This window comes from Streptomyces sp. NPDC087263 (assembly GCF_044744645.1).
GTDB lineage: Bacteria > Actinomycetota > Actinomycetes > Streptomycetales > Streptomycetaceae > Streptomyces.
This window is the reverse complement of the sequence record NZ_JBIUYT010000009.1, coordinates 95,826-151,986: the sequence shown is the minus strand read 5'-3', so window position 1 is coordinate 151,986 and position 56,161 is coordinate 95,826. Positions and strand designations below refer to the sequence as shown.

At 70.4% G+C, this 56,161-nt stretch carries 51 protein-coding genes and 3 pseudogenes (1 of these 54 running past the window's edge); 23 read left to right on the top strand and 31 right to left on the bottom strand.

Translation table 11 applies throughout. From position 1 onward, the window contains the following. The 6 genes from ACIPC1_RS28145 to ACIPC1_RS28120 all read right to left on the bottom strand — a co-directional run. A protein-coding gene (locus ACIPC1_RS28145) for an aldehyde dehydrogenase family protein (protein ID WP_402521739.1) crosses the window boundary here: on the bottom strand, positions 1-1,123 show its 5' portion. Its footprint begins 332 nt before the window's first position; 1,123 of the gene's 1,455 nt are visible here — the first part of the coding sequence; it begins with the start codon at positions 1,121-1,123; the stop codon falls past the left edge of the window. Next, positions 1,120-2,850 carry an amidohydrolase family protein gene (locus ACIPC1_RS28140; RefSeq protein ID WP_402521737.1) on the bottom strand — a complete coding sequence of 577 codons (1,731 nt, stop codon included), beginning with the start codon at positions 2,848-2,850 and terminating at the stop codon, positions 1,120-1,122. Before ACIPC1_RS28140 ends, ACIPC1_RS28145 begins: the two co-directional genes overlap by 4 nt. A gap of 14 nt (positions 2,851-2,864) precedes the next feature. Next, positions 2,865-3,983, bottom strand: a complete 1,119-nt coding sequence (locus ACIPC1_RS28135; protein ID WP_402521735.1) for an LLM class flavin-dependent oxidoreductase — start codon at positions 3,981-3,983, stop codon at positions 2,865-2,867. A gap of 127 nt (positions 3,984-4,110) precedes the next feature. Beyond that, positions 4,111-4,896 carry an SDR family NAD(P)-dependent oxidoreductase gene (locus ACIPC1_RS28130; protein ID WP_402521733.1) on the bottom strand — a complete coding sequence of 262 codons (786 nt, stop codon included), beginning with the start codon at positions 4,894-4,896 and terminating at the stop codon, positions 4,111-4,113. A gap of 110 nt (positions 4,897-5,006) precedes the next feature. Continuing rightward, a complete protein-coding gene (locus ACIPC1_RS28125) occupies positions 5,007-5,948 on the bottom strand; it encodes an LLM class F420-dependent oxidoreductase (RefSeq protein WP_402521731.1) in 942 nt (313 codons plus the stop codon). Positions 5,949-6,065: 117 nt separating this feature from the next. After that, the gene (locus ACIPC1_RS28120; protein ID WP_402521729.1) at positions 6,066-7,283 is read right to left on the bottom strand and encodes an amidohydrolase family protein; all 1,218 of its coding nucleotides are present in this window, start codon (positions 7,281-7,283) and stop codon (positions 6,066-6,068) included. A gap of 202 nt (positions 7,284-7,485) precedes the next feature. Between ACIPC1_RS28120 and ACIPC1_RS28115 the strand changes: the two genes are divergently transcribed. The 4 genes and pseudogenes from ACIPC1_RS28115 (at position 7,486) to ACIPC1_RS28100 (ending at position 11,636) form a co-directional block, all read left to right on the top strand. After that, complete coding sequence (locus tag ACIPC1_RS28115) at positions 7,486-10,437, top strand: BTAD domain-containing putative transcriptional regulator (RefSeq protein ID WP_402521726.1); 2,952 nt, start codon at positions 7,486-7,488, stop codon at positions 10,435-10,437. Positions 10,438-10,645: 208 nt separating this feature from the next. Beyond that, complete coding sequence (locus ACIPC1_RS28110; protein WP_384381853.1) at positions 10,646-10,873, top strand: sigma-like protein; 228 nt, start codon at positions 10,646-10,648, stop codon at positions 10,871-10,873. Between the two features lie 243 nt (positions 10,874-11,116). Beyond that, positions 11,117-11,485, top strand: a pseudogene (locus tag ACIPC1_RS28105) (DUF5753 domain-containing protein); the annotation flags it as partial. A gap of 1 nt (position 11,486) precedes the next feature. Next, complete coding sequence (locus ACIPC1_RS28100) at positions 11,487-11,636, top strand: DUF397 domain-containing protein (protein WP_402521723.1); 150 nt, start codon at positions 11,487-11,489, stop codon at positions 11,634-11,636. 66 nt (positions 11,637-11,702) lie between these two features. On the opposite strand, the gene ACIPC1_RS28095 is transcribed toward ACIPC1_RS28100, so the two are convergent. Continuing rightward, complete coding sequence (locus ACIPC1_RS28095) at positions 11,703-12,170, bottom strand: PIN domain-containing protein (RefSeq protein WP_402521721.1); 468 nt, start codon at positions 12,168-12,170, stop codon at positions 11,703-11,705. Between the two features lie 105 nt (positions 12,171-12,275). Next, positions 12,276-13,874, bottom strand: coding sequence for a FadD3 family acyl-CoA ligase (locus tag ACIPC1_RS28090; protein ID WP_402521719.1), 1,599 nt, complete (start codon positions 13,872-13,874; stop codon positions 12,276-12,278). 140 nt (positions 13,875-14,014) lie between these two features. On the opposite strand from ACIPC1_RS28090, the gene ACIPC1_RS28085 reads away from it, so the two are divergent. From ACIPC1_RS28085 to ACIPC1_RS28075, 3 genes are read left to right on the top strand one after another with little or no spacing between them, the layout of a single operon-like run. Further along, positions 14,015-15,163 carry a lipid-transfer protein gene (locus ACIPC1_RS28085; RefSeq protein WP_402522363.1) on the top strand — a complete coding sequence of 383 codons (1,149 nt, stop codon included), beginning with the start codon at positions 14,015-14,017 and terminating at the stop codon, positions 15,161-15,163. Between the two features lie 26 nt (positions 15,164-15,189). Further along, complete coding sequence (locus ACIPC1_RS28080; RefSeq protein WP_402522360.1) at positions 15,190-15,657, top strand: Zn-ribbon domain-containing OB-fold protein; 468 nt, start codon at positions 15,190-15,192, stop codon at positions 15,655-15,657. Further along, positions 15,654-16,436: an enoyl-CoA hydratase/isomerase family protein gene (locus ACIPC1_RS28075; protein ID WP_402521716.1), complete on the top strand. Its 783-nt coding sequence runs from the start codon at positions 15,654-15,656 to the stop codon at positions 16,434-16,436. Before ACIPC1_RS28080 ends, ACIPC1_RS28075 begins: the two co-directional genes overlap by 4 nt. A gap of 286 nt (positions 16,437-16,722) precedes the next feature. On the opposite strand, the gene ACIPC1_RS28070 is transcribed toward ACIPC1_RS28075, so the two are convergent. Continuing rightward, a complete protein-coding gene (locus ACIPC1_RS28070) occupies positions 16,723-19,038 on the bottom strand; it encodes a PQQ-binding-like beta-propeller repeat protein (protein WP_402521714.1) in 2,316 nt (771 codons plus the stop codon). A gap of 343 nt (positions 19,039-19,381) precedes the next feature. On the opposite strand from ACIPC1_RS28070, the pseudogene ACIPC1_RS28065 reads away from it, so the two are divergent. Next, positions 19,382-20,200 (top strand): annotated as a pseudogene (locus tag ACIPC1_RS28065) (IS5 family transposase). Positions 20,201-20,208: 8 nt separating this feature from the next. Here ACIPC1_RS28065 and ACIPC1_RS28060 read toward each other — a convergent pair. Further along, positions 20,209-20,508, bottom strand: coding sequence for a YciI family protein (locus tag ACIPC1_RS28060; RefSeq protein WP_402521711.1), 300 nt, complete (start codon positions 20,506-20,508; stop codon positions 20,209-20,211). A 44-nt stretch (positions 20,509-20,552) separates the two neighbouring features. Beyond that, on the bottom strand, positions 20,553-21,146 hold the full coding sequence (locus ACIPC1_RS28055; protein ID WP_402521709.1) for a carboxymuconolactone decarboxylase family protein: 594 nt from the start codon (positions 21,144-21,146) through the stop codon (positions 20,553-20,555). A gap of 72 nt (positions 21,147-21,218) precedes the next feature. On the opposite strand from ACIPC1_RS28055, the gene ACIPC1_RS28050 reads away from it, so the two are divergent. Continuing rightward, the gene (locus ACIPC1_RS28050; protein ID WP_402521707.1) at positions 21,219-21,557 is read left to right on the top strand and encodes a winged helix-turn-helix transcriptional regulator; all 339 of its coding nucleotides are present in this window, start codon (positions 21,219-21,221) and stop codon (positions 21,555-21,557) included. A 559-nt stretch (positions 21,558-22,116) separates the two neighbouring features. Here the strand turns inward: ACIPC1_RS28050 and ACIPC1_RS28045 are convergent. Then, positions 22,117-22,320, bottom strand: a pseudogene (locus tag ACIPC1_RS28045) (IS5/IS1182 family transposase); the annotation flags it as partial. Positions 22,321-22,356: 36 nt separating this feature from the next. Further along, the gene (locus ACIPC1_RS28040) at positions 22,357-23,124 is read right to left on the bottom strand and encodes a VOC family protein (protein WP_402521705.1); all 768 of its coding nucleotides are present in this window, start codon (positions 23,122-23,124) and stop codon (positions 22,357-22,359) included. 204 nt (positions 23,125-23,328) lie between these two features. Here ACIPC1_RS28040 and ACIPC1_RS28035 point away from each other — a divergent pair, with 204 nt between their 5' ends. Then, positions 23,329-23,964, top strand: coding sequence for a TetR family transcriptional regulator (locus ACIPC1_RS28035; RefSeq protein ID WP_384382019.1), 636 nt, complete (start codon positions 23,329-23,331; stop codon positions 23,962-23,964). Between the two features lie 165 nt (positions 23,965-24,129). On the opposite strand, the gene ACIPC1_RS28030 is transcribed toward ACIPC1_RS28035, so the two are convergent. Next, on the bottom strand, positions 24,130-24,687 hold the full coding sequence (locus ACIPC1_RS28030) for a nitroreductase/quinone reductase family protein (protein ID WP_402521703.1): 558 nt from the start codon (positions 24,685-24,687) through the stop codon (positions 24,130-24,132). After that, on the bottom strand, positions 24,687-25,967 hold the full coding sequence (locus tag ACIPC1_RS28025) for an acyl-CoA dehydrogenase family protein (protein ID WP_402521700.1): 1,281 nt from the start codon (positions 25,965-25,967) through the stop codon (positions 24,687-24,689). Before ACIPC1_RS28025 ends, ACIPC1_RS28030 begins: the two co-directional genes overlap by 1 nt. A 117-nt stretch (positions 25,968-26,084) precedes the next feature. Here ACIPC1_RS28025 and ACIPC1_RS28020 point away from each other — a divergent pair, with 117 nt between their 5' ends. Next, the gene (locus ACIPC1_RS28020; protein WP_402521698.1) at positions 26,085-27,287 is read left to right on the top strand and encodes a thiolase C-terminal domain-containing protein; all 1,203 of its coding nucleotides are present in this window, start codon (positions 26,085-26,087) and stop codon (positions 27,285-27,287) included. A gap of 21 nt (positions 27,288-27,308) precedes the next feature. On the opposite strand, the gene ACIPC1_RS28015 is transcribed toward ACIPC1_RS28020, so the two are convergent. Beyond that, positions 27,309-28,013: a GtrA family protein gene (locus ACIPC1_RS28015; protein WP_402521696.1), complete on the bottom strand. Its 705-nt coding sequence runs from the start codon at positions 28,011-28,013 to the stop codon at positions 27,309-27,311. A 257-nt stretch (positions 28,014-28,270) separates the two neighbouring features. On the opposite strand from ACIPC1_RS28015, the gene ACIPC1_RS28010 reads away from it, so the two are divergent. After that, positions 28,271-28,696 carry a pyridoxamine 5'-phosphate oxidase family protein gene (locus ACIPC1_RS28010; protein ID WP_402521694.1) on the top strand — a complete coding sequence of 142 codons (426 nt, stop codon included), beginning with the start codon at positions 28,271-28,273 and terminating at the stop codon, positions 28,694-28,696. A 34-nt stretch (positions 28,697-28,730) separates the two neighbouring features. Further along, positions 28,731-29,399 carry a pyridoxal 5'-phosphate synthase gene (locus ACIPC1_RS28005; protein WP_402521692.1) on the top strand — a complete coding sequence of 223 codons (669 nt, stop codon included), beginning with the start codon at positions 28,731-28,733 and terminating at the stop codon, positions 29,397-29,399. On the opposite strand, the gene ACIPC1_RS28000 is transcribed toward ACIPC1_RS28005, so the two are convergent. The 4 genes from ACIPC1_RS28000 to ACIPC1_RS27985 form a co-directional block, all read right to left on the bottom strand. Beyond that, complete coding sequence (locus ACIPC1_RS28000; protein ID WP_402521690.1) at positions 29,377-29,532, bottom strand: GNAT family N-acetyltransferase; 156 nt, start codon at positions 29,530-29,532, stop codon at positions 29,377-29,379. The two genes, ACIPC1_RS28005 and ACIPC1_RS28000, sit on opposite strands and share 23 nt — an antisense overlap. 8 nt (positions 29,533-29,540) lie before the next feature. After that, positions 29,541-30,158, bottom strand: a complete 618-nt coding sequence (locus tag ACIPC1_RS27995; RefSeq protein WP_402521688.1) for a GNAT family N-acetyltransferase — start codon at positions 30,156-30,158, stop codon at positions 29,541-29,543. Positions 30,159-30,291: 133 nt separating this feature from the next. Then, positions 30,292-30,699, bottom strand: a complete 408-nt coding sequence (locus ACIPC1_RS27990) for a Zn-ribbon domain-containing OB-fold protein (protein WP_402521686.1) — start codon at positions 30,697-30,699, stop codon at positions 30,292-30,294. Positions 30,700-30,730: 31 nt separating this feature from the next. Next, positions 30,731-31,183 carry a DoxX family membrane protein gene (locus ACIPC1_RS27985; RefSeq protein ID WP_402521684.1) on the bottom strand — a complete coding sequence of 151 codons (453 nt, stop codon included), beginning with the start codon at positions 31,181-31,183 and terminating at the stop codon, positions 30,731-30,733. Between the two features lie 328 nt (positions 31,184-31,511). On the opposite strand from ACIPC1_RS27985, the gene ACIPC1_RS27980 reads away from it, so the two are divergent. The 4 genes from ACIPC1_RS27980 (at position 31,512) to ACIPC1_RS27965 (ending at position 37,055) form a co-directional block, all read left to right on the top strand. Further along, positions 31,512-32,720, top strand: a complete 1,209-nt coding sequence (locus tag ACIPC1_RS27980; protein WP_402521681.1) for a flavin-containing monooxygenase — start codon at positions 31,512-31,514, stop codon at positions 32,718-32,720. Between the two features lie 289 nt (positions 32,721-33,009). Next, entirely contained in the window at positions 33,010-35,235 is a 2,226-nt protein-coding gene (locus tag ACIPC1_RS27975; protein ID WP_402521679.1) for an acetate--CoA ligase family protein, read from the top strand. 256 nt (positions 35,236-35,491) lie between these two features. After that, positions 35,492-36,316, top strand: a complete 825-nt coding sequence (locus tag ACIPC1_RS27970; protein ID WP_402521677.1) for an enoyl-CoA hydratase/isomerase family protein — start codon at positions 35,492-35,494, stop codon at positions 36,314-36,316. 115 nt (positions 36,317-36,431) lie between these two features. Then, positions 36,432-37,055 carry a flavin reductase family protein gene (locus ACIPC1_RS27965; RefSeq protein ID WP_402521675.1) on the top strand — a complete coding sequence of 208 codons (624 nt, stop codon included), beginning with the start codon at positions 36,432-36,434 and terminating at the stop codon, positions 37,053-37,055. Between the two features lie 30 nt (positions 37,056-37,085). On the opposite strand, the gene ACIPC1_RS27960 is transcribed toward ACIPC1_RS27965, so the two are convergent. Further along, on the bottom strand, positions 37,086-38,387 hold the full coding sequence (locus ACIPC1_RS27960) for an MFS transporter (RefSeq protein ID WP_402522356.1): 1,302 nt from the start codon (positions 38,385-38,387) through the stop codon (positions 37,086-37,088). 311 nt (positions 38,388-38,698) lie between these two features. On the opposite strand from ACIPC1_RS27960, the gene ACIPC1_RS27955 reads away from it, so the two are divergent. Continuing rightward, on the top strand, positions 38,699-39,766 hold the full coding sequence (locus tag ACIPC1_RS27955; protein WP_402521672.1) for a GlxA family transcriptional regulator: 1,068 nt from the start codon (positions 38,699-38,701) through the stop codon (positions 39,764-39,766). Positions 39,767-39,770: 4 nt separating this feature from the next. Here ACIPC1_RS27955 and ACIPC1_RS27950 read toward each other — a convergent pair whose 3' ends face one another. The 3 genes from ACIPC1_RS27950 to ACIPC1_RS27940 are packed head-to-tail and all read right to left on the bottom strand — an operon-like array spanning position 39,771 to position 42,998. Further along, a complete protein-coding gene (locus ACIPC1_RS27950) occupies positions 39,771-40,820 on the bottom strand; it encodes a Zn-dependent alcohol dehydrogenase (RefSeq protein WP_402522353.1) in 1,050 nt (349 codons plus the stop codon). A gap of 15 nt (positions 40,821-40,835) precedes the next feature. Next, positions 40,836-42,032, bottom strand: a complete 1,197-nt coding sequence (locus tag ACIPC1_RS27945; RefSeq protein WP_402521669.1) for an acyl-CoA dehydrogenase family protein — start codon at positions 42,030-42,032, stop codon at positions 40,836-40,838. A 54-nt stretch (positions 42,033-42,086) separates the two neighbouring features. Then, positions 42,087-42,998 carry an SDR family NAD(P)-dependent oxidoreductase gene (locus ACIPC1_RS27940; protein ID WP_402521666.1) on the bottom strand — a complete coding sequence of 304 codons (912 nt, stop codon included), beginning with the start codon at positions 42,996-42,998 and terminating at the stop codon, positions 42,087-42,089. Positions 42,999-43,092: 94 nt separating this feature from the next. On the opposite strand from ACIPC1_RS27940, the gene ACIPC1_RS27935 reads away from it, so the two are divergent. Then, positions 43,093-44,028: a cyclase family protein gene (locus ACIPC1_RS27935; protein WP_402521664.1), complete on the top strand. Its 936-nt coding sequence runs from the start codon at positions 43,093-43,095 to the stop codon at positions 44,026-44,028. 427 nt (positions 44,029-44,455) lie between these two features. On the opposite strand, the gene ACIPC1_RS27930 is transcribed toward ACIPC1_RS27935, so the two are convergent. From ACIPC1_RS27930 to ACIPC1_RS27920, 3 genes are all read right to left on the bottom strand, one after another. Next, on the bottom strand, positions 44,456-44,917 hold the full coding sequence (locus tag ACIPC1_RS27930) for an ATP-binding protein (RefSeq protein WP_402521662.1): 462 nt from the start codon (positions 44,915-44,917) through the stop codon (positions 44,456-44,458). Between the two features lie 477 nt (positions 44,918-45,394). After that, positions 45,395-46,309: an acyl-CoA dehydrogenase family protein gene (locus ACIPC1_RS27925; RefSeq protein WP_402521659.1), complete on the bottom strand. Its 915-nt coding sequence runs from the start codon at positions 46,307-46,309 to the stop codon at positions 45,395-45,397. A gap of 9 nt (positions 46,310-46,318) precedes the next feature. Next, on the bottom strand, positions 46,319-47,473 hold the full coding sequence (locus ACIPC1_RS27920; protein ID WP_402521657.1) for an acyl-CoA dehydrogenase: 1,155 nt from the start codon (positions 47,471-47,473) through the stop codon (positions 46,319-46,321). A 151-nt stretch (positions 47,474-47,624) separates the two neighbouring features. On the opposite strand from ACIPC1_RS27920, the gene ACIPC1_RS27915 reads away from it, so the two are divergent. After that, complete coding sequence (locus tag ACIPC1_RS27915) at positions 47,625-49,169, top strand: class I adenylate-forming enzyme family protein (protein WP_402521655.1); 1,545 nt, start codon at positions 47,625-47,627, stop codon at positions 49,167-49,169. A 61-nt stretch (positions 49,170-49,230) separates the two neighbouring features. On the opposite strand, the gene ACIPC1_RS27910 is transcribed toward ACIPC1_RS27915, so the two are convergent. Both ACIPC1_RS27910 and ACIPC1_RS27905 read right to left on the bottom strand, forming a co-directional pair. Further along, complete coding sequence (locus ACIPC1_RS27910; protein WP_402521653.1) at positions 49,231-49,743, bottom strand: EF-hand domain-containing protein; 513 nt, start codon at positions 49,741-49,743, stop codon at positions 49,231-49,233. A 249-nt stretch (positions 49,744-49,992) separates the two neighbouring features. Beyond that, a complete protein-coding gene (locus ACIPC1_RS27905) occupies positions 49,993-50,373 on the bottom strand; it encodes an STAS domain-containing protein (RefSeq protein WP_402521650.1) in 381 nt (126 codons plus the stop codon). 425 nt (positions 50,374-50,798) lie between these two features. On the opposite strand from ACIPC1_RS27905, the gene ACIPC1_RS27900 reads away from it, so the two are divergent. Both ACIPC1_RS27900 and ACIPC1_RS27895 read left to right on the top strand, forming a co-directional pair. Then, entirely contained in the window at positions 50,799-51,383 is a 585-nt protein-coding gene (locus ACIPC1_RS27900) for a sigma-70 family RNA polymerase sigma factor (RefSeq protein ID WP_384381789.1), read from the top strand. Next, positions 51,380-52,813 carry a maleylpyruvate isomerase N-terminal domain-containing protein gene (locus ACIPC1_RS27895; RefSeq protein ID WP_402521648.1) on the top strand — a complete coding sequence of 478 codons (1,434 nt, stop codon included), beginning with the start codon at positions 51,380-51,382 and terminating at the stop codon, positions 52,811-52,813. The genes ACIPC1_RS27900 and ACIPC1_RS27895 overlap by 4 nt, the downstream gene beginning before the upstream one ends. Before the next feature lie 136 nt (positions 52,814-52,949). Here ACIPC1_RS27895 and purU read toward each other — a convergent pair whose 3' ends face one another. Beyond that, positions 52,950-53,834 carry a formyltetrahydrofolate deformylase gene (purU, locus tag ACIPC1_RS27890; protein ID WP_402521645.1) on the bottom strand — a complete coding sequence of 295 codons (885 nt, stop codon included), beginning with the start codon at positions 53,832-53,834 and terminating at the stop codon, positions 52,950-52,952. A 138-nt stretch (positions 53,835-53,972) separates the two neighbouring features. Continuing rightward, positions 53,973-54,473 carry a hypothetical protein gene (locus ACIPC1_RS27885; protein WP_402521643.1) on the bottom strand — a complete coding sequence of 167 codons (501 nt, stop codon included), beginning with the start codon at positions 54,471-54,473 and terminating at the stop codon, positions 53,973-53,975. A gap of 117 nt (positions 54,474-54,590) precedes the next feature. On the opposite strand from ACIPC1_RS27885, the gene ACIPC1_RS27880 reads away from it, so the two are divergent. Then, entirely contained in the window at positions 54,591-55,889 is a 1,299-nt protein-coding gene (locus ACIPC1_RS27880; RefSeq protein WP_402522350.1) for an ABC transporter substrate-binding protein, read from the top strand. Positions 55,890-56,161: the final 272 nt, after the last annotated feature.

Here is a 56,161-nt window from a genome sequence, read left to right as displayed (position 1 = left end):
GGGTGGGGGCCACGTAGAAGCCGCGCTCGAGAGGGGGCCGTACGCCGCCCGCGACGACCCGGGCGCCTTCCTTGCGGCCGAGTTCGACGTAGGACTCGACCCGGTCGCGATGGGCCGCGGAGATGACCGGGCCGACCACCGTGCCAGGGGACCGTGGATCCCCAACCTTCAAGTGATCGGCGTACGCGGCCAGTTGCTCCACGAGCCGGTCATGTACACCCCGCTGCACCAGTACCCGCGTCGGCGCCGTGCAGATCTGCCCGCTGTAGAAGGAGAACGTCGTCCCGATCCCCGACACCGCCGACTTCAGGTCCGCGTCGTCGAAGACGACCGCCGCGCCCTTGCCGCCCAGCTCCATCAACTGCCGCTTCATGCCGCGCCCGCACACCTCGGCGATGCGCTGCCCGACGGCGGTCGAGCCGGTGAAGCTGACCATGTCGACGTCCCGAGAGTCGACCGCCGCCTCACCGACCTCCACCTCTGTGCCGCTGACGACGTTCACGACGCCCGGCGGGACGCCCGCCGCCTCCAGGGCCTCCGCCATCCGGTACACGGAGAGGGGGTCCTGCGGGGCGGGCTTCACGAGCACCGTGTTGCCCATGGCGAGGGCGGGGGCGATCTTGCCCGCCGGGTTGGCCCAGGGGTTGTTGTACGAGGTGATGCAGGTGACGACGCCGACGGGCTGGCGGACGGCCAGGGCGCCCATGACGGCCGCCCCGCCGAACGGCCCGGCCTCGTTGATCTGCGGCGGCAGCGGCTGCTCGACGGGTTCGACCTTCGCGTACCGGCGGAAACGGGCCATGCCGACGCCCACCTGCATCGCGCGGGCGGTCCCGGTGGTGGCGCCGCTCTCGGCCCGGGCGAGTTCGGCGTACGGGAGGAGGTTGCGGCGGATGATGCCGGCCGCCTTGGCGAGGATGGCGGCACGCTCCTCGGCCGGCGTGCGCGACCACGGCCCGAAGGCCTCGCGGGCCGCGGCGGCGGCCGCGTACACCTGCTCCCGCGAGGCCTCCGGCGCCCGCCCGACGACGCCCTCGGTCGCCGGGTCGGTCACCTCGTAGAACCCGTTGTCGGGCTCCACCCACGAGCCGGCGATGAACAACCGCTGCTCTTCGTGGGTCACTTGGTGCTCACCGTCTGCGTGTCCCGCCCGGACCTGAGCACCTTCCCCGGCACCGCACCCGTCACCTCGTCGCCCCGGATCGCCTCAACCCCGTTGACCCAGACAGCTGTTATGCCGATCGCCTTCGAGTCGAGGCGCGGACTGTCACCCGGCAGGTCGTGCACCAGGGTGGCCTTGCCGGCGTCGATCCGTTCCGGGTCGAAGAGGACGAGATCCGCATGCCAGCCCACCTCCAGACGCCCCCGCTGCCGCAGGCCGAAGAGCCGCGCCGGGTCGTCCGTCAGCATCTTCACGGCCTGTTCCAGCGTGACGAGCTTCCGCCCGCGCAGACAGTCACCGATGAAACGGGTCGTGTACGGGGCCCCGCACATGCGGTCCAGATGGGCGCCCGCGTCGGAGCCGCCGAGCATGACGTCCTCGTGCCGCCAGGTCTCCTGGCGCAGCGCCCACGAGTCGGGGTCGTTGTCGGTCGGCATCGGCCACAGCACCGTACGCATGTCGTCGGCCGCGCAGATCTCCACGAGGCACTCGAAGGGCTCCTGGCCGCGCTCGGCGGCGATGTCGTTGACGACCCGTCCCGTGAGGCCCTCGTTCGCGGCGCTGTAGGTGTCCCCGATGACGTACCGCCCGAAGTCGGTGAGCCGCCGGAAGACGCCCGCTTCCTTGCCGGCGGCCCGGCGCAGCATCTCGGCGCGCACGTCCGGGTCGCGCAGGCGGGCGATCCGCTCGGGTACGGGGAGGGCCAGCACCTCGCCCCAGCCGGGAATGAGGTTCAGCGCGCAGAAGGTGCCGAGCGACATGTTCATGGGGGTGAGGATCGGCATGGTGAGCGCGACGATGCGGCCACCGGACTTGCGGGCGCGTTCGCTCGCCTCCAGCTGCCGCGGGACGCGCTCGGGGACGGCGGCGTCGATCGTCAGCACGTTCCAGTTCAGCGGACGGCCCGCCGCCGCGCTCATCTCCACGAACAGATCGATCTCGTCGTCGCTGAACTGGTCGAGGCAGCCCGCGACGATCGCCTCGATCTGCGTGCCCTCGTGCTCGCCGACCGCCCGGGAAAGGGCCAGCAGTTCGGCGGGTTTCGCGTGCCGCGAGGCGACCGGCTGCCCGTCGCCGTCGGAGTGCGTGGAGGACTGGGTGGTGGACAGCCCCCATGCTCCGGCGGCCATCGCCTGATGGAAGAGCCGCAGCATCTCCTGGAGTTGCTCCTCGGTCGGCTGCCCGCCCACCGCATCCGCCCCCATCACATACCGCCGCAGCGCACAATGCCCCACCATGAAGCCCGCGTTGACGGCGATCCGCCCCTCCAGGGCGTCCAGGTACTCCCCGAAGCCGTGCCAGTTCCAGGGCGCACCCTCCTCCAGGGCGACCAGGGACATGCCCTCGACCCTGGACAGCATGCGGCGCGTGTAGTCGGCGTCCTCGGGCCGGTCGGGGTTCAACGGGGCAAGGGTGAAGCCGCAGTTGCCGCCCGCGACGGTCGTCACCCCGTGGTTCAGGGACGGGGTGGCGTACGGGTCCCAGAAGAGCTGGGCGTCGTAGTGCGTGTGCGGGTCGACGAAGCCGGGGGCGAGGACGAGCCCGTGAGCGTCCTCGTTCGTCCTCGCGTCCTCCGTCACCGCCCCGATGACCGCGATACGGCCGTTCCGTATCCCCACGTCGGCGGTGTACGCGGGTGCACCGCTCCCGTCCACGACGGTCGCGCCCCTGATCAGATGGTCGAGCATCGCGCGGGAACCCCCTAGACGGCGTTACGGAACCGGGTCGTCCGATGCACCGGATCCGTGTCGATCTTCGGAATCACGTGCTCGCCGATCAGCCTGATCGACTGGAGGGTGTCTTCCGGGGAGATCCCGATCGGCATCCCGAAGCTGAGCTGGTCCGCGCCCGCCTGCTCCCACCGCTTGCACTGGGTGAGCACCTCGGCCGGGTCGCCGCAGATCAACAGCTCCTCGGAGATGAGGAGTTCGATGATCTCCTCGTTGAACTCGGGGAGCGTCTCCGGCCAGACGGGGAAGCCGTCGGGCCGCGGGAAGGTGTCGTGGTAGCGGAAGACGAGCGACTGGAGGTAGTGCAGCCCGCCACCGGCGGCGATCCGTACGGCCTCCGCGTGCGTCGGCGCGCAGATGGCCGTCGAGGTCACCATCACGTTGTCGTTGACGAAGTCCCCGACCGGCTGGGCGTCCACGATCGCCGTCTTGTACTGCTCAAGGACCCACTCCATGTCGGAGACCTTCTGCACACTGAAGCCGAGGACCCCGAGCCCCTTGCGGGCGGCCATCGCGTACGAGGGCGGCGACCCGGCGGCGTACCACATGGCGGGGTGCGACTTCCCGTACGGTTTGGGGAAGATCTTGCGCGGCGGGAGCTGCCAGTGCTTGCCCTGGAACCCGGGGTACTCCTCCTGGAGCCACATCTTCGGGAACTCGGCAATGGTCTCTTCCCAGATCTCCTTGGTGTAGTTCATGTCGGTGACGCCGGGTATGAAGCCGAGGATCTCGTGCGATCCCGCGCCCCGGCCGCTGCCGAACTCGAAGCGGCCTTCGCTGAGATGGTCGAGCATGGCGACCTTCTCGGCGACCTTCACCGGGTGGTTGACCTGGGCGAGCGGGTTGAAGATCCCGGAGCCGAGGTGGATGCGCTCGGTGGCGTGCGCGAGATAGCCGAGGAAGACGTCATTGGCCGAGAGGTGCGAGTACTCCTCCAGGAAGTGGTGCTCGGACGCCCAGGCGTACTTGAAGCCGGACTTGTCCGCCTGGATGACGTACTCGGTCTCCTCCATCAGCGCCTTGTGCTCCGCGAGCGGATCGGTCTCGGCCCGCTTGCCCACGTATCCCTGTACAAAGAGCCCGAATTCCAAGGAGGTTCACCGTCCCCACATCTCTGTCATCTATCTGACGTACCGTCAGATTCACCTGTCGCCGACTGTTCCACCGCGCCCTTGAGGCGTCAATAGCTGACGTCGCGTCAGCTGCGGGTGTGGGAGGTCAGATGACGCTCACCCCCGCCAGCCACCCCCCGTCGATCACGAACGGCTGCCCGGTGATGTACGAGGAGTCCTCGCCGGAGAGGAAGAGGACGAGCCGGGCCACCTCCTCCGGCCTCCCGATCCGGCCGAGCGGCACGAGCTTGCGGTACAGCGCGTCGACCGCTCCCGAGGACGCCGTACCGCCGGCGGGGTCGCCGTCCGGGTCGAGCAGCGCCGGGTTGCTCATGGCGGTGTCGATGGCCCCCGGGCAGACGGCGTTGACCCGGATCCCCTTGGCCGCGAGCTCCAGCGCGGCCACCCGGGTCAGCCCCACGATGGCGTGCTTGGTCGCGGAGTAGGCGCCCACCCAGGCCATCCCGGTGAGCCCGGCGTACGAGGCGGTGTTCACGATGGTGCCCCCGCCCGCCGCCGCGATCTCGGGCGCGACGGTCTTGATCCCGAGGAAGACGCCGACCTGATTGACCTGCACGATCTGCTGGAACTCGTCGAGAGGGGTGTTGACCAGCTCGTTGAAGCGCAGGATGCCGGCGTTGTTGACGAGCCCGTCGATCCTCCCGTACGCGTCCCTGGCCACAGCGACGGCGGCCTGCCAGTCGGCCTGCTGGCTCACGTCGAGGTGCACGTACCGCGCGCCGATCTCCTTGGCCAGGGCCTCCCCCTGATCGTCCAGCACATCCGCGAGAAGGACCCGCGCCCCCTCCGCGACGAAGAGCCGCGCCTCCTGCTCGCCCTGCCCGCGCGCCGCACCCGTGATCAGGACGACGCGTCCGTCCAGCTTGCCCATGGCTCTCCGTAAGTTGTCGGGCGGCCCGGGGGGGCCGGATGTGGCTCATGGCTCCTTCAGCCGAGGTGCGGCCTGTGGCTCCTTCAGCCGAGGTGCGGCTCATAGCTCCTTCAGCCGAGGTGCGGAGCGACTTCGGTGCCGAACGCCGCGATCTGGTCGGTGAGTTCGGCGCGGCTCCGGCTGCGGAAACGCACCTGTATCTGGTGCACACCCATCGCGCGGTATGCCCGCAGCGACTCGGCGAGCACCTCGGGCGCCCCGTGCAGGGTGCGCCGCCCGACGTCCCAGCCGGGCTCACCGACGTACAGCGGCTCGGTGATGGCGCCGATGGTGACGGGGTTCTCGATCCCCGCGTCCTGCCTGATCCTGCGGAGCTTGGCGATCTGCTCCGGCAGCCGGTCACGCGGATCGCCCTGCGGCAGCCACCCGTCCCCGCGCAGCGCGGCCCGGCGTACGGCGGGGGGTGAGGACCCGCCGACCCAGATCGGCACGTGTTCCTGCGCGGGCCTGGGCAGCTGGCCGAGCCCCTCGAAGTCGTACAACTTGCCGTGGTGCACGGGGAATTCATCCGGCCCCAGCGCGGCCCTGAGCGCGTCGATCGACTCGTCGAGGACCACCCCCCGCCGCTCGAAGTCCACCCCGAGCACCTCGAACTCCTCCTGTACGTGCCCGGCCCCGACCCCGAGAATCAGCCGCCCGCCGCTCAGGTGGTCGAGCGTCGCGTACTGCTTCGCGGTGGCCAGCGGGTGGCGCAGCCCGACGATCGCGACGTGACTGAGCAGCCGTACGCGCTCGGTCACGCCCGCGAGGAGGGCGAGGGTCGCGACGGGGTCGTACCAGACGGTGCTCATCGCGCTCGCGAGACGGCGCGGGATGGCGACGTGGTCGCAGCTCGCGAGATACGCGAAGCCGGAGCGGTCGGCGGCGCGGGCGATCTCGACGAGGTCGGCCGGTTTCGCGTCCGCCTCCCACGGCTCGGCGTAGATGGTGCTCTGCGACTGGATCGGGAGCTGCATCCCGTAGGCGAGTCGCCCTTCCGGCGGTATGTGCATCGGCACCCCTTGGCTGATGGGCCGTCATTTCACGGCCCATAGTCGTAGCTGACGGACCGTCAGACAAGAGGCATGCATCCTCTTACGGGACCCAGAGGCCGTCCCCTGCCAGCCCCGTTACGGGACCCAGAGGCCGTCCCCTGCCAGCCCCAACAGCTCGATCGCGTTGCGTCGTACGATCCGGTCGACGACATCCGCGTCGAGGTGGCCCATCTGCGCCTCGCCGACCTCCCTGGACTTCGGCCAGGTGGAGTCGGAGTGCGGGTAGTCGGTCTCGTAGAGGACGTTCCCGACCCCGATGGCGTCGAGGTTCTTAAGGCCGAAGGCGTCGTCGAAGAAGCAGCCGTAGACGTGCTCGGTGAAGAGTTCGGACGGCGGCCGGTGGACCTTGTCGGCGACGCCGCCCCACCCGCGGTTCTCCTCCCAGACCACGTCGGCGCGTTCGAGGATGTACGGGATCCAGCCGATCTGCCCTTCCGCGTACATGACCTTGAGCCTCGGGAAGCGTTCGAACTTCCCGCTCATCAGCCAGTCCACCATCGAGAAGCAGCAGTTGGCGAAGGTGATGGTGGAGCCGACGGCGGGCGGGGCGTCGGCGGAGGTGGACGGCATCCTGCTGCTGGACCCGATGTGCATGGCGATGACCGTGCCGGTCTCGTCGCAGGCGGCGAGGAAGGGGTCCCAGTCGTCGGTGTGGACGGACGGCAGTCCGAGGTGGGGCGGGATCTCGGAGAAGGCCACGGCGCGTACGCCACGGGCGGCGTTGCGGCGCACCTCCTCCGCCGCGAGCTGCGGATCCCAGAGGGGAATGAGGGTGAGCGGTATCAACCGCCCCTGGGCGTCAGGACCGCACCACTCCTCCACCATCCAGTCGTTGTAGGCCCGCACGCACAGCAGACCCAGCTCATGGTCCTTGGCCTCGGTGAAGGTCTGGCCGCAGAAGCGGGGGAAGGTCGGGAAACAGAGGGCGGACTGGACATGGTTGACGTCCATGTCGGCGAGGCGCTGCGGTACGTCGTACGAACCGGGCCGCATCTGCTCGTACGTGATGACCTCGAGCTTGATCTCGTCCCTGTCGTATCCGACCGCGGTGTCGAGGCGGGTGAGGGGCCGGTGGAGGTCCTCGTACACCCACCAGTCCCCTATCGGCCCGTCGTCGCCCGGGTTGCCCATGACGGGCGCGAACTTGCCGCCGAGGAAGCTCATTTCCCTCAGTGGCGCGCGGAGGATCCGCGGGCCTCGGTCCTGGTACTTCGACGGGAGCCGGTCCCGCCAGACGTTGGGGGGCTCCACCGTGTGGTCGTCCACCGAGATGATCTTCGGGAAGGTCTCCATACTCTGTACGGTAGCGCCGAACTGACGGTCCGTCAGCTCTCTGGTCGGTGCCCGCTCGATTGCGCGGACTACGTGTGGACCCTGTGAGAGTCCGGAGGGCTTGGCACGGCGGCCTGTGATCGCTGTCTCCCCCTGCTGACGCATCCGCCGTGAACAAGGCAAACTGGCGTCCTGGTACCAACGGTCGGGCAGGGGGACAGCGATGGACGGTGTGCCGCGAGTACCGAAGCAGCGGGGTCGCGAGGAATCGGCGGCGTTGCGCTTCAGTGTGCTCGGCCCGGTGCGCGCCTGGCGCGGGAAGGAGCTCCTGTCCGCGGGGTCTCCGCAGCAACGCGCCCTGCTGGCGGTCCTGCTGCTCCGCGAAGGCCGTACGGCCACCGCCGCCGAGCTGATCGACGCCCTGTGGGGTGACGATCCCCCGCTCCAGGCACTGGCCACCGTCCGTACGTACGCGTCACGGCTCAGGAAGACGCTGGGCCCCGAGATCCTGGTCAGCGAGTCCGGCGGTTACGCGATCCGGCTGTCCGGCGGCGACGGAACGCTCGACCTCGACCTCGCCCAGGAACTCGCCGCCGACGCCGAGAAGGCGCGCGGCACCGGCGACCTCTGCCACGCCCGCGACGTACTGAGGCGCGCGCTGGGCCTGTGGGAGGGCGAGCCCCTGGCGAACATGCCGGGCCCCTCCGCGGATACGCAGCGTGCGCGACTGGAGGAGTTCCGGCTTCAACTCCTCGAATCCTGCCTGGACATGGACCTGGAGCAGGGCTGCCACGCGGAGGCCGTGTCGGAGCTGACCGCACTCACGGCGGCGCATCCGCTCCGCGAGCGGCTGCGCGAACTGCTGATGCTCGCGCTGTACCGCTCCGGCCGCCAGGCCGAGGCCCTCGCCGTCTACGCGGACACCCGGCGCCTGCTGGCCGACGAACTGGGCGTGGACCCGCGAGCGGGCCTGAAGGAGCTCCAGCAGCGCATCCTCCAGGCGGACCCGGCCCTGGCCGAACCGTCCGCCCCGGCCGCGGAGCCCGCGACGGCACCGGTGCGCCCTGCCCAACTCCCGGCCACCGTCACGGACTTCACCGGCCGCGTCTCCTTCGTCCAGGAACTGAGCGACGTCCTTGCCGCCGCCTCCTCCGAGGAGGGCCGCGTCATGGCCGTCTCCGCCCTGGCGGGAATTGGCGGTGTGGGAAAGACGACGCTGGCCGTGCACGTGGCCCATCAGTCGCGGGGCGCCTTCCCGGACGGGCAGTTGTACGTGGACCTACAGGGGGCGGGGGCGCGGGCGGCCGAGCCGGAGACGGTACTCGGCGCGTTCCTCCGCGCCCTGGGTACGGCCGACTCCGCCATCCCGGACTCCCTGGAGGAGCGCTCGGCGCTCTACCGGTCGGTGCTCGACGGCCGCCGCGTGCTGGTCCTGCTGGACAACGCCCGCGATGCCGCACAGGTGCGTCCGCTGCTCCCCGGTATGGAGGGATGCGCGGCCCTGGTCACCTCGCGCGTGCGCATGGTGGACCTGGCCGGGGCGCACCTGGTCGACCTGGACGTGATGTCGCCCGAGGAGGCCCTCCAGCTCTTCACGAAGATCGTGGGGCGGGAGCGGGTCGAGTCGGAGCGCGAGGCGGCACTCGACGTGGTGGCGGCGTGCGGCTTCCTCCCGCTCGCGATCCGCATCGCGGCATCACGGCTCGCCGCACGCCGCACGTGGACGGTGTCCGTATTGGCGGCAAAGCTCGGCGACCAACGCCGCCGCCTTGACGAGCTCCAGGCCGGCGACCTCGCCGTCAAGGCGACCTTCGAGCTGGGCTACGGCCAGTTGGAGCCGGCCCAGGCCCGCGCGTTCCGCCTGCTGGGACTGGCGGACGGCCCCGACATGTCACTCGCGGCGGCAGCCGCGGTCCTCGACCTGGCGACAGAGGACACCGAGGACCTGCTGGAGTCCCTGGTCGACACATCGCTGCTGGAGTCGGCGGCGCCTGGGCGGTATCGCTACCACGACCTGGTGCGGCTCTACGCACGGGCGTGCGCGGAGCGGGACGAGCAGCCGCCCGGTGAGCGGGATGCGGCCATGTCCCGGCTGCTGGACTTCTACCTGGCCACGGCGGCGCGGGTCTACGCGATCGAGCGCCCCGGCGACCGGACCGTGGACCACCTTGAGATGACCCGCCAGAAGGGGCAGGAGTTCAGCGACGACGGAAACGCGCTGGACTGGCTGCACTCGGAGGCGGCCTGCATCCTGGCGTGTGCCCAGCAGTCACTCGGGCCGGGAACACTGCGGCGCGGGGTCGATCTCCTGTTGGTCTCGAAGGACTTGGCGGAGTCGGGCGCCAGCTCCCTGATCTACGAAGCGGCGACCAGAGCCGCGCGGGACGCCGCGGACAGCCTGGGCGACGCTCACGCGGCGGGCCGTGCGCGCGTCACACTCACGCAAGTACTCAGCACCGCAGGCCGTTTCGATGAGGCCGCCGAGGAGGCCGATCGCGCCACCACACTCGGCCGGACGGCCAACGACCCGTGGACCAGCGGGAACGCGCCCAACGAGCTCGGCATCATCGCCATCTGCAAGAACGAGCACGCAGCCGGCGAAGCGCACCTCCTCAGGGCGATCGACGCCTTTCGCGCCGACGACAACCGTCCCGGCGAGGCAAGCGCCCTGTGCAACCTCTCACGGGTACTCGTCTCCATGGACCGCACCTCGGCGGGGATAGAGCTCGTCCAACAAGGCATCGCCATCTACGACGAGTTGGGACTCACCCTCCGACTTGCCAACGCGAGGTACGCGCTGGGCATCGCCTTCGGTCACGCAGGACGTGGGCCCGAGGCCTTGGAGCAGCTGACGGAGGCGCTCAAGATATTCGTCGAGAACCGGCAACGCCTGTGGGAAGGGACCACGCACTTCCGTATCGCTCAGGTACACCTCTCTTCCCGCAGGGCCGCCCAAGCGGCGCAGCACGCCGAGCAGGCGCTCAGCACCGGCTGCATCGGTGGCGACTGGATGCGAGCGAATGTGCTGACTCTCCTCGGCAGGTCTCTCGAAGGCCTGGGGCAGGCGGGTCGCGCACGCGTCTGCTGGAACGAGGCGCTCACCATCCACGAGCAGGCCGGGGCGCCCGAAGCTGCTGAGCTCCGCGTCCTGCTCACGCCCGTCGCGGCGGCCTGACCTCGCGCGGAGTGGCGCGTTCATCGAACGTTTATGGGCTGCTGCCAATCTCAGTTCATCGACCCGTCGCGTCGGGGGGCAGACGGATCGGCGTGGGCCTCACACATAGGGTGAACGGCCCTGGAACGCCCGTTCGGCAACCCTCGGGGGAGTTGCCGAACGGGCGTTCTTCACCGCAGACCTTCAATTCCATGGGGAGTTCTCAGCCATGAGCGATGACAAGAAGAACGAGGACATCACCACCCTGGACAGCCACGCGCCGGTCCCGCCCGGCACGGATACCACCGAAACCACGGACGACAGCCACGCGCCCGTGCCCGGCGAGGACGCCATCATCACGTTGGACAGCCACGCCCCGGCACCGCCCAAGCCCACCATCACGACGTTGGACAGCCACGCCCCGGCGCCGCCCGTCCTGGGCCTGGACAACAAGTAAAGACCTCCATCTCGACGGGGATCGGCCGCGGTGGCGCGGAGGGGGAGCCACCGCGGCCGAGGCATGTCCGGCGCCCGGTTCCCGCCCGGCCACGACGCAAACCGTTCGAGCCTCTCGAACAATCGCCCCCCGCCCGGCCCTTCAACACCGCCGCAACACTCCCCGCCGTACAGTCATCCGCCCTCAGCTCGGCCAACGACGCGGTAACCCGCTCCTGGTCCAGCTTGGCGGGGACGCCCGCCGCGATGGGCGACCCTCGACGAATCGCTGATCCGCCGCCCAGCCCTCCCGGAGGAGCGGATGGCGGAGCTGCTGGAGCACATCGCGGAACTGGTCAGGACCACGCGCTCCATTTTGCAGATCGTTCCGGAAACCGCCGCCGCCCATCCGTTCATGATGGGCATGACCAAGTTCATGACCTTCACGGACGCTCCTCCGGTGGTGTACGCCGAGAGTCTGCACAGCGGCCAGCTCATCGACTATCCGGCGCTCGTGAAGCAGTACCGGGAATCGTACGATCTGCTCAGGGCCGTCGCACTGTCGCCTGAGGCGTCCCTCACCATGATCGAGGCAGCGTCAGAGGACTATCGAAATGGCAAGCCACGAGACTGACTTGAGTGCCGCGAAGTGGCGTAAGCGCAGCTACAGCAACGGCACCGGCGGCGACTGCGTCGAGGTAGCCCCCGGTCTCCCCGGAGTAGTCCCCGTCCGCGACTCCAAGTCCCAGGACGGCCCCGTACTCCTGATCGGGACCGCCGCCTGATCCGCCTTCGTCACGGAGGTGAAGGGCTGACCGCCATCCCCAGCCCGGTCGACCCGTACGTCGACGTCAGAGGTCGTCCGGCAGGAGCCGGAACGCCCCCTGCCCCGTGAGCGGCCGCATCATGCGGAAGTGCCGGTCGGTGGTGAACACGTCGGTGGTCTGGAAGGCGGCGGCCAGGACCACGTTCATGGCGTCCGCGAGCCCTACCCCCTTGCCGCCCCCGGCGTCTTCGTAGCCGCGCATCACGGCCATCGCACCGCGCAGGTGCGGCGTCGACTCCGGGATCTCGAAGCGCCGGGCCTCCACCTGGCCTGCGATGAAGTCCAGGGCGTTCATCGACGCCCTGACGCCCACGCGCTCCGCGAGGAGGTAGTCGAGCTGGGTGAGGACCATCGGCGAGACGACCAGGTGCCCGACGCGGGCGAGGGCTGCCCGGTGTGCGGCATGGCGTGGGTCCTTCGGCGTGAACAGTCGATAGAGCGCGTGGGTGTCGGCGACAGCCACAGGAATCGCAGGTCCGGACACGTCAGTCATCGAGCCCGCCCATCCCCCGCAGTGTCCCGTCGATCTCGTCATCGCTGAGCGCAGGTCCCCCCAGATCAGGCAGATCGACCGACCCCATGGGGTCGGTCCGACCCCTCACCGCCCCCGCAGCTCCCCCTTCACCACCTTCCCGCTCGCGTTCCGAGGCAGCTCCCCCACGAACTCCACCCCCCGCGGCACCTTGTAGTTCGCCATCTCGCGTCGCGCCCAGGCGATCAGGTCGTCCCCCGTCACCACGGCCCCCGGCCGCCGTACGACATACGCCTTGCCGACTTCTCCAAGGCGCCCGTCCGGGACCCCGATCACCGCGACGTCGGCGACGTCCGGGTGGAGGCCGAGGAGCTGTTCGATCTCGGCGGGGTAGGCGTTGAAGCCGCCCACGATGAACATGTCCTTGAGGCGGTCGGTGATGCGGAGGTTGCCGGAGACATCGAGGACCCCGACATCGCCCGTCCGCAGCCAGCCGTCCGCTCCCAGAACGGCGGCCGTCGCCTCCGCGTCCTCGAAGTAGCCCTGCATGACGTTGAAGCCGCGGACGAGGACCTCGCCGGGGGCGCCCGGCGCGAGGGGCTCCCCCTTCGGACCCACCACCCGTACCTCCGTGTCCGGGATGGCCCGGCCGGACGTCGAGGCGATCACGGTCGGGGCGTCTCCACGACGGCACATCGTGACGATTCCGCTCGCCTCCGAAAGCCCGTACGCCGTCAGGACCGTGTCGATCTTCAGCTCGGTCCGCAGCCGTTCCACGAGTCGCAGAGGAACCACCGCCGCGCCTGTCACGACCAGACGCAGCGCCGAGAGGTCGTGGGCGTCCCGGGACGGGTGGTCCAGCAGCGACTGGTGCAGAGTCGGCGGGCCCGGGAGGACCGATATCCGTTCCGAGGCCACGTTCGCGAGGACCGTGTCCACGTTGAACACCGGTTGCGGGATCATCGTCGCGCCGCGCATCAGGCAGGCCACGATGCCTGCCTTGTAGCCGAAGGTGTGGAAGAAGGGGTTCACGATCAGGTAGCGGTCACCTTCACGCAGGCCCGCGAGTTCGCTCCAGATCGCATAGCCGCGCAGCGTCTGCGCGTGGGTGATCACCGCGCCCTTGGGGCGGCCCGTCGTGCCGGAGGTGAAGACCATGTCGGAGGGCGAGGATCCGGAGAGGCCGGCCTCCCGTTCGCGTACGTCCGCCGCGCCCACGCCCTCCCCGGAGGCCAGGAAGTCCTTCCAGGTACGGAAGTCGGCGGGGGCGTCGTCCGAGAGCACGACCACCTGTTCCAGGTGCGGGAGGCCGGGGAGCGGGCCCGCGCCATCGCCCTCCCCCGCTGCCCGCCGCAGCGACGCCACGTACGACGTACCCAGGAACGTGCCCGTCACGAAGAGCAGGCGGGCCCGGCTGCGGGCCAGTACGTACGCCGCCTCCGTTCCCTTGAAGCGCGTGTTCAGCGGGACCAGGACGGCCCCTGCCGACACCGCGCCGAGCGCGGCGACGATCCAGTCGAGGGTGTTCGGGGCCCAGATGGCGACCCGGTCGCCCGGCCGGACCCCGCTCGCGAGACAGGCCGCCGCCGCGCGTTCGACGCGGGCGCCCAGCTCCTCGTACGAGATGCGCGTACGGCCGTCGGCCACCGCCTCCCGGTCCGCGAAGCGTGCCGCCGCCGACCGGACCAGTCCGGGGATGCTGCCCCACTCCAGGTCTCCGCGCATCTCACGCCTCCCTGCACCCGAAACGCACTAGCTGACTGACCGTCAGATTAGCTGTAGCCTGACGCCCTGTCAGCAGTCGGGACTCCGTGCGGAGGTGCGCGCACATGGCAAGGACCGCGAAAAGGGCCACTCCCCGGACCATGCCGGGTATCAAGGACGCCACCGCCATCGTCGGGATCGGTCAGACCCCATTCGCCCGCCAACTACCCGAGTCCGAGAAGGCCTTGGCCTGTCGTGCGGTCCTCGCCGCCCTCGACGACGCCGGGATCGAGCCCTCCGAGGTCGACGGGCTCGCCTCCTACACCATGGAGGAGACCGACGAGGTGGAGGTGGCGAAGGCTGTCGGCTTCGGTGACCTCACCTTCTTCAGCAAGGTGGGGTACGGGGGCGGGGGTTCGTGCGCCACCGTCGCGCATCTCGCCGCCGCCATCGCCACCGGGCAGGCGACCGTGGGCGTGGCCTGGCGGTCACGGAAGCGGGGCAGCGGGCCCCGGCCCTGGAAGAACACCACGGCCCAACTCCCCACCCCCGCCCAGTGGACACGCCCCTTCGGGCTGCTCAGACCCGCAGACGAGATCGGCATGCTGGCACGCCGCTACATGCACGAGTACGGCGCGACCCGCGACCACCTCTTCAACGTCGCCCTCGCCTGCCGCAACCGCGCCAACCAGAACCCGGCCGCGATCATGTACGACCGCCCGCTCACCCGCGAGATGTACATGACCTCCCGCTGGATCAGCGAGCCCCTCTGCCTCTTCGACAACTGCCTTGAGACGGATGGTGCGTTGGCGTGCGTGGTCGTATCGGCCCAGCGGGCGCGCGACTGCCGACGGCGGCCCGTGTACGTCCACTCCGCCGCCCAGGGCCTGCCCGCCCAGCACCACGGCATGGTCAACTACTGGAACGACGACCCGCTCACCGGCCCCGCCTGGGCCGCCGCCCGACACCTCTGGAAACACGCCGACTTCACGCCGGACGACGTGGATGTCGCGCAGATCTACGACGCGTTCACGCCCCTCATCCCGCTCTCCCTGGAGGGGTACGGCTTCTGCGCGAAGGGCGAGGGCGCCGGGTTCACGGAGGGCGGTGCGCTGGAGATCGGCGGACGGCTGCCGCTGAACACCGGGGGTGGCGGTCTCTCCGAGGCGTATGTGCACGGCTTCAACCTCATCAACGAAGGGGTGAAGCAGTTGCGGGGCACGAGTACCGCCCAGGTGCCGGGCGCCGCCACCTGTCTGGTCACGGCCGGCGAAGGCGTCCCGACCTCCGCCCTCCTCCTGAGGAGTTGACCATGAGCGACGACGACCACGCCGCCCTGCTCTCCCCCGTCCCCGACGACGACGGCGCCCCCTTCTGGCAGTACGCCGCCCGCGGCGAACTCCGGATCCAGGCCTGCGCCGACTGCGGCGAACTCCGCTTCCCGCCCCGCCCCTGCTGCCCCCACTGCCACTCCTTCGCGAGCGAGTGGCGGAGGATGAGCGGCCGGGGGCGCGTCTGGTCGTACGTCGTCCCGCATCCACCGCTCCTTCCCGCGTACGCCGCGCAGGCCCCGTACAACGCGATCGTCGTCGAGCTCGCGGAGGCTCCGCGGATCCGGCTCGTGGGGAATCTGGTGAGCGGGCCGGGTGCGCCGCTCAACTCCGTTGCGGTGGAGCGGATTCGGATCGGCGCCCGGGTGCAGGTGGTCTTCACCGAGGCCGGTTCCGATGCCGACTCCGATGCCGATGCCGCTTCCGATGCCGCCGGGATGTCCGTGCCCCGCTGGATTCTGGAGCGGTCATGAGCGGCAGCAGCGGTTTGCGCGTCACCACCGACAAGGACACCGGGGTCGCCGTCCTCACCCTCGACCGGCCGGAGAAACTCAACGCCATCGATGTCGAGACGGCCGCGGAACTGGCCTCGGCATGGCGGGAGTTCCGGTACGACGACTCCGTACGGGCCCTCGTCGTCACCGGGGCGGGCGAGCGGGCCTTCTGTACGGGGATCGACCGGGGCATCGACGTTCCGCAGCCCAACTCCCCCTACATGGTGGACGATCCGCTCCTCTCCATCGGGCCGAAGGCGAACGACCTGTGGAAGCCGGTCATCGCGGCCGTCAACGGCATGGCCTGCGGGGGTGCCTTCTACCTGCTGGGGGAATCGGAGTTCGTCGTCGCGGACGAGGCGGCGACCTTTTTCGATCCGCACACCACGTACGGGATGGTCAGCGCCTACGAGTCCATCTACATGGCGCAGCGGATGCCGTTCGGGGAGGTGGCGCGGATGGCGTTGATGGGGAACGCCGAGCGGATTTCGGCACGGCGGGCGTATGAGGTGGGTCTGGTGTCCGAACTCGCCGCGCCCGGAGGCGCGTTGGACGCGGCCGTGGCCTGCGCCACCGTCATCGCGTCCTATCCGGCCGAGGCCGTGCAGGGGACCGTGCGTGCCCTTTGGTCCGCCCAGGAGCCGGCCCGCACCCAGGCCCTCGCCCACGCATCCCATCTCATCTCCCTCGGCAACCTGCCGAGCGATCGCCAGACGGCCCTGTTCACGGCCCGCGGCGCGGGTTTCAGGACCCGCTGAGGCGGGTGACGGGGTGGGGAGGATTCTTTCGCCCCCTCCGCCCCTACCCGTCCCTTGTTCCTGGGGCTCCGCCCCAGACCCCGCCAGGGGGCGCTGCCCCCTGGACCCCCGCTCCTCAAGCGCCGGAGGGGCTGAAACCCTTCAGCCCCGGCCGGGGAGAGATCTTTCAGCCCGTCCGGCGTTTGAGGACGAGCGCGTTCAGCGCGATGCGGGGGTCTGGGGGCGGCAGCCCCCAGGAACAAGGGACGGGGAGGGGCGGAGGGGGCGAAAAAACACCCCCCACCCCTCACACCGTCCGAGCCGTCCCCGTCCCCTTCTCCGCGTCCAGCGCGTACACGCACCGGTCCTTGCTACAGGCGTACACGACGCCGTCCTTGACCACCGGGGCTCCGGTGATCTCACCCCCGGTGGCGAGCTTCCAGCGCAGCCGACCGTCGTCTGCCTTCAGGGTGTACAGCAGATGGTCGGTGGAACCGAAGTGAATACGGCCCTCGGCGACGGCCGGGGCGCCGACCAGGTCGCCGCCCGCCTGGAAGCGCCACTTGGGGGTGCCGGTGACGGCGTCGAGGGTGTAGAGGCCCTTGCCGCTGCCGACGTGGACGTGACCGGCGGCGACGAGGACCGGTTCGATCGAGGAACGCGACTCCGTCGCGATGCGCCAGCGGTCGCGACCGTCGGCGGCATCGAGGGCGTACACGGTGCCGAGGTAGTCGGCGAGGTAGACACCGCCGCCGGTGACGGCGGGACCCGGCACGAAGACCGGCGGGCAGAGGAAGACCGCCGGGGCCTCGAAGTGCCAGCGGACGTGGCCCTTCGCCGCGTCGACGGCAAGAACGCGGGTACCGGCGGACACGTACACGTACCCGTCGGGCGCCGCCGTGATCCGCACCGGCACCCCGCCGCAGGAGGCCGCGTCACCGATCGGGTAGGACCAGCGCTCCTCGCCGGTACGGGCCTCCAGGGCACGGAGCCGGGCGTCCTGCCAGACGTACACGGTGCCGTCGTGGACGGCCGGCCCGGCCTCCGGGGACTCGAAGTCGGTCTGCGCGCCGGAGATCTGCCACAGCTTGTGGCCGTTGGCCGCCTCCCAGGCCTGTACGCCGCCGCCGCGCGTGCCGGTGACGACGGTGCCCCGGTCGGCCTTGAGCGAGTACACCCAGGCGTCCGTCGACAGACGCCACAGGTCGCCGCCCTCCCGGGCGTCCAGCGCGAAGAGCGTGGGGCCGTCGGAGGCGTGGATACGGCCGTCCGCCACCGACATGGACCAGGCCACGTCGCGCGTCTTGAAGCGGCGCCGGCCGGTCGCGACGTCCAGGGCGTGCACCTCGAAGGAGGTGACGTACACGAGGTCGTCGGCGACCGCGGGCGTACCCCATACGTCGTTGGACATACGGAAGCGCCACGGCCGCCAGCCGGCCGGGGAGTCCGGCGCGGGGGGCGCGGCGACGGGTGCGGGGTCGGCACCGTTCACGCCGGCGCGCGGCCGGGACCAGGATGCGGCGAGGCCCGCCTCCGGAGGGGGTGCCTTGACGGCGGCGGCGCGGGCGTCGGCGACGCGCGGACCTGGGCCGATGGGCACCTGGCCGCCTGCGAGGCGTACCGGGCCGGTGTCGGGCGCCCCGACGGGCAGGGGGGCGTGCGCGGGCGGGGGCGGCACCCGCCCGCCGCCGCTGCGGCCCGCCGACGGCGCGGGCTTCGCGGGCGGGCGACCCCCTCGGCGCGCTTCGATCAGGCTCACCGCACGCTCGGGCAGCCACGCCGACGCCGTACCGCTGTCGTCGGATCCGGAGCCGTAGAGGTGCGGTGCCAGCTGGGCCTGGAGGTCGGCGGGGTTGGGGCGGCCGGCCGCCTCCATCTTCATACAGGACTCGATGAGGGGGCGCAGTTCCTCGGGCAGGCCTTCGAGGTCCGGGCCCTCCCTGAGCAGCATGAAGACGGTCTCGACGGGGTTCGCGCCATGGAAGGGGGCGTGGCCGGTGGCGGCGAAGACGAGCATCGAGCCGAGCGAGAAGACGTCACTCGCGCCGGTCACACTGCGCGAGTCCTTCGCCTGCTCGGGCGACATGTAGGCGGGCGTGCCGACGGCGACGTTCGTCATGGTCAGACGGGTGTTCGAAACGCCGGAGGCGATACCGAAGTCGATCACTCGCGGGCCGTCCTCGACGACGAGGACGTTCGAGGGCTTCAGGTCGCGGTGGACGAGGCCCGCACCGTGGATGGACTGAAGCGCCTCCGCGACACCGGCCGCCAGCCAGCGCACCGCCTGGGCCGGCATCGGCCCGCACTCATTCACTATTTCTTCCAGCGAGGGAGCGGGTACGTACGCGGTCGCCAGCCACGGCACGGCCGCGCGCGCGTCGGCGTCGACCACGGCCGCCGTGTAGAAGCCGGAAACAGCCCGGGCCGCCTCGACCTCGCGCGAGAAACGGACCCGGAACAACTGGTCCTCGGCGAGCTCCGTCCTGACCGTCTTGATCGCCACGCGCCGGCCGGAAGCCGAGCGCGCGAGATAGACCAGCCCCATGCCGCCGGCACCCAGCCGCCCCAGCACCTCGAACGGCCCGATCCGACGCGGATCGTGCTGCGTCAGCTGATCCACCACTTACCTGCCACCTCCCCGTACGGGCCACGCCATCCACGTATGAACGCGGCCCCGTGCAGCGTCTCACCACCGCACCGCCATGGCGGCACGCACCCCGATTCTTCCTGTCCGAGCCGATGGTTGCGAACCCGGGGGCGGAACGGGGTGTCCTGGGGCAAAATGGCCGCACTTTCGAGCGCGGCCGGGACACCACCCCCGTATACGGGCCGGACAAGGTTTTTTACGGCCCATACGCCATGTCTATTACAACTCTGCCGCGGCACCTACCGCTGAGACCACTGCGGTCCTGCGGCCAAGACCGGCCAGGACCGTTCCTACGTGGTGATCATTCGTTGGACTGGTCATGGGGCGGGGTACGTGGAGTTGGATTGTCCCGGACGGGCTGTGGGAGATCGCGAAGCCGCTGATCCCTCCGTCGACGGTGCGGCCGCAGGGCGGCGGAACGCAGGACACGCCTGATGAGACGCCGTTCGCGGCCGTCGTGTACGTCCTGGTCAGCGGCTGCGCCTGGCGGGCCTTGCCGCCGTGCTTCGGCATATCCAAGTCGACCGCGCACCGCCGGTTTCTCATCTGGTCAAGAGCGGGAGTATGGGGCCGCCTGCACGAAGCCGTGCTGCACCGGCTCGACGGCGCCGGCCCTTATCGACGTCACCCGCGTCGTCCTCGACACCGCCCACGTCAGGGCTGAAAAAGGGGCGAACTCACAGGCCCGAGCCCCGTGGACCGGGGCAGGCCGGGTTCCAAGATGCACATCCTGTCGGACGCGAACGGACTGCCTCTCCTCGTCGGCATCTCAGCTGGTAACACCCACGACAGCGAAGGGCTGAAGCCCATGATCGAGGGTCACCAAACGAGACCCGACCCCTACCGAGGGCGCTACTTCAAGCCCCAGCGCCTGCACGCGGACAAGGCATACGACCACGCCAGCCTGCGGAGATGGCTACGCGGCAAGCGCATCGGAGTCCGGATCGCGCGCAAAGGCATCGAGTCCAGCGACCGGTTGGGCCGCCGCAGATGGGTGATTGAACGGACGATGTCGTGGCTGTCCGGCTACCGCAGACTCAGTCCGCGTTATAAGCGCCGTCCCCGCAACTACCTGGCTTCCCTCGGTCTCGCCGCTGCCCTCCGCTGCTACGAACGGTTCGTCCGTCTCACCACGTAGGACACGGTCTAAGAGGCTCCCGTGAGCACGGCCGTGAGTTCGGTCAGTCCGCCGGTTGGCTGGATCGCGATGACTTCGTAGGTGGCGGCGTTGGCGCGGACAAACGGGTCGTCGGCCACGACAGCGTCGATCCGTGCCCGGTCCACGCCGTGGGCAACGATGAGGCCGCCCGTGCGTGGCACCCGGCGGCCCCACAGTACGAAGACGCCGTCGTCGCGGTACCGGTCCAGATATGCGCGGTGCTCGGGCAGCAGCGCGTCCATCGTGTCCAGGGATGCGTGATAGGTGGACAACAACAGGAACATCATCTCGATGACGCTAGAGCTTCGACCAGCAAAGGGGCAACGGCTGGTCATGACGCGGTAGTGCGGTCCGTCGACGGAAAGCGCGCGGCCCACTGCTCCAGCTCGACGCCCGCGACGTTGATGACGTAGGAGATGGTGCGATACCAGCCCGCTGTGATCACGAGTTCAAGGATCTGGGCGGGTGTGAACTGTGCGGCCAATGCGGTGAACAGTTCGTCGGATATCCCGCTGGTGGCGTGCAAGGCGTCGGCCAGGCGGAAGACGAGCGCTTCGTGCTGTGACCACACGGGATCATCGGCGCTGCCTTGGACGGTGGAGAAGAGTTGCGCGTCGGTCATGCCCAGGGGCGTGCCGAAAGTGACGGCGTGGACCCCCCATTCGTACTCGGCCCCGCAGAGCGCGCAGGTGCGGTGAATCACCAACTCGCGCAGCCGGGGCTCGACCCGGCCGTGGCCGAGGATGCCGGCGCCCAGCGGCAGCATCCGGGAGAACAGTTCGTCGTGCACGGCGAACGTGCGGAACAGCGCCAGCGGCTCGAGAGCCGTGTTCGGCGGCATCCACTTGTCGAGCATGGCCTTGATGTGCGGCTCGTAGGGAGGTTCGAGGGGCGGGATGCGGTTAGTGGTCGAGGTGGCGGTCATGGGCTACCCTTCTGCTTCGATATCCGAAGCCTAGACCTCTCGCTTCGGAAATAGAAGCGCAGGGAGGGATCGATGTCCGACATCCCCCGTCCAGGACGGCCGGTCCGCGGCTCCACAACGGGCAAGCCGATCATGGCTCTCTTCGATCTGCTCGGACGCCGCTGGGTGCTGCGCATCATCTGGGAGCTGCGTGACGGCCCGCTGAGCTTCCGCGACCTACAGGCGCACTGCGACGGCATGTCCTCCTCCGTCCTCAACCAGCGCCTCGCCGAGTTGCGCGCCGCCTGGGTCGTTGAACAGGACGGCAACGGATACAGGCTTACCGCCGAAGGAGTGGAACTACTCAGCGCCTATCCCGCTTTCCAAGCCTGGGCCGATCGCTGGGCCAAGCGGGAAGGAACGACCACGTGACAGAACACATCAGATCGCCAGCCTCGGGCTTTCGCGCGCCAAGCAGGCTCGGAGGTCTGGCTCTGTCGGTAGGTGCGGCTCTGGTCCACTTCGTGTGGTCGCGCACGCAGGATGACTATTGATCTTCGCGTGATGTCGGTTGAGTTCGCCCGAAAATCGCCCGGCTGGGCGGTGGTGTGGTCGACAGTCCATCGCCGTGAACGAAGTGCTGCCGCAGCTGGATGAGCTGCCGTTCTCCTCGGTCGAGGGTGTGTCGGGTGGAGTCGGTCGAGGTGAAGTCCGTCGGCGGATGAGGCTGTCTTGACCTGTCGATCGATTGACGCGCGATGATGGTGATGGACCAGAGGACGACTGCAGAGTCCGGACTGAGGAGCTGCGCGTTGACGGGGGAACTGCTCAGGCAAGTAGGTCGTGAAATCAAAGCGGCGGCAGCAGTAGTCATCCTCGTGGCCGCCGGCGTCGTCTCCGCCGTCGCCTCGCTTGCCGGACTCACGACCTCGGTGTCCGTCGCTGCGACAGTGGCCGCCGTCCTCAGCGGCTACCAAGTCATCTGGGGTCAGCTGATCCCTCCGCTGCGAGCAAAATCGGCCCAGAACAGCGTGCAGCCGCTGACCAGGACGTACACGACGGCCGCGAACAGCGTCTCATCAGGCGTGTCCTGCGTTCCGCCGCCCTGTGGCCGCACCCTCGGCGGCGGGATCAGCGGCTTCGCGATCTCCCACAGCCCGTCCGGAACAATCCAACTCCACGTACCCCGCCCCATGGCCAGTCCAACGAATGATCACCACGTAGGAACGGTCTAAGACCGCTGAAGCACGGCGAACGAAGCGCCCTGATTGTCCGTGACCACCGCCACCCGCCCGTACGACGTGTCGAAGGGTGCCGCCTGGACGCGGCCGCCGAGCCGGTTCACCGTCCCGATCACGGCCTCACAGTCCTCGACGCCGAAGTGCACGAGGAAGTGGGGCGGCATCTCGGCCGGGAAGACGTCGGACACGGGGGCCCGGCCGAAGTCGGGGGAGGCGTCGGGGCCGAAGAGGGCGTCCAGGAAGACGGTGCCGTAGAACTGGTCGACCCTCGCCATGTCCCGGGCGTACAGCTCCGCCCAGCAGAAGGTGCCCGGCTCGTAGCGCCTGCCGAAGCCGGGGTGGGTGCCGGCCTGCCAGAGGCCGAAGACGGCGCCCTCAGGGTCGGCCGCGAGGGCGCGCGTGCCGAAGTCGCCCACCGGCGTCGGCGCGGTGATCAGCCGGCCGCCCTCCGCCTCGATCCGGTCGGCGAGCACGGTGACGTCCGGCGTCGCGAAGTACACCGTCCATACGGTGGGCATCCGGCCGTCCCGCTTGGGCACGAGGGCGGCGACGGGCTCGCCGTGGTGGTGCGCCCGCACAGCCCCTCGTGCCGGAGCCCCGGGTTCGTCCGGGTGGTGCCCCTCCTCGAAGGTCCACCCGAAGAGCTCGCCGTAGAAGCGCCTGCCCGCCGCGACATCGGCGAGCTGTACGTCGATCCAGCAGGGGACGCCTTCAGGGAAGACGGCGGTGCCCGCGGGCAAAGGGGCGGATTCGGCCATGCGGCCAAGCTAACGGGCCTTCACGCATCCCGCAGAGCATGCGCATCCCTTTGTGCACGGGCACCCGCACCCCCGCGTAAACAGGCACACACACCCTGTGTGAACAGGCACACACACCCCGGTGGTGAGCACCCGCACCCCATTTGCAGTCGGCCGAATCGCGCTCCGATCACCCCTCGGTAAGCTGACGGCATGACAGGACAAGTGCGTACCGTCGACGGCCGAGTGGCCGGGCGGCGTGGGCAGGCGACCCGGCAGAAGCTGCTCGACTGCCTCAGCGAGATGCTCAGCTCTTCCCCTTACCGGGACGTCAAAGTCATTGATGTCGCCCGGAAGGCGGGCACTTCACCCGCGACCTTCTACCAGTACTTCCCGGACGTCGAAGGCGCCGTCCTGGAGATCGCCGAGCAAATGGCCACGGAGGGCGCCGGGTTGACCCAGCTGCTCGACGGGCGTTCCTGGGTCGGCAAGGCCGGCTGGCAGACCTCGCAGGAACTCGTCGACGGATTCCTGGAGTTCTGGCGGCGCAACGACGCGATCCTCAGGGTCGTCGATCTGGGTGCCGCCGAGGGCGACAAACGGTTCTACAAGATCCGAATGAAGATCCTCAACTCCGTGAACAACTCCCTTACGGACACGGTCACCGAGCTCCAGTCCAAGGGCAAGGTCGACAAGGACGTGAACCCGGCGGCGATGGCCGGTTCCCTCGTCGCCATGCTCGCGGCGGTGGCCTCGCACCAGAGGGGATTCCAGTCGTGGGGCGTCAAGCAGGCTGAACTCAAGCCTAATCTGGCGCTGTTGGTGCACCTGGGCGTGACGGGGAAGAAGCCCACGAAGTAGCCACCCTTCCGGTCGCTTCTCGTCCCGTCGCCATCCCTTCCCGTCCAGTAGTCCAACTCCTGTCATGCGGGCGGCAGTCCATCCATCCATGTGGACTGCCGCCTGCTGCGCTGTGCGCACGGCACAGTCCAGGCCGGCCCGGGCCCACCCCTGCGGCTGATGAGCTCAGCGCCGCGCGATCCGGAACAACCGGATCTCCCGGTCGATCCGCTCCTGATAAGTGACGTACGGCGGCCAGAACGCCACCACCGCTTTCCAGGCCGCGGCCCTCTCGTCCCCTTCCAGGAGATGAGCGGTTACGGCGATGTCCTCGCCCTTCCAGCTGATCCCGGCGTCCGGATGCGCGAGGAGGTTGGCGGTCCAGGCAGGGTGATCCGGGCGGCCGAAGTTGGAGCCGATGAGGATCCAGCTCCCCGGAGCGGCGGTACCTGTGGCACCTGTGGCACCTGTGGCACCCCTGGCACCTGTGGCCGCAAGCTCGGGCATACAGGCCAACGGCGTACGGCGCTCCACCCCACTCCTGGCGCCACGCACGGTGAGGATGACCCCCGGCAGCATCTGCGCACTGAGCAGCACCTTGCCGCGCGTCAGCCGGTGCACCACACGGTCCAGCGCGGGAACGACATGCGGGGCGACCCGCGCGAACGTCCGGGTCGAGGAGACCTTCTGCACCAGCCGGACCCCCGGAACCCGGCCGCCGGCCCTGGCCTTCACCTTGGGCATCACACAGCCACCTCTCCACGACTGCTACTACCGCTGCTATTACTGCTGCTATTACTGCCACTGCTACTGCTCCCGCTATCGAACAAGTGCGCCATATCGGCGGCGTACCCCCGTAGCCGATGCACCGGCCCGAAGAGCAGCTCGTCACCGGCCGACCGCTTGAAGTACAGATGGGCCTCGTGCTCCCAGGTGAAACCGATACCGCCGTGCAGCTGGATCCCCTCGGACGCGGCAACCCGCAGCGCCTCCAGCGCCTGAGCGAGCGCGAGCCCGCCCACCCGCTCTCCATCGGCACCGGCACCGGCACCGACCGCCCAAGCCGCGCAATACGCCGCCGACCGTGCCGCCTGCACCCCCACGTACACATCCGCCAGCCGGTGCTTCACCGCCTGGAACGACCCGATCGCCCGCCCGAACTGCTCCCGCTGCCGCACGTACTCGACCGTCCGCTCCAGCGCCCGGTCGGCGGCGCCCACGGCCTCAGCGGCGAGTACGGCGGCGGCCACGTCCCCGACAGCGGCGAGCGCTCCGGTCACGTCGGCCCCCTCGTCTCCGAGCAACTCGGCTTCCACATCCCGGAGTTCGATCCGGGCCTGGGGTCGCGTCTCGTCGAGGGACGTCTGCCGGACCCGCACCAGCCCGTCGACAGCCCCGTCCCCCACTCGAGTCTCCCCCGCCCGTACGAGGAACAGCAGCGTGCGGGCCCGTACGAAGCCCCCTGTGTGCGCAGCCACCACAAGCAGCCCCGCGCTATGTCCGTCGAGCACCTGTGCCGCCTGCCCATAGAGCCGCCACACACCATCGGCCTGCCGAGCCTGTATGCCACCGGCGCGGCCGCCGCCCGCCCAGTCCCCGCGGTTGTCGCCCACCAGCCCGAGCACGGTCGCGAGCCGCGCGCCCGGCACCGCGAGGGTGGCGGTCAGCTCGCCGGAGGCAAAGCGCGGCAGCAGTTCAGCGCGTTGGGCCTCGGTGCCCAGGGCCAGGACCAGCGGGGCCGCGAGGACGGCCGTGGACAGGAGAGGGGAGGGGGCGAGCGCGCGACCCGACTCCTCGCAGGCGAGGGCGAGTTCGGTGACGGAGCAGCCGACGCCGCCGTACGCCTCGGGAAGGGCGAGACCGGGCAGCCCGAGCTGTCGCGCGAGCGCGTCCCAGAGCGCGGGGTCGTATCCGTCGGGGCTCCGCACGGCGGCCCGCACCTCCTCCGGCCCGCACCGCTTGACCAGCAACTCCCTCAGCGTGCGCCGGATCTCCTCCTGCTCGGCGGTGAAACGGGCGTCCATGGCGGACTCCTCCCCAGATCTGACGGACCGTCATATTAGGCCTGCACCAGAGGAATGCACAGGCCCGTGACGCCCTCCCCTCCCTTACCCACCAGTACCTGATGTACCGTCAGATTCATGACGCCAGGAACTCCCCCCGAGGCCAGGGCTTCCGGTAGGCGCAAGGTCGCCGTCGTCGGCGTATCCCTCTCCGACTGCGGCCGCGTCGAGGAGGCGACCCCGTACGCCCTGCACGCCCAGGCCGCCCGCCGCGCGCTGGCCGACGCGGGGCTCGGACGTGAGGTGGTCGACGGTTTCGCGTCCGCGGGCCTCGGCACGCTGGCGCCCGTCGAGGTGGCCGAGTACCTGGGGCTGCGGCCCAGCTGGGTCGACTCGACCTCCGTCGGCGGCTCCACCTGGGAGGTCATGGCGGCCCACGCGGCCGACGCGATCGCGGCCGGCCACGCGAACGCCGTCCTCCTGGTCTACGGTTCCACCGCCCGCGCCGACATCAAGGCGGGCCGCCGCACCGGCAACCTGTCCTTCGGCGCCCGGGGGCCCCTCCAGTTCGAGGTCCCGTACGGCCACACCCTCATCGCCAAGTACGCGATGGCCGCCCGCCGTCACATGCACGAGTACGGCACGACCCTGGAACAGCTCGCCTCGGTCGCCGTCCAGGCCCGCGCGAACGCGGCCGCGAACCCGGAGGCGATGTTCCGCGACCCGATCACCGTCGACGACGTCCTGTCGGGTCCGATGATCGCGGACCCCTTCACCAAGCTGCACTGCTGCATCCGCTCCGACGGCGGCGCGGCGGTCCTGCTGGCGGCCGAGGAGTACGTACGGGACTGCCGTACCGCTCCTGTCTGGGTGCTCGGCACCGGCGAGCACGTCTCGCACACCACCATGTCCGAGTGGGCGGACTTCACCGTCTCCCCGGCGGCGGTGAGCGGTCGCCTCGCCTTCTCCCGCGCCGGGGTCCGCCCGGACGAGATCGACCTGGCCGAGATCTACGACGCCTTCACCTACATGACGCTCGTGACGCTGGAGGACCTCGGCTTCTGCGCGAAGGGGGAGGGGGGTTCCTTCGTGGACGCCGCCAAGGGCCGGCTGCTGGTGGGCGGGGAACTGCCCGTCAACACGGACGGCGGTGGACTGTCGGCCCAACACCCCGGGATGCGGGGGCTGTTCCTGCTGGTGGAGGCCGTACGGCAGTTGCGCGGCGAGGCCGGGGAACGCCAGGTGAGAAAGGTCGGCGGGCGCCTGCCGGAGCTGGCGGTCGCCTCGGGGACGGGCGGCTGGTTCTGCTCTTCGGGGACGGTGGTGCTGGGGAAGGGGTGAGTCGGCGACCGCCCCGCGGCCTCAACTCACCGATAGAGACAGCAGGTTCGGCCCCGACCGGCGGGCGCCGATCCGCTGCTCGGTCGCCCTGCGCGGCGCCGGGACCGACCGCGGAACCGTCGCCGACACCGATATCCGGTTCCGGCCACTCTCACCGCTACCGCCCCCACCGCCCCCACCGCCCCCACCGCTACCGACGGCGAAGACGAACAGCCGCAGCACCAGGAAACGTCCGACTCCGGCGAGCCCGGAGGCGCTGAGGTAGACGATCTGCTCCGTCAGCATGCCGGGCGACGACTGCATCAGGTGCAGTACGAGCATCGCGGCGGAGGTCACCGCGTAGGCCGCCACGGCCGATCCCGCCGACTGCCAGTGCCGGCGCCATCCGGCACGCCGCCCGGACCCGAAGGTGAAGCGTGCGTGCAACTCCGTGCAGAGGAGGGTGGAGGCGACGGTGACCAGCGCGTTCGCCACGGCCCAGGGCGCGGCCCCGGCGAGCAGCGCCACGGCGGCACTGGAGAGCAGCCCGACACCGCCGCCGCACAGCACGAACCGGGCGAAGGAGGCGAGCGGGCCGGGGGTCGCCGGGGTCACCGGGACGGCCAGAGGCACCGGAGTGACCGGGGTGACCCGGATCCGGCGTACGCCGTCCATGCGGGGCACTGTCGGCTCGGAACCCCGCGCCGCGAACGCCGTCTCCGGCTTCGACAACAGCAGCGAATTCATGGGAGGGGTTTCCTTCCGGCGGGGCCGTGAACCTCTGGGATCAGGGGCCGTGAACCCCTGCGATCAACTGGGTTCAACGATGTCGTCCTGGGCGCCTCAGCACGAGGAGGTGCGCTACCCGGCCGGGGGTACGGCTAGCCCCACCATGGGCCGGGTGCCCACGGGTGTGTCGGTCCCCCGGAATACGGAGCGGTACCGGGCAGGCTGACGCAGACATCCACCGTTCGCAGCCTGCCCGCAGCATGGAGGAGACCGACATGGCCCTGACCCGCGAAGAGCGCGAAGCCTTTCTCGCCGAGCCGCACGTCGCCGCGATCGCAGTCGACGCGGGGGCGGGAAGGGCACCGCTCACGGTGCCGATCTGGTATCAGTACGAGCCCGGCGGCATCGTGTGGATCATGACCGGGCTCGCCTCCCGCAAGAACGAGCTGATCAAGGCCGCGGGCCGGTTCACCCTGCTGGTCGACCGGCTCGAACCCACCATCCGGTACGTGTCGGTCGAGGGGCCGGTGCTCGACACCACGCCCGCCACCCGCGAACAGCTCCACGAGATCTCGGCCCGCTACCTCCCGGCCGACAAGGTCGACGCCTACGTCGACTTCGCCTGGAAGGAACACGGCGCCAACGTGATCGTCCGCATGCAACCCGAACACTGGGTCTCGTCCGACCTCGGCTCGGTGTGAGCGGGGTACGTGGATCTCACGTGACAATCAGGTCATGAGTGCCGACGCGTCCGCCGAGTTCGTCCACCTGCTCCGCTCCCAACGGGTCTGGGACACCGCGCTGCCCCCCTTCGATCCGGAGGCGGCGCCCGACGAGCCGCTGCCGCTGTTCGGCCGGTGGTTCGCGGAGGCGGTGGCGGCGGGGCAGACCGAGCCGCACACCATGTCCCTCGCCACGGTGGACGAGGACGGGCTGCCGGACGTCCGTACGGTGATGCTGCACGGGGCGGACGCGGAGGGCTGGTCCTTCGCGTCGCACGCGACGAGCCGCAAGGGCCGGCAACTGGCCGCCCGCCCGTGCGCCGCCCTCGGCTTCTACTGGCCCGCGCAGGGCCGCCAGATCCGCCTCCGCGGCCCCGTCACCGTCGCCCCACCCGAGGCGAGCCAGGCGGACCTGCACGCCCGCTCCACCGGCGCGCTGGCCGCCGCCCTCGTCGGCCACCAGAGCGAAGTCCTGCCCTCACACAAGGAGTTGGAGCAGGCATCCGACGCAGCCTGGTCACAGGCCCACCACGAGCCCACCACCCCGGTCCCCACCTGGACCCTCTACCACCTCCACCCGAACGAGGCAGAGTTCTTCCAGGGCGACGACCAAAGACGCCACGTACGCCTCAACTACCGCCGCACAGACTCCGGCTGGCTCAAGGAACTGTTGTGGCCCTGATGCCGGACGCGGTGAAGTCGTACATCGCGAAGTCGCCCACCGGCCGGTAACCGATGCGCTGGTACAGGCTGTTGCCGGCCGAATTGGCAAGGTCGGCGAAGAGCGGCACCTCACCCACACCGGAGGCAGGCACGGAACGACTCACCTCTGCGGTGACGGCGGAGCAGCGGGCTCCGGATCCGTCGCGAGCCGCCCGTGCAGATGCACATCGCGGAAGGCGTCGTGTCGCCCCGCCTCGAACATCGCTCCCCGCAGTGTCCCCTCGTAGGGGAATCCGCAGCGTTCGGCGATGCGGCAGGACGCGTCGTGACCCAGGGCGTGGCCCAGTTCCAGGCGGTGCAGGCCGAGGTCGGTGAAGGCGAAGCGGGTGGCGACGAGCAGGGCGCGGGTGGCGATCTGGCGGCCGCGGGCCTCGGGGAGGACCCAGTAGCCGACACGGGCGCTGCGTATGACGTGGTCGATCTCGTTGACGCCGATGTGACCGAGCACCGTTCCGGTGTCCGCCTCCGTGACGCAGAAGGAGACACCGCTCGCGTCCACCGCGGCCTCGGCACGCGAGCGGAGCGACTCACGCGCGCCGTCGATGTCCCGGACGATCTTCAGCGGGGTGTTCCAGCGCTGGAACTCCGGGTCGGAAAGACCGCGCAGCCACGCCGACACATCGACGTCGGACTCGGCGTTCCAGGGGCGCAGCCGCAGACCGTGCCCGCGCCGCTCGGGGAAGGGTTGGATGGCGTACTGCTCATGGACGTCGGCCATCCACCCATTGAAACTCCTCGGCGCGTACGACTCCCACCCGGGGCCCGCCTCGCACACCCCGGCCGCCCGCACGCCTCACCCCCAGGGCCGCACGCCCGCACGCCTCACCCCCAGGCCCGCACGCCCGCACGCCTCACCCCCAGGGCCGGAACACCGGCACCCACACGTCCCCCACCCCCCGGAACGTCACCCCCAGCCCCATCCCGACCCGCAGTGCCCCCTCCGCGCACTCCACGACCTCGGTCATCATCCGCGGCCCTTCCGCGAGGTCGACGACGGCGGCGACGTACGGGACGCGCTCGCCGAACGGCGGGAGGTCGTTGCGGTGGACGACGGACCAGGTGTAGAGCGTGGCGTGCCCGCTCGTCGGCTCCCAGCGCACGTCCTCGCTCCAGCAGTGCGGGCAGAACTCCCGGGGGTAGTGATGGGCCCGTCCGCATCCCGCGCAGCGACGCACCAGCAGCCGCCCCTCCGCCGCCGCGTCCCAGTAGGGCCGGGTGAAGGCATCCACCTCGGGCAGATCGAAGCGCGTGCCACTCACGAGAACCGCCCCTCGCTCGCGAGGCCGGCGCTCATGAGAACAGCCCGATCGTCTCGTCCAGTGACCACGTCTGCCACGACATTCCGAACAGCCCGACGACCGAGATCAGCGCCATCATCGAGTTCTGGCCCTGCTCGGCCCAGTCGTGGATCATGAGGACGAGGTAGAGGAGGTTGAGGAGAAGGCCTCCGACCAGGGCGATCGGCGTCAGGAAGCCGAGGATCAGCCCGAGGCCCAGCGCGAGTTCCGCGTACGCGACCACGTACGCCATCGTCCGCGGGCGCGGCGCGACGACCGTGTCGAAGCCGCTCCGGACCGCGTTCCACCGGTGCTTCGCCGCGATGTCCGCCGCCCACGCGATCCCGCTCCCCCGCTCGAACCACGCCTTCTTGTCCTTGTGCCGCCAGCTCTCCAGCCACCACAGCCCGAGCCCGATACGGAGCACGGCCAGCCATTCCGCCCCGCTGAGCCAGATCGTGTCCATGGGCGACCCCACTCCCCTCGGTTTCTGACGGTACGTCAGTTTCACCGCACGGGACCGCACACGCAAGAGGCGTACAGCCCCGGCGCGACCCCTCCCCCCAGCAGCCCGGACCGGCACCTCCCCCGCAGCCCGGCGTGGCACCTCCCCGAGCAGCCCGGCACCCGTCCTCCGCCGACCCCGGCACACCCACCCCCTCCACGCCCCCAGCACAACCGAGTGACCTACGCCACCAGCCCCACCCACCCCTCCTACAGTCGTGATCAGTTCGCAACCGATTCCGGGGCTTGACCGAGACCTAACAAGTAACTACGTGATTACGCTCGCGGACATGGCCGACTCCTCTGCTTCCTCGACGCCGCACCCGGTGCCGTCCCACGAAGACCGCCCCGTGTACGTGATCGGCGGCGGCCCCGGCGGACTCGCCGCGGCCCACGCGCTGCGCGCGCAGGGCGTACGCGCCGTCGTGCTGGAGAAGTCCGAGCACGTCGGGGCGTCCTGGCGGCGCCACTACGACCGGCTGCACCTGCACACCACACGGCGGCTGTCGTCGCTCCCGGGTCTTCCCATGCCGCGCGCCTTCGGACGGTGGGTGTCACGAGACAACGTGGTGCGCTACCTGGAGAAGTACGCCGAACACCACCAGCTGGAGATCGTGACGGGCGTCGAGGTCTCGCGCGCCGAACCCGCCCCGGGCGGCGACGGCTGGCTGCTGCACGCCACCGGCGGGCGGGAGTTGACCGGCAGCGCGGTGGTCGTCGCCACCGGCTACAACCACACGCCCCACATCCCCGACTGGCCCGGCCGCGACAGCTACACCGGCGAACTCCTGCACGCCGGCGACTACCGCAACCCCGCCCCCTACGCCGGCCGCGACGTCCTCGTCGTCGGCGTCGGCAACACGGGCGCCGAGATCGCCGTGGACCTCATCGAGGGCGGCGCCTCGCGCGTCCGTCTCTCCGTCCGGACCGCCCCGCACATCGTGCGCCGCTCCACGGCCGGGTGGGCCGCCCAGTTCACGGGCATCGTCGTACGGCGACTGCCGGTCGGCCTCGTCGACCGCCTCGCCGGGCCGATGGCCAGGCTGAGCGTCCCCGACCTCTCCGCCCAGGGACTGCCCCGCCCCGACACCGGCCTCTACTCACGCGTCAACGAAGGCTCCATCCCCGTCCAGGACGTGGGTCTCATCGACGCCGTCCGCAAGGGCCGGGTCGAGATCGTGGCCGCGGTGGACGGTTTCGAGGACGGCAAGGTCGCCCTCGCCGACGGGAACCGGATCGGCCCGGACGTCGTGATCGCCGCGACCGGTTACGTCCGCGCCCTGGAGGGTCTCGTCGGCCACCTCGACGTACTGGACACACGCGGCCGCCCGGTCGTGCACGGCGCCCGCACCCCGAGGAACGCCCCCGGCCTCTACTTCAGCGGCTTCACCAACCCCATCTCCGGCATGTTCCGCGAACTCGCCCTCGACGCCGAGAAGATCGCGAAGGCGGTCGCCCGCAACTCCGCGACGCGGAAACCACCCTCGGCCGCACACTGACCGCGGACCCCCGCCGCCCCTACCCGGTCCCCTTCCGGTCCCTACCCGCCCTCCGCCCGGTCCCTGCCCGGTCCCCACCTACCCTCCATCCGGTCCCTGTCCGGCCGCCGCCCGGCCTCTGTTCGTCCCTGCCGTACGAGCCCTCAAGGGTTCCTCTCCGCCGCGTGGCGGGTACCAACCTGGTGCTCGCCGCGTGTCTTTGCGTGCACAACGGTTCCTGACATGGCGTCAGTTAAGTAATCTGACTATGCGTCAGTTAATTGGCTGTCACACAGGAGCGGGCGGACCGATGCTTGGATCAACCCACGGCACCCTCACCACCGACTCCCGCCGGGCCCGGGTCATCGCCTGCGGCGAGCAACCCTCACCCGTCGTGCACGGCCGGCCGGCCGAGGTCCACGACCTGGACGTCAGCGGCCGGCCCCTGTACGCGGGCGTACCCGATCTGGACCGTTTCTTCCGTCCCGAGTCCGTGGCCGTGATCGGCGCCTCGGACGCCGAGGGGCGGCCGAACACCGGCATCACGCGACAGCTGATCGCCTGGGCCGAGCGGGTGGGAGCGCGGCTGCACCCGGTGCACCCCACCCGTCAGTCCGTCTTCGGCATACCGTGCTTCCCCTCCGTCTCGGATCTGCCCGAACAGGTCGACCTGGCTGTGCTGCTGGTCGGCGACCCTCTTCCCGTGATCGAGAAACTGGCCGAGGCCAAGGTGAAGTTCGCGGTGGCCTTCGCCTCCGGTTTCGCCGAGACCGGAGCCGAGGGAGCCCTCGCACAGGCCCGGCTCGCCACCGCCGTCGCCGGCTCGGGACTGCGGCTGCTCGGGCCCAACACCAACCTCAACGCCTTCGAGAAGTTCCGCGACGACCTCGACGGTCCCGCGATCGCGCTCATCACGCAGTCCGGGCATCAGGGCCGGCCGGTGTTCGCGATGCAGGAGCTGGGTGTGCGGCTCTCCCACTGGGCGCCCACCGGCAACGAAGCCGACCTGGAGACCGCCGACTTCATCTCCTACTTCTCCGAGCGGCCCGAGGTCGGTGCCATCGCCTGCTATGTCGAGGGACTCAAGGACGGCCGCTCCTTTCTGCTCGCCGCCGATCGCGCCGCCCGGCGCGGGGTACCCGTCGTCGCGGTCAAGGTCGGCCGCACCGAGACCGGCGCCCGCACGGCCGCCTCACACACCGGAAAGCTGACCGGCGCCGACACGGTGGTGGACGCGGCGATGCGGCAGTACGGCGTGATCCGCGTCGACGGACTCGACGAACTCCAGGACACCGCGGCCCTGTTGGCCCGCGCCCGCGCCCCGCAGGCCGACGGGGTCGCCGTCTATTCGATCTCGGGCGGCACGGGTGCGCACTTCGCGGACCTGGCGAGCGAGGCCGGACTGTCCCTGCCCACGCTGCCGCCCGACAAGCAGGCCGAACTGCACGAGTGGATACCCGACTACCTGAACGTCGCCAACCCGGTCGACAACGGCGGCCACCCGGTGGGCGACTGGCGCGGCCGCAAGATCATCGACGCGATCCTCGCCGACCCCTCCGTCGGCGTGCTGATCTGCCCCATCACCGGGCCCTTCCCGCCGATGAGCGACAAGCTGGCGCAGGATCTGGTGGACGCGGCGGAGCAGACGGACAAGCTGGTGTGTGTGGTGTGGGGGTCGCCGGTCGGCACCGAGGCCGCCTACCGCGAGACGCTGCTCGGGTCGTCCAGGGTCGCCACCTTCCGTACCTTCGCCAACTGCATCACCGCCGTACGCGCCTATCTGGACCACCACCGCTTCGCCGCCGCCTACCGCTCCCCCTTCGACGAGGCACCCCGCACCCCCTCGCCCTCCTTCCGCAAGGCGCAGGCCCTGATGCGGCCCGGGCAGCAGCTGAGCGAGCACGCGGCGAAGAGTTTGCTGCGCACGTACGGAATCCGCGTGCCCCGTGAGCAGTTGGTGACCAGCGCGGCGGCGGCCGTGCGGGCGGCGAGCCTGATCGGCTACCCCCTCGTGATGAAGGCCTCCGGCGCGCAGATCGCCCACAAGACGGAACTCGGCCTGGTGAAGCTTCCCCTGACCTCCGCCAGCCAGGTCCGCGACGCCTATCGCGAGCTGACCGACATCGCGCGCTACGAGGGGATCTCGCTCGACGGGGTGCTCGTGTGCCAGATGGTCGAACGGGGCGTCGAGATGGTCGTCGGTGTCACGCACGACGAGCTCTTCGGGCCGACCGTGACCGTCGGCCTCGGCGGCGTCCTCGTCGAGGTGCTCCACGACGCGGCCGTCCGCGTGCCGCCCTTCGGCGAGGACCAGGCCCGCGGCATGCTCGCCGAGCTGCGGGGGCGGGCGCTTCTCGACGGGGTCCGCGGGGCTCCGCCCGTCGACATCGACGCGCTGGTGGAGGTCGTCGTCCGCGTCCAGCGCATGGCACTCGAACTCGGTGACGACATCGCGGAGCTGGACATCAATCCGCTGATGGTGCTGCCTCGGGGGCAGGGGGCGGTGGCATTGGACGCGCTGGTGATGTGCCGCTGAGTTGCCGGGCCTTCCGCGCGACCGGCGCCTGCCGCGCCGGAGGCCCACTGTTCCTCGTACAGGACCCGTGGGCCTCCTGCGCGACCCGCACCTCCCACGCCGGAGATCCACTGCTCCTCGTACAGGACCCGCTGCCCCTTTCGACAACCTCGACAACCCCCCTGTTCCTCTCGGCAACCCCCCTGTTCCTCGCGACAACCCCACCGCTCCTCGTACGAAAAAGCCCACCACTCCTCGTACGAAACGGAGTACCCCCATGTCCGACTCCCCCCATGTATCTCCCGAAAAGTCCCTCGACTCATTGATACTTCACGCCACTGACAATGCCGTCGCGTGGATCACCCTCAACCGGCCCGAGGCGATGAACGCTCTCACCTGGGACCAGCGGGAACGGGTGATCGGACTGCTCGCGGAAGCCTCCGCCGACCCGGACGTGCGGGCTGTCGTCATCAGGGGGACGGGCCGCGGATTCTGCGCGGGTGCGGACCTGCGCGGGGGCGCGCCGGCCGGGGAACGGGTGCCCGGCGCCGTCGCCCGTACGATCCGCCTCGGCGCCCAGCGGCTCATCGCCGCCGTCCTCGACTGCGAGAAGCCGGTGATCGCGGCGGTGAACGGCACGGCGGCCGGGATCGGCGCACACCTGGCGTTCGCGTGTGATCTCGTACTCGCCGCGGATTCGGCCCGGTTCATCGAGGTGTTCGTACGACGCGGCCTCGTCCCGGACGGCGGCGGCGCGTATCTCCTGCCCCGTCTGATCGGTCCGCAGCGCGCCAAGGAGCTGATGTTCTTCGGCGACGCGCTCACCGCCACGGACGCCGAGCGGCTAGGCCTGGTCAACAAGGTCGTACCGGCGCAGGAGTTGGAGAAGACCGCTCGCGAGTGGTCCGAGCGCCTCGCCACCGGTCCGACCCGCGCGCTCGCCCTCACCAAACAGCTGGTCAACGCCTCCCTGGAGAGCGATCGCGGGACGGCTTTCGCCGCCGAGGCCGCCGCGCAGGAGATCAACATGACGACGACGGACGCGAACGAGGGGGTCGCGAGTTTCGTGGAGCGGCGGGAACCGCACTACCGGGGGCGTTGACCGAGACGGCTCACGGCATTGCTCACAGTACCGCTCACGGCATTGCTCACGGCATTACTCAGTACCGCTCACGGCATTCACTTCTGACGATCCGTCAGCTTCAATGGAGGGCGTGATGGGACACGCAGGGATGGCGGCCACCGCTGTCCGATACCTCAGGTCGGTCGGGGCGCCCACGGTCGCGGAGCCCGTCGAAGCGCTGCCGCGCCCGGAGCTCCGGGCGGTCGCGGACGACGAGCGGGCACCGGTCGACCAGGCCGAATTCCGTCGCGTACTGGGGAATTTCGCGACCGGGGTGACCGTTGTCACGGCGCCCGCGAGCGAGGACTCCGACAGCCGGGGTTCAGGAAGAGGCCCCGCCGGCTTCGCCTGCCAGTCGTTCTCCTCCCTCTCGCTCGACCCTCCGCTGATCTGCTTCATGGTCGGCCGTACGTCGTCGACCTGGCCGCGGATCGCCCGTGCCGGCGTCTTCTGCGTCAACGTACTGGGGTCGCACCAGGGCGAGTTGTGCCGCGGGTTCGCGGTGCGCGGCGGGGACAAGTTCGCCGGGGTCGCGTTCGACGCCGCGCCGGTCACCGGCTCGCCCCGTCTCGTGGACGCCACTGCCTGGGTCGACTGCACGATCCACGCGGTGCACACGGGTGGGGACCACCTGATCGTGGTGGGCCGGGTGGAGGCGCTGGGCACGGGCAACGACGAGGCGGCACCGCTGTTGTTCCACAAGGGGCGGTTCGTCTGAGGACGTCACGTCCGAAGACACCGAGCGCCGTCAGGCCGCCGGCAGGGGCCTCGCACGCACGGGCCGGCGCCGGATGACCAGCGCCATCAGCGCCGCCACCGCGCACAGTGCTCCCGACGCGTACCAGACCACGTCGTACTCGCCGAACACGTCCCGCGCGACGCCGCCGAGGAAGGCGACGAGGGCGGCGCCGATCTGGTGCGAGGCGAGGACCCAGCCGAAGACGATGGCGCTGTCCTCGCCGTACTGCTCCCGGCACAGGGCCAGAGTGGGCGGGACCGTGGCGACCCAGTCGAGGCCGTAGAAGACGATGAAGAAGATCATCGGTGGGTGCACGGTCGGGTACAGCAGTATCGGCAGGAAGAGGAGCGAGATGCCGCGCAGCGCGTAGTAGACCGCCAGCAGGCGGCGCGGGTCGAAGCGGTCGGTGAACCAGCCGGAGGCCACCGTTCCGATGACGTCGAAGACGCCGATGACGGCGAGGAGCGAGGCCGCCGCGGTGATCGGCATGCCGTGGTCGTGGGCGGCGGGCACGAAGTGCGTCTGGATCAGGCCGTTCGTCGAGGCACCGCAGATCGCGAAGGTACCGGCGAGCAGCCAGAAGGGTCCGGTGCGGACGGCGGAGAGGAGGACGGTCACCGCGCGGCGGGCGGCGCCCGGCACGGGGGCGGGCTTCTCCACGAACTCCGTTGCCCCGTACGGCTTCTGGCCCACGTCCGCCGGGTGGTCCCGCAGCAGCAGCCAGACGAAGGGGACCACCGCGAGAGCCGCGAGGGACACCGTCACGGCCGCGGGCCGCCAGCTGTGATGCGTCACGATCCACGACAGCAGCGGTAGGAAGATCAACTGGCCGGAGGCCGAGGCCGCCGTGAGGATGCCCGTCACCAGGCCGCGCTTCTCCGTGAACCAGCGGTTCGTGACCGTCGCCGCGAAGGCGAGCGCCATCGAGCCGGACCCGAGCCCCACCAGCAGTCCCCAGCACAGCAGCAACTGCCAGACCGCCGTCATCCACACCGTCAGCCCCGAGCCGAGCGCGATGACGGTCAGGGCGACCGCGACCACCCGCCGTATCCCGAAGCGGTCCATCAGCGCGGCGGCGAACGGCGCGGTCAGCCCGTACAGCGCAAGGTTGATCGACACCGCCGCGCCGATCGTGCCGCGCGACCATTCGAAGTCCGCGTGCAGTGGATCGATCAGCAGCCCCGGCAGCGAGCGGAAGGCCGCCGCGCCGATGATCGTCACGAAGGTGACGGCGGCGACGAACCACGCACGGTGGATGCGGTGCTGTTCGCTGGTACGAACCTCCTTGCTGGTACGAGCTTCCTTGGCGATACGAACTTGCTTGGCCGTACGAGCTTCCTTGGCGGTACGAACTTGCCTGGCCGTACGAGCTTCCTTGGCGGTACGAACTTGCCTGGCGGTACGAGCCTGGTCACCGACCTCGATGGCGTCAGCAGTCTCGGTGGTGTCAGCGGAGTCTGTGGCGTCAGCGGAGTGGGTCGAGTCGGCGGCGTCGGTGGAGTGGATGGCATCCGCCGGGTCGGCGTCGGTGGAGTCGGTCGTCTGGGTCACGTCATAGAGCTTCGGGCCTGCGATCTCCGCGGACGAGTGGCCCGAAGGACAGCATTCGCTAGAATCGAGCCATGGCAGACCGGCAGACACCCCTGTACGAGACGTCCCCGGAGCAGGCACCCACCCGGCACCGCGTGGTCGTCCTCGCCCTCGACGGCCTGCTGCCCTTTGAACTCGGCATCCCGCAACGCATCTTCGGCAAGGCGCGCGACGCGGACGGCCGCCACCTGTACGAGATCCTCACCTGCTCGATCCGCCCGCCGGGCCCCGTCGAGACCGACGCCGACTTCGCCGTCCTGGTCGGAAAGGGCCCCGAGGCGCTGGCCACCGCCGACACGGTCGTCATCCCCGCCTCGTACGAGCTGGGCCCCGTCCACGACGAGGGCGTGCTCACCCCCGAACTGGCCGCCGCCCTCGCGCACATCCGCCCCGGTACCCGCCTCGTCTCCATCTGCACGGGCGGATACGTGCTCGCCGCGGCCGGCTATCTCGACGGCCGCCCGGCCACCACGCACTGGATGCACGCGGAGCACTTCCAGGAGCTCTTCCCGAAGGTCAGGGTCGACGCCGACGTGCTCTTCGTCGACGACGGGGATGTCCTCACCTCCGCCGGTGTCGCCGCCGGCATCGACCTGTGCCTCCATCTCGTACGCCGCGACCACGGCACCGCCGTCGCCAACGACGTGGCCCGCCGCACCGTCGTACCGCCGCACCGCGACGGCGGCCAGGCGCAGTACATCCAGCGCCCGGTACCGGAGGCGCAGGCGGCCACCACGACGGCGGCCCGCGCCTGGGCCATCGGTCGCCTGGACGAGCCGATCCAGCTGCGCGACATGGCCGAGCAGGAGTCGATGTCCGTACGGACCTTCACCCGCCGCTTCCGCGAGGAGGTCGGCGTCAGCCCCGGCCAGTGGCTCACCCAGCAACGCGTCGAACGGGCCCGCCAGCTGCTGGAGTCCAGCGCCCTGTCCGTCGACCAGGTGGCCCGCGAAGCCGGCTTCGGCACGGCCCAGTCGATGCGCCAGCACCTCCAGGCAGCGCTCGGCGTCACCCCCACCGCCTACCGGCGCACCTTCCAGTCCGGAAACACCTCCGGCATACCGGTCGTCGACAACGACCTTCTGCGCAAAGCAGGTTGAGCATCTAGAACGTCAGCACCGCCCGCGCCACCCGCCCCCCGCGCGCGTCCTCCGCCGCCTTCTCGAAGTCCTCCACCGGATAGGTCGCCGTCACCAGCTCGTCCAGGAGGAGGCGGCCCTCGCGGTAGAGGTCCGCGTACAGGGCGATGTCGCGTTGTGGGCGGGCAGACCCGTAGCGGCAGCCGAGGATGGACTTGTCGAGGTACATGGAGGAGACGAGGAAGGAGGCCTCGGCGGTGGACGGGGGGACGCCGAGGAGGACTGCCTGGCCGTGGCGGTCCAGGAGGTCGATGGCCTGGCGGATGAGTTCGACGCGGCCGACGCACTCGAAGGCGTGGTTCGCGCCGGTGGGGAGGATGTCCTTGACGCCGTCTGTCGAGGTCAGGAAGTGGGTCGCGCCGAACTGGCGGGCCACGGCTTCCTTCGCCGGATTGGAATCGACCGCGACGATCTTCAGGGCGCCCGCGATCCGCGCGCCCTGGATGACGTTGAGTCCGATGCCGCCCGTGCCGATCACCAGGACGGTGTCACCCCGGTCCACCCGTGCGCGGTTGAGCACGGCGCCCACCCCCGTGAGGACCCCGCACCCGATGAGGGCGGCGGACGGCAGGGGGATCTCGTCGGGGATACGGACCGCCTGGACCGCCTTCACCAACGTCCGCTCCGCGAAAGCCGAGTTGGCCGCGAACTGGTAGAGGGGCCGACCGCGCCGGGTGAACGGCTGCTGCGGCCTTCCGATCGCCATGCGGCACATCGTCGGTCTGCCCCGGTCGCACTCGGCGCAGGTCCCGCAGTTGGCGAGCGTGGACAGCGACACATGGTCACCGGGCTGGACATGGGTGACGCCCACACCAACCGCCGCCACAATCCCCGCGCCCTCATGCCCCAGCACTACAGGAACGGGGAACGGTATGGTCCCGTCCACCACGGACAGGTCACTGTGGCACAGCCCGGCCGCGGAGATCGCGACCAGCACCTCACCGGGTCCCGGATCCCGTATCTCCAGATCGTCCACGACCTCGGTCTGCTTACCGTCGAAGATCACGCCCCGCATCGCGCCCCGCATCGCTCAGCCTCCCTGTCCCCTGGGTTCCTTCGGCAGTCCGAGCACCCGCTCGGCGATGATCGTGCGCTGGATCTCGTCGGAGCCGCCGTAGATCGTGTCGGCCCGGCTGAACAGGAACAGGTGCTGGAACGCGTCCAGTTCGTACGGCGACGCCGTCGACCAGTCCGCGGGACCCACCGCGGCTCCGGCACCCCGCACCCGTACCGCCAGCTCACCGAGCCGCTGATGCCACCGCCCCCACAGCAGCTTGGCCACACTGGGGGCACCCGCCGCGCCCTGCCCGTCGCCCGAACTCCCCAGCGTCCGCAGCGCGTTCCACCGCATCGTCCGCAGCTCCGCCCACTGGCGTACCAGGAGATCGCGTACGACCGGATCGGCGGCCGTGCCGTTCGCCACCGACGCCTCCACCACTCGCCCCAACTCCTCGGCAAAACCGATCTGTTGGGCCAGCATCGAGACACCGCGCTCGTAACCGAGCAGGCTCATCGCCACGCGCCAGCCGTTGCCCTCACCGCCCACGACATGCTCGGCCCGCGCGACGGCTCCGTCGAAGAAGACCTCGTTGAACTCGCTGGTACCGGTCAGTTGCCGGATCGGGCGGACCTCGATCCGGCCCGGCTGGTCCATCGGCACGAGGAGGAAGGTCAGACCGTGGTGACGCGTCGACTCCGGCCGCGTACGAGCCAGTACGAAACACCAGTCCGCCTCGTGGGCGAGGGATGTCCAGATCTTCTGACCCGTTATGCGGTACGACCCACCGGGCCCATCCCTCTTGCCGCGGCCGTCCCCCGTGTCCCATACGGCGGTTGTCCGTATCCCCGCCAGGTCCGAACCCGCGCCTGGCTCGCTGTACCCCTGGCACCAGAGTTCCTCGCCGCGGGCGACGGGCGGCAGGAAGCGGGCCTTCTGCTCGTCCGTGCCATGGGCGATGAGGGTCGGCGCCAGCAGGTTCTCGCCGATGTGGCCCGACCGGGGCGGCGCCTTGGCGCGGGCGTACTCCTCGGCCCAGACGACCTGTTGGGTGAGACTCGCGCGCCGGTTGCCGTATCCCTCCTCGCTCCAGCCGAGCCCGATCCAGCCGTCCCGGCCAAGTTCCCGCTCCCAGCCGGAGCGGGCCGGGTCACCACCGATGTGCGCCTCCAGCCACTCCCGCGCCTCACCACGAAAGACCTCGTCCTCAGCCCCGAATCCGAACTCCACGCGCGCCCCTCCCGCCCGACTCACAAGGCAATCCCCTGACCTCGGATGGCACCCTCACCGGTTCGGCCGCCCCTTCTCCGCCGCAGCCCGGGCCATCGCCTCCACCCGCTCCAGCAGCGGCATCGGATCCACTCCCACCGTCCCCGGCAGCAGCTCCGCGATCCGCTCGGGAGTCCAGGAGCCTTCCGCGTACGCCGCCCGCAGCTCCCGGGGCTGCGCCCACACCGCGATCTTGGGCCCGGCGACCGTGTAGACCTGCCCGGTGATGCGTGCCTCACGCGCCCGCTCGGAGAGCAGGTACACCACCAGCGCGGCCACGTCCTCCGGCTCGCCGATCTCGGTCAACTCCATGGGGACGCCGGCCGACATGCGGGTACGCGCGACGGGCGCGACCGCGTTCGCCGTCACCCCGTACTTGTGCAGTCCCAGCGCCGCGCTGCGGACCAGGGAGATGATCCCGCCCTTGGCGGCGCTGTAGTTGGCCTGGGAGACGGACCCCTGGTGGTTGCCGCTGGTGAAGCCGATCAGCGTCCCCGAACCCTGTTTGCGCATCACCGCCGACGCGGCCCGGAAGACCGTGAACGTGCCCTTCAGATGGGTCGCGATGACCGGGTCCCACTCCTCCTCGGACATGTTGAAGAGCATCCGCTCGCGGAGGATCCCGGCGACGCACACGACACCGTCGATCCGCCCGTACGACGTCAGCGCCGCGTCGACGACCCGCCTGCCGCCCGTCATCGTCGAGATGTCGTCGGCCACCGCGACCGCGTCCCCGCCCGCCGCCTCGATCTCCTTGACCACGGCTTCGGCGATCGAACTCGTCGGCCGGCCCCCCTCTACGGACACCCCGTAGTCGTTGACGACGACCCGCGAGCCCTCGGCGGCCGCGGCCAGCGCGACCGCGCGTCCGATGCCCCGCCCGGCCCCCGTGACGGCGATGACCTTGCCTGCCAGGAAGTTCCCCACGCCCGGCCCCTTCCCGCGGTTTCTGACGGTCCGTTAGATTCAACTGGATTCTACGGCCCGTCAGATACCTGGAGACAAGCCCCCGGGAGGACTCATGTCACCGCCGACGCTTCACCCGGAGTTCCATGACATCGCCAAACGCGTCAACAATTGGGGGCGTTGGGGCGCCGACGACGAGATCGGGACCCTCAATCTGATCACCGACGAGGTCGTACGCGAGGCCGCCGCCACCGTCCGCACCGGCAGGCGCGTTCCCCTCGCGCTCCCCCTCCAGCAGGACGGCGTGCAGACCGGCCTGATCCCCGGCCGGGTCAACCCCCTGCACGTCATGGTGCAGATCAACCAGGAACTCTTCGGCCCCGGCACCGTCGCGTGCAGCGACGACGTCGTGACGATGGGCCTCCAGGCGGCGACCCACTGGGACGCCCTCACCCATGTCTCGCACTCCGGGAAGCTCTACAACGGCCGCCCGGCCGGCACGATCACCCCGCACGGCGGCGCCGAGTTCAGCGGGATCGACAAGCCGCGGCACATCGTCTCCCGGGGTGTACTGCTCGACGTCGCGCGTGCACGGGGCCAGGGCCGGCTCGACGGCGGGCACGCCGTGACACCCGAAGACCTGGAAGCGGCGGAGGAGTTGGCGGGTACGCGGGTACGGGCGGGCGACATCGTCCTCGTACGGACGGGCCAGGTCCAGGTGTATCTCGCGGGCGACAAGCAGGGTTACGGGTATCCCTCGCCCGGTCTCTCCGTCCGTACCCCGGAGTGGTTCCACGCGCGCGATGTCGCCGCCGTCGCCAACGACACCCTCACCTTCGAGATCTTTCCGCCCGAGATCGAGAACCTGTGGCTGCCCGTGCACGCGCTCGACCTGGTCGAGATGGGGATGTTGCAGGGCCAGAACTGGAATCTCGAAGAGTTGTCCACAGCCTGTGGAGAAGAGGGGCGGTACGCGTTCCTGCTGTCCGCGATGCCCGAGCCGTTCGTCGGCGGCACGGGGACGCCGGTGGCACCCGTGGCGGTGCTGTAGCCGGCACCCATGGCAGCGCACCGGCACCGCGCCCGACCGCCGGCTGGCGGCGCGCTCCTGCTCGCCCCGAGCGCGGCACCGCGCACCGCCATCCGGCTCCGGCGCACCCGCCCTGCTCCCGCAGCCCCGCAGGAGCTGGCGCCGAGTCACGACCCGCACTCGGCGAGGGCTCCCGTCACCGGAACCCTTACCGTCCCCTCGCGGCGAGTCGCTGACAACAAGCGTGATCAAACGGACACGCCACGTCAACACCCGTTCGGGGATTTATCACTTATGCCCTCTTCATTAAGGCGCGCACAGAAGCACGGCCCGGCGCACTCGGCCACCCCCGAAGCCACGACGGCAGCGTCCATGCATATATGCCACGGAAAAAGCGCCCGTGCATACCCACGCGAACCCACGCCGAGGGGCCCAGGGCTCCTGCGCCCTAGACCGCCTCGTACACGAAGTCCTCGTAGCCCGGATACGTGGCCCCCGCCGCCTCAGCCGACGTACAGCGGTCCACCTCGACCCAGATGCGCTTTCCGGCGCCCTCGGGGCACCAGCCCCAGCGGTCCGCGAGGCCGTCGACGAGCTCCAGGCCGCGGCCGTTGGTATCGCCGCCGTCGGCATGCCGGGGGACCGGGGGCCGGGTGCTGGAGTCGGCCACCTCCAGGCGGACGGTGGTGACCTCCGCCCCGTCCGGCAGGGACAGCCGCAGCACGGCGGAGCAGCCCGTGTGCACCACGGCGTTGGTCACGAGTTCGGAGACGAGCAGGATCAGCGTCTCGGCGAGCGGCTCATCAGCCTCTATCCCGGATCCGGCAAGCCGCGAACGCGCCCACCTCCGGGCTCGCCCCACCTCTGCGGGGTCGGGCCGAATCTCCAACTGCACTTGAAGCACCTGCACCGCTCACACCATCCGAACCGGCGGACACATCGCCTCGCGCCTCACAAGGGCCACGATCGTAGCCATTTTCTGCATGACCAGAACAAGGATCACGGAACGTGATTCCCTTGCGAGACAGCATGGTTGACGTACAGTCACCCCAACAAGCGCTTCGGGCATATTCCAGCGCGAAGGAGTACGCGTGCGGGATACTGTGCGACGCTCGCCACGGGGAGTCGAACAGGCAGGCGCGAGGATTCGCCCTGCCCTGCGAGCGGCGTGCATCGCCGGGTCCGGAGCCGCCTCTTGGGCAACACCGGCATGGCTCAAGCTCAGAACCACTCGCATCCCACACAAGGTACCGGAGCGTGGCGCCGACTCCAGGCCGTGACAAGTCACCCTTCGGCCACAACCCGATATCAACGCTCCGTGATTTCGAAATGCCACGATCCTTGACACCCGTTTCCGGCGCTTCCCGAACCGTTCCTGCACAGAGCCCTACCGGACCGTTCCGGCCAGCAGATCGCCCGCCAACGCATCCTCACTCTGCGTACCGCCACCCGCACGTTGTGTCCGCACCCACGCCCTCTTCAGATACAGATGGATGTCTGCCTCCCAGGTGAAGCCCATGCCGCCGTGCACCTGGAGACAGTCCCGGGCACCGCGCACGGCGGCCTCGTCGGCGAGCAGCCGCGCCGCCGCGACATCCAGCGGGTCGGCGGTCACGGCGGCCGCGTAGACGGCGGCGCGCGCCACCTCCACCCGCACCAGCATCCGTGCGCACAGATGCTTCACCGCCTGGAAGGCCCCGATCGGCTGCCCGAACTGCTCACGCGTCCGGGCGTGTTGCACCGCCAGTTCACCGACACGGGCGGCGGTACCGAGCTGTTCGGCGGCGGTGAGCAGGGACGTGAGGAGGGACGTGAGCAGCGAGGTTTGGAGTACGTCGGCCGGGTCGGCCCCCTCGGACGCGGGCACCCGGTGCAGCGGTGTCAGCGGGTCCACCGACCTCAGCGGCTCCGCGCCGGCCGCGTCCCCTCGTACGACATCGGCCTCCGTCAGCCACTCCACCAGCTGCCCGTCGACGGCGGCCACCACGGTCTCCCCGGTGGCCGCCCCGTCCACCGTGCCCGCCGCGAGGTGGGTGGCCACCAGCGGTCCGGGCAGCAGGACCCGGCCGGCCTCCTCGAAGGCCAACACGGCCTCCGGGAGGCCCAGTCCGACGCCGCCGACCGCCTCCGGCAGCCGCAGCGCGAAGAAACCCGCCTCGCCGAGCTCGCGCCACAGGGCACGGTCGAGCGCCGGCCCGTTGTCGACGGCGGCCCGCAGGCCCTCGCGGCCGAAGCGCCCGGTCAGCAGCTCGCGTACGCCCGCCTTCAACGCCAGTTGATCATCGCTGAGTTGAAAGTCCACGGGTCGACGTCACCGTCCCTTCGGAAGGCCCAGGATGCGCTCGGCCACAATGTTCGACTGGATCTGCGAGGTGCCGGCCGCGATGGTGTACGACAGGGAGGAGAGCCGGTCGAGGGTCCATTCGCGACGGAGGTCGAGCGATTCGGGTCCGAGCACCTCGGCGGCGGCGTCGTACAACTCCTGCCGCGCGTGGGAGTACCGCAGCTTGAAGACGGACCCGCCGACGCCGGGTACTCCCCCGGTTCGCTGCGACTCGCCGACGTTCCACTGCGTGAGCCGCCACAGCGCGCGGAACTCGGCGTTCAGCCGCCCGAGGCGACGGCGCAGCACGTCGTCGTCCCAGCGGCCGTTCCGGTGTGCCTCGCGGGCGAGTTCGCCGAGCACCCGGCGGCAGGCGACGACCTCGCCGACGAAGGCGGTGCCGCGTTCGTACGACAGCGTCACCATGGTCACCCGCCAGCCGTCGTTCTCCGCGCCGACCCGGTTCGCCACCGGCACCCGCACGTCGTCGAGGAAGACCTCGGCGAACTCGGTCGAGCCCGCGAGCGTACGCAGCGGGCGCACCGTGATCCCCGGCGCGTCCATGGGCATCGCGAGCCAGGAGATCCCCCGGTGCTTGGGCGCCGACGGGTCGGTCCTGACCAGCAGCTCGCACCAGTCGGCGACCTCCGCATGGGAGGTCCAGATCTTGGAACCGCTCACCACGTAGTCGTCGCCGTCCCGCCACGCGCGCGTGCGCAGCGCCGCAAGGTCCGAACCGGCGTCCGGCTCGCTGAACCCCTGGCACCAGACCTCCTCACCGCGCAGCACGGGCGGCAGCCAGCGCGCCCGCTGTTCGGGGGTTCCTTCCGCCGCGATCGTGGGACCGGCGTGCAGGAGGCCGACGAAATTGGCCCCTACGTAGGGTGCGCCCGCCTTTTCGGTCTCCTCCAGGTAGATGAGGTGCTGCGTCGGGGTGGCCCCGCGCCCGCCCGCGTCGGCGGGCCAGTGCAGCCCCGCGTACCCGGCGTCGTAGAGCGTCCGCTGCCAGCCGAGGTCGTACGCGCGCCGTCCCGGCCAGTCGTCGGGGGACGGCTTCGGGGGCAGCGAGGGAAGCACCTTGGCGAGCCACTCGCGCAGCCGCGCGCGGAAGTCGTCCTCCTCGTCCGTGTACGTGAGATCCATTACCCGCCCACTCCGATACCTGCCCGCTTCGATGGCGATCTGATGGCCCGTCAGGCAGCAGGCTAGCTCCGCGCCTATGGACCGACAAGGCGGCGGGTCATACGCTCTGCACGCTATCTGACTGACCGTCAGCTATCGACTGGGGGCCGAAGTGAACGACACCGCGCACGCCCTGGGTTCCTCCCGCACCCTCTGGGAACTGGTCGCCCGCCGAGCCGACCTCACCCCCCACCGGCCGGTCCTCCTCCAGGGCGACCGGGCCCTGAGCTTCGGCGAGTTGCGCGACCGTGCCGAGCGGGTGGCGGCGGGCCTGTACGACAGGGGCGTACGCCCCGGCACGGTGGTCGCCTGGCAGCTGCCCACGCGGATCGAGACCGCCCTGCTGTCCTTCGCGCTGGCCCGGCTCGGCGCCGTGCAGTCCCCGGTGATCCCGTTCTACCGGGACCGCGAAGTCGGCTTCGCGCTGCGGGAGTCCAGGGCCGAGTTCTTCGCCGTACCGGGTGAGTGGCGCGGCTTCGACCACACGGCGATGGCGCGGCGGCTCGGCGCGAAGGGCGTCTTCGAGGCGTACGACCGGCTGCCGGACGGCGATCCCTCCGTACTCCCCGCCCCGCCCTCGGACGGCACCTCGGTCCGCTGGATCTACTGGACCTCGGGCACGACCTCCGACCCCAAAGGCGTGCTGCACACCGACCGTTCACTGATCGCGGGCGGCTCCTGCCTGGCACACGCGCTGCACCTGTCCGCCGACGACGTCGGTTCGATGGCCTTCCCGTACGCGCACATCGCCGGGCCCGACTACACGGTGATGCTGCTGCTGTACGGCTTCCCGGCCGTGCTGTTCGAGCAGTTCGCGCTGCCCGCCGCCCTGGAGGACTACCGCAGGCACGGCGTGACGGTGGCCGGCGGATCGACCGCCTTCTACTCGATGTTCCTCACCGAACAGCGCAAGCAGCCGGAGGTGCCGCTCATCCCCACTCTGCGGCTCCTGGCGGGCGGTGGGGCGCCGAAGCCGCCCGAGGTCTACCACACCGTCGTACGCGAGATGAAGGTCCAGCTCACCCACGGGTACGGGATGACCGAGGTCCCGATGATCACCATGGGGTCGCCCGACGACTCGGTGGAGAACCTGGCGACGACGGAGGGACGGCCGCCCCAGGGCATGGAGATACGGATCGTGGACGGCGAGGTGCGGCTGCGCGGGGAGGCCGTCTGCCAGGGGTATCTGGACCCCTCGCAGACGGCGGAGGCCTTCGACGCGGACGGGTTCCTGATCACCGGCGACGTCGGGCATCTGACCGGGAGCGGGCACCTGGTGCTCACCGGGCGCCTGAAGGACGTCATCATCCGCAAGGGCGAGAACATCTCCGCGAAGGAGATCGAGGATCTGCTGCACCGGCATCCGGCCGTCGGGGACGCCGCAGTGATCGGACTGCCGGACGCCGAACGCGGGGAACGGGTCTGCGCCGTCATCGAGGTGGCCGAACAGCCGCCGGGGGCGGACCAGTTGACCCGGACGGACGAGTTGACCCTCGCCGGGATCACGTCCTACCTGCGCACGGAAGGGCTGTCCGTGCACAAGCTGCCGGAGCAACTGGAGGTGGTGGACGCCCTTCCGCGTAACGAGACCTTGCGGAAAGTGCTCAAGTACAAGCTCAGGGAGCGCTATTCACAGGGAATCACTCCGGCGCCGTGAAGCACGGGTTCGCTCAGGCACCGTGAAGCACAGGTTCACTCCGGCACCGTGAAGCACGGATTCACTCAGGCACCGTGAAGTAGCGGGCGAAGGCGGTCACGACCTCCACCTCGCCGATCCGGCCGTCGGCGTCCGTGTCGAGGGTGCCGGCCGCGGCGACGGCGATCTCCTCGGGGACGCCCAGCGCCTTGAGTACGCGCGCGGTGTCGTCGACGGTGGCCACGCCGTCATCGTCGGCGTCCGCGACGGCGAGGGCCGCGTGCAGGAAGGGGCGGGCGATCTCGGCGAAGCGATCGGGGTTGTCGCGCAGCCGCTTGACCGCGCCGGTCACGAACTCCTGGCGGGTGATCCGCTGGTCGCCGTCCCGGTCCGCTATCCCCGCCATGCCCTGCCAGAAGGCCTCGGCGCCCACGTACAGGGCCTGGCCCTTGTCCGACCGGGCCGCCGTACCGAACTCGGCGAGGACCGCCTTGGTCGCTACGTTGAAGTCCTCCCTGTCGATGTAGCCGTTGCCGTCCTGGTCGAAGCCGGAGAACCGGGCAGCGATCCTGCGCTCGTACTCGCTGTTGGCCATGTCGTTCGGGCCGCCTTACGTCACGTGAGGGTGCATCTGAGACGGAGCGTACGACGTCAGAGGCACCCTGGGAGCGGGAAAACGACGCTTGTACCAAGACTGCGAGAATTCCGGGACAACGGCGTGGCGGAACGCTCCCGCCGAGTGAAAGCGACTTCACACCACGTGATCACTTCACGGCAGGTCATGAGCGCGTCACAACAGGTCACGCCGACAGGTGCGTCACCTCACTCCGACAGTTGCGTCACCTCACGCCGACAGGGGGGTCGACTCCTCGCCGACAGCCGCGGCGACGTCCGGATACACGTCGAAGAGGCGGCGGACGCCGAGGGCCGCGAGGACCCGGTTGACGTGGGAGCCGTCAACAGCCCCCTGGGCGGGCAGAATCAGCCGCAGGCGGCCCTGGCAGGACCGGATGAGACGGCGGGCGGCGATGAGGACGCCGACGCCGCTGGAGTCGCAGAAGAGGACCCCGGAGAGGTCGAGGACAACACTGCGACGGCCGTCGGCCACCGCGTCGTGCACCCGCTGACGCAGCACTGGTGACGTCACGAGGTCCATCTCGCCGGACACCCGGAGCACGGCCCACTCGCCCTCTTCGCCGTCAGTCACGTTGAGCGTCACCGCCACGCCTCTCGCTCGCTTCGTACGTCCCGCACGATCCGCGCATCCGGCGCGCCCCGCACACCTCGCACTGCCCGCACGCTTCGCGCTCCGGAAACGGAAGCGATTCCTACGCTTCCTTTCAGCGCGACTGCCCGGCCGTCGTTCCATGAAACACGGGTCCGGGCTCGAAGAAACGTCGATCTACGGTCGAAAGCACTCGATGAGCGAGCTATTTCGGTCACGTTCGTTCCAATGTGTGCAGTCCAGGGCAGGCGCCTACCATTCATGGACCGCCTAGGGGCGCACATTGCCGCAAAGGGGCGTGCGCTGTCCGACGTGCCGACTACATTCGAGACAGTGAGTGTGCGCAGGCTGGACACAGCACGGGCACGCGGCAGACAGGCTGGACACAGGGACAGGCGCCGGGCACGACCAGGGTGAGGGGCCGCATGACGACGAAGGACACACCGCCCCGCTGGGACCGCAAGATGCAACAGCGGCTCGCACGCGGAGAGGCGGCCGCGCTCGGTGAGCTCTACGACCGCTTCGCGTCACTGGTGCACGGCCTCGCCCACCGCGTGCTCGGGGACGAGCGGGCCGCCGACGGCATCACGCGCGAGGTGTTCACACACGTCTGGGAGAACCCCGACGCATACGACCCCAAGCAGGGTCCTCTGCGTTCCTGGGTCGCCACACTGACCCACCGCCTCGCCGTCCAGCGGCTGCGCGCCAGGGAGAGTGCCGCGCTCGCCCGAGGCGGCCGGGGCACCACCGAGGAGCTGGAGCGCAAGGTGCGCAGCGCCTCCGTGGCCGCCCGCGCCGACTACATCGTCACGTCCATGCCCGCCCCGCTGCGGGCCGCCCTGGAGCTCGCCTACTTCCAGCGCCGTGACTACCGCCAGGCCGCCGCCGACCTCGGCGTCACCGAGGACGAGGCCCGCCGCCGGCTCCGCCTCGGCCTCCAGCTCCTGTCCACCGCCCACGACACCGGCGGCCCCTCCGGGGCACCGCCCGAGTACGGGGGTGCCCGGTGAGCGGAGCGGCGGACCGGTTCGAGGCGTTCGACGAGCGGAACCGGGACAGGGACAGGGACAGGGATAAGGACAGGGACGAGAAGCCGGAGGAGGAGGGGGGCGTCGAGGGTGGCGCCGTCGGTCCCTCCGGCCCCGGGGAACCGGGCCGACAGGGCGATCTCCGCGGTCCGGTGGGCCCTGGTGGCCCGCAAGGTCCCGACCGGCCGGAGGGCGCTCAGGACGACGGGCCCGGACGGCCACCGCGCATACCGCTGCCGCGTTCCTCCGTCGAGGACACCGGCCTGCCGCTGCCCACGCCGGTACCCGCCCCCGCGCCCGCGCCCCTCGTCCTTGACCACCGCGTGCTGAAGTCGCTGCTCGGCGCATGGGCGCTCGCCGCGTGCTCGGCGCAGGAGACGGCCGCCGTCGAGGAGCACCTCGGGGACTGCGGCTCCTGCGCGGACGAGGCGCTGCGGCTGCGCGAGGCCGTCGGCCTGTTGCACCCGCCCGAGAGCCTCGACCTCGACCCTGCGCTGCGCACCCGCGTCCTGGAGGGCTGCCTCGGCCGACGCCCGCCGCGGATCCCGGTGCCCGACTGGGCGGCTCCGTACGACGCGGAGACCGCGCGGCTCGACGCGCTGCTCCAGGACATAGCCGACGCCGAGTGGCACGCGCCCGTGCGGCTGCGCTGGTTCGAGGGCAACGAGCCCGCCAGCCGTCGTACGACCGTCGCCGGGGTCATCGCCCATCTGATCACCGTCGACGGCCTTGTCGCCGTCGCGCTGGGCCTGGAGGACCCGCTCGGCAAGACCCCGCAAAAGGCGACTCCGGCGGCCCGCACCGAGGCGTACTGGGGTGCCTCGCACTTCCCGCCCACCCGTTCCATGCGTGGTCCCTGGCGGGAGCAGAGTCACCACCTCGTCCGTACGGTGTCCTTCGCGGGCGGGGGCTCCGGGCGCCTGCCCGTGCCGTACGGCGCCTTCGAGCTGCCGTTGCGCGACTCGATGCTGGACCGGGCCTTCGAGTGCTGGGTGCACGCGGGGGACATCGCGGAGGCGGTGGACTATCCGTACGACCCGCCGGCCCCGCGCCATCTGCACGGCATGATCGACCTGGCGGCCCGCATGCTGCCCGCCTCACTGGCCGAGCGGCGCCGGGCGGGCCTCTCCGCGGCGGCGCCCCGCCACCTCGTCGCGGCGGGCGCGCCCGGGCGCAGCCTGCGTCTGGAGATCGAGGGCTCCGGTGGCGGCGAGTGGCTCATCCCGCTCGACTCTCCCGGCGCGGTTGCCTCCGCCGAGCACGAGGTCGCCCATGTCGCGCTGGACGGTGTGGAGTTCTGCCGGCTGGCGGCGGGGCACGTGTCGCCGGAGGAGGCCGCTGCGGGGCAGGACGGGGACCGGGAGGCGATCAGGGATGTGCTGTTCGCGGCGGCGTCGTTGAGCCGGATGTAGGTGCGGCCGGGTGAGCGTGAGGGTTCTCGCCCCCTCCGCCCCTACCCGTCCCGTACCTGGGGGCTCCGCCACCAGACCCCCGTATCGCACTGAACGCGCTCGTCCTCACACGCCGGACGGGCTGAAAGACCCTCCCCTACCCGAACACCACCGTGCGGCGCCCGTTCAGTAGGATGCGGCGCTCCGCATGCCACTTCACCGCCCGCGCCAGCGCCTGGCATTCGACATCGCGCCCGATGGCGACGAGTTGGTCCGGTGTCACGCCATGGCCGACGCGCTCGACCTCCTGCTCGATGATCGGCCCCTCGTCGAGGTCGGCCGTCACGTAGTGCGCGGTGGCACCGATGAGCTTCACACCCCGGGCGTGCGCCTGGTGGTACGGCTTCGCGCCCTTGAAGCTCGGCAGGAAGGAGTGGTGGATGTTGATGATCCGCCCGCTGAGCTGCTTGCACAGGTCGTCCGAGAGCACCTGCATGTAGCGGGCGAGGACGACGAGTTCGACGTTCTCGGCCCGGACCAGCTCCAGGATCTGCGCCTCGGCCTCCGCCTTCGTGTCCTTCGTCACCGCGATGTGGTGGAAGGGAATGTCGTACGACCCCACGAGCTCGGCGAAGTCCGTGTGGTTGGAGACCACCGCCGCGATCTCGACGGGCAGCGCGCCGGTCTGCGCCCGGAAGAGCAGGTCGTTCAGGCAGTGCCCGAACTTGCTGACCATCAGCACGACCCGCATCTTGTCCTCGGCCCGGTGGATCTGCCACTCCATGTGGAAGGCGTCGCCGATCGCCGCGAAGCTCGCGCGCAGCTTCTCCACGGTCACCGGCGACTCCGCCGAGAAGTGGACGCGCATGAAGAACAGTCCCGTGTCGTGATCGCCGAACTGCTGACTGTCCTCGATGTTGCAGCCGGTCATGAAGAGGTAGCTCGACACGGCGTGCACGATTCCCTGCTTGTCGGGGCAGGAGAGGGTCAGGACGTACTGCTCGGCGGCGGGTGCTGCCCCGCGGACGGACGGCTCATTCATGCGGGACAGGGTCCCATACCGGCCACCTCGGACGGCCGGTCGTCCCGCCAGGCGGACCGGGGCAAGGGGCCGGGACCGGACGACCACGAAGATCGGACGACGACCGCAGGACCGATGCGACCGCAGGACCGGGCAGGCCTACGCCGACCGCGTCAGGATCTTCAGCAGCTCGAGCGTGCGCGGTGGAATGTCGGGATCCTCGCCATCGCTCACCGCGAGGCGCACGTGCGCATCACGCGCCGCCCGCACCGCGTCCGGCCAGCCCGGGTGCTCGAGGTACGCGGCGACGAGGGCGTCGGGTCCCACCTGGTGCATGATCCGCAGGACGCGGAGCACGGCGGTGTCGACGAGCGCGGCCTCCTGGGAGTCCCGGAAGATCGTGCCGACGTATTTCTCGGCGGACCAGTTGTCCAGCCAGGTGTCCTCGACCAGGCGGTACACGGCGTCGGTGACGTCGCCGTACCCTTCGACGCCCGCGAGCCAGACGCCTCGCTGGAAGTCGGTGTCGGAAAGCATGTGCAGCGCGGAGCGCACATTGCTGCGCCAGCGCCACCACGGCATGTCGTTCAGTGGCATGTCGCCCATGGTGGATGAGCGACGGCCGCGACGGGAAGAGTTCTCCGAACCTTGCACGGTCACCGATCGTACGTTCTCTGCGAAAAACAGATCATCCGCCCCCGTAATTCACCTCTGAGTCACCTCGTGTCGACCACCGGTCACTCCCGGGTTATTGGTGTGACGGAATCGTGCATGTCCATGACCGGCAGGCGACGCACGCGCACCTCCTCCCCCGTCCTCCCCCGGCCCCTCAAGGCCACGTTGCTGTCCGCGGGCGCGCTGGCGGCGTGTGCGTCGATCGCCGTCGTGTGGGGGGTCGTCCCTGGTCCCATGGGGGGCTCCGGGGATGGCTCCATCACCGTCATGACGTGGGCGCCCGAGGACACCGCCGCGACCAACAAGCCCGGGATGCCCGCCATGGCCAAGACCTACGCCCGCTGGGTCAACAGCCAGGGCGGCATCAACGGCCACAAGCTCACCATCCTGACCTGCAACGACCACAACGACAGCGTGGACGCCGCCGACTGCGCCCGACGCGCCGTCAAGGAGAACGTCGTCGCCGTCGTCGGCTCCTACAGCCAGCACGGCCGCTCCTTCCTCGCCCCGCTGGAGGGCGCGGGCATCGCGTACATCGGCGGCTACGGCGTCACCGACGACGAGTTCACCAGTCCGCTGTCCTATCCCGTCAACGGCGGGGAGCCCGCGCTGCTGGCAGGCCTCGGCGAGCAGTTGGGCAAGGCCTGTGGCCCGGTCTCGCTCATACGTCCGGACACCATCGCGGGTGACGAGCTTCCGGTGCTGCTCGACTCAGGCCTGAAGGCGGCGGGCCACGTGTCCGCCGTCGACCAGCGGGCCGCCGACGACGCGACCGAGTACGCGCGGCAGACGCGGACGGCTCTGGAGACCGCGGCCTCCGACCCGCTCAGGAACGGGTGCGTGGTGCCCGCGCTCGGCGACCGTACGGACACCTTCATGGACTCCTTCCGGCGCGACCGCGAGGACTACCCCAAGGTGGGCGTGGGCACGGTCCTCGGCAGCGTCGACCAGTCGGTCATCAACTCCACCGGCGGCGCGTCGAGCCCGTACGAAGGCGCGTCCGTCACCGGCTGGTACCCGCCCGCGAGCGACCCGAGCTGGGACGCGATGCGCAAGGTGATCACCCAGTACGCCTTCGGGGACAACCGGGTCGACCCCGCGGACGCGGGAGTGCAGACCACCTGGATCGCGTACACGGTGCTGAGGAAGGCCGTCGAGTCGCTCGGCGACGGCGAGGTGTCCTCGCTCACGGTCCGGCGGGCTCTCGACGACGGCCTCAAGGTGCCCACCGGCGGGCTGACCCCGACCCTCAGCTGGCGCTTCGAGGACATGATCGCGGCCGTCGACTTCCCCCGCCTCGTCAACGCCGACGTCACCTTCCAGGTCGTACGCAAGGGCCGGCTGGCTGCGGCACGCAAGGGGTTCGTCAACATGTCGAAGACGCTGGAGAGCGCGGACTAGGACAGGTCCCGGGGGGGTCCTGGGGCCTGGGCTACCCAAGGGCGCCAGGACTTGATCCGCCGGACAGGGGCCCGCCCAGGCCCGTTCACATCGGGCCGATGACCGGCCCCGCACCGGTCCCGCACCGGCTGCGGGGCCAACGCCCGCGCGGGGGGGGGCGGGGGCGGGGGCCGGGGGGGGCGCGGCGGTGCAACCGGCCGCGGGCGGGTCGCGAAGGGCCAGGGGCGCGGACGCGGGGCCGTGGCGGGCCGCGCGCCCGGGGGGGGGGCCCG

Excerpts from the sequence above, each read along its gene's own strand:
- ACIPC1_RS28055 (WP_402521709.1), bottom strand. The coding sequence starts at position 21,146 with ATGACCGCCACCTCGACCACTAACCGCATCCCGCCCCTCGAACCTCCC.
- ACIPC1_RS27995 (WP_402521688.1), bottom strand. The coding sequence starts at position 30,158 with ATGGCCGACGTCCATGAGCAGTACGCCATCCAACCCTTCCCCGAGCGG.
- ACIPC1_RS28130 (WP_402521733.1), bottom strand. The coding sequence starts at position 4,896 with ATGGGCAAGCTGGACGGACGCGTCGTCCTGATCACGGGTGCGGCGCGC.
- ACIPC1_RS28140 (WP_402521737.1), bottom strand. The coding sequence starts at position 2,850 with ATGCTCGACCATCTGATCAGGGGCGCGACCGTCGTGGACGGGAGCGGT.
- ACIPC1_RS28090 (WP_402521719.1), bottom strand. The coding sequence starts at position 13,874 with ATGCGCGGAGACCTGGAGTGGGGCAGCATCCCCGGACTGGTCCGGTCG.
- ACIPC1_RS27900 (WP_384381789.1), top strand. The coding sequence starts at position 50,799 with ATGACGACGAAGGACACACCGCCCCGCTGGGACCGCAAGATGCAACAG.
- ACIPC1_RS27965 (WP_402521675.1), top strand. The coding sequence starts at position 36,432 with ATGGGACACGCAGGGATGGCGGCCACCGCTGTCCGATACCTCAGGTCG.
- ACIPC1_RS27935 (WP_402521664.1), top strand. The coding sequence starts at position 43,093 with ATGTCACCGCCGACGCTTCACCCGGAGTTCCATGACATCGCCAAACGC.
- ACIPC1_RS27880 (WP_402522350.1), top strand. The coding sequence starts at position 54,591 with ATGACCGGCAGGCGACGCACGCGCACCTCCTCCCCCGTCCTCCCCCGG.
- ACIPC1_RS27970 (WP_402521677.1), top strand. The coding sequence starts at position 35,492 with ATGTCCGACTCCCCCCATGTATCTCCCGAAAAGTCCCTCGACTCATTG.
- ACIPC1_RS27920 (WP_402521657.1), bottom strand. The coding sequence starts at position 47,473 with ATGGATCTCACGTACACGGACGAGGAGGACGACTTCCGCGCGCGGCTG.
- ACIPC1_RS28125 (WP_402521731.1), bottom strand. The coding sequence starts at position 5,948 with ATGCACATACCGCCGGAAGGGCGACTCGCCTACGGGATGCAGCTCCCG.
- ACIPC1_RS28085 (WP_402522363.1), top strand. The coding sequence starts at position 14,015 with ATGCCGGGTATCAAGGACGCCACCGCCATCGTCGGGATCGGTCAGACC.
- ACIPC1_RS28075 (WP_402521716.1), top strand. The coding sequence starts at position 15,654 with ATGAGCGGCAGCAGCGGTTTGCGCGTCACCACCGACAAGGACACCGGG.
- ACIPC1_RS28095 (WP_402521721.1), bottom strand. The coding sequence starts at position 12,170 with ATGACTGACGTGTCCGGACCTGCGATTCCTGTGGCTGTCGCCGACACC.
- purU (WP_402521645.1), bottom strand. The coding sequence starts at position 53,834 with ATGAATGAGCCGTCCGTCCGCGGGGCAGCACCCGCCGCCGAGCAGTAC.
- ACIPC1_RS28110 (WP_384381853.1), top strand. The coding sequence starts at position 10,646 with ATGAGCGATGACAAGAAGAACGAGGACATCACCACCCTGGACAGCCAC.
- ACIPC1_RS27985 (WP_402521684.1), bottom strand. The coding sequence starts at position 31,183 with ATGGACACGATCTGGCTCAGCGGGGCGGAATGGCTGGCCGTGCTCCGT.
- ACIPC1_RS28115 (WP_402521726.1), top strand. The coding sequence starts at position 7,486 with ATGGACGGTGTGCCGCGAGTACCGAAGCAGCGGGGTCGCGAGGAATCG.
- ACIPC1_RS28040 (WP_402521705.1), bottom strand. The coding sequence starts at position 23,124 with ATGGCCGAATCCGCCCCTTTGCCCGCGGGCACCGCCGTCTTCCCTGAA.
- ACIPC1_RS28020 (WP_402521698.1), top strand. The coding sequence starts at position 26,085 with ATGACGCCAGGAACTCCCCCCGAGGCCAGGGCTTCCGGTAGGCGCAAG.
- ACIPC1_RS28120 (WP_402521729.1), bottom strand. The coding sequence starts at position 7,283 with ATGGAGACCTTCCCGAAGATCATCTCGGTGGACGACCACACGGTGGAG.
- ACIPC1_RS28005 (WP_402521692.1), top strand. The coding sequence starts at position 28,731 with ATGAGTGCCGACGCGTCCGCCGAGTTCGTCCACCTGCTCCGCTCCCAA.
- ACIPC1_RS28010 (WP_402521694.1), top strand. The coding sequence starts at position 28,271 with ATGGCCCTGACCCGCGAAGAGCGCGAAGCCTTTCTCGCCGAGCCGCAC.
- ACIPC1_RS27955 (WP_402521672.1), top strand. The coding sequence starts at position 38,699 with ATGGCAGACCGGCAGACACCCCTGTACGAGACGTCCCCGGAGCAGGCA.
- ACIPC1_RS27980 (WP_402521681.1), top strand. The coding sequence starts at position 31,512 with ATGGCCGACTCCTCTGCTTCCTCGACGCCGCACCCGGTGCCGTCCCAC.
- ACIPC1_RS28030 (WP_402521703.1), bottom strand. The coding sequence starts at position 24,687 with ATGCCCAAGGTGAAGGCCAGGGCCGGCGGCCGGGTTCCGGGGGTCCGG.
- ACIPC1_RS27975 (WP_402521679.1), top strand. The coding sequence starts at position 33,010 with ATGCTTGGATCAACCCACGGCACCCTCACCACCGACTCCCGCCGGGCC.
- ACIPC1_RS27950 (WP_402522353.1), bottom strand. The coding sequence starts at position 40,820 with ATGCGGGGCGTGATCTTCGACGGTAAGCAGACCGAGGTCGTGGACGAT.
- ACIPC1_RS28050 (WP_402521707.1), top strand. The coding sequence starts at position 21,219 with ATGTCCGACATCCCCCGTCCAGGACGGCCGGTCCGCGGCTCCACAACG.
- ACIPC1_RS28025 (WP_402521700.1), bottom strand. The coding sequence starts at position 25,967 with ATGGACGCCCGTTTCACCGCCGAGCAGGAGGAGATCCGGCGCACGCTG.
- ACIPC1_RS28060 (WP_402521711.1), bottom strand. The coding sequence starts at position 20,508 with ATGATGTTCCTGTTGTTGTCCACCTATCACGCATCCCTGGACACGATG.
- ACIPC1_RS27910 (WP_402521653.1), bottom strand. The coding sequence starts at position 49,743 with ATGGCCAACAGCGAGTACGAGCGCAGGATCGCTGCCCGGTTCTCCGGC.
- ACIPC1_RS28015 (WP_402521696.1), bottom strand. The coding sequence starts at position 28,013 with ATGAATTCGCTGCTGTTGTCGAAGCCGGAGACGGCGTTCGCGGCGCGG.